This window comes from Planctomycetota bacterium, assembly GCA_016125255.1.
In the GTDB taxonomy this organism is placed as follows: domain Bacteria; phylum Planctomycetota; class Phycisphaerae; order Phycisphaerales; family Zrk34; genus RI-421.
Genome location: WGMD01000002.1, coordinates 518,318 through 575,988, shown reverse-complemented (window position 1 = coordinate 575,988; position 57,671 = coordinate 518,318). Strand labels below are relative to the sequence as shown.

Annotated in this window: 47 protein-coding genes and 2 pseudogenes (2 of these 49 running past the window's edge); 19 read left to right on the top strand and 30 right to left on the bottom strand. The window is 64.7% G+C overall.

Annotated elements, in window-relative coordinates; genetic code table 11:
- The 3 genes in view from GC162_03550 to GC162_03540 are tightly spaced (at most 14 nt apart) and all read left to right on the top strand, a layout consistent with a single transcriptional unit that may run on beyond the window.
- Positions 1 to 2,784, top strand: the 3' portion of a protein-coding gene (locus GC162_03550; GenBank protein MBI1367708.1) for a hypothetical protein. The gene continues 435 nt to the left of window position 1, outside the view; 2,784 of the gene's 3,219 nt are visible here — the last part of the coding sequence; its start codon lies off the left edge, out of view; it ends in the stop codon at positions 2,782 to 2,784.
- Between the two features lie 14 nt (positions 2,785 to 2,798).
- Entirely contained in the window at positions 2,799 to 4,964 is a 2,166-nt protein-coding gene (locus tag GC162_03545; protein MBI1367707.1) for a PKD domain-containing protein, read from the top strand.
- On the top strand, positions 4,961 to 5,824 hold the full coding sequence (locus GC162_03540) for a hypothetical protein (GenBank protein ID MBI1367706.1): 864 nt from the start codon (positions 4,961 to 4,963) through the stop codon (positions 5,822 to 5,824). Before GC162_03545 ends, GC162_03540 begins: the two co-directional genes overlap by 4 nt.
- Here the strand turns inward: GC162_03540 and GC162_03535 are convergent.
- The 6 genes from GC162_03535 to ruvC all read right to left on the bottom strand — a co-directional run bounded on the left by GC162_03535 (position 5,817) and on the right by ruvC (position 14,127).
- Entirely contained in the window at positions 5,817 to 8,294 is a 2,478-nt protein-coding gene (locus GC162_03535) for a PAS domain S-box protein (GenBank protein ID MBI1367705.1), read from the bottom strand. The two genes, GC162_03540 and GC162_03535, sit on opposite strands and share 8 nt — an antisense overlap.
- A gap of 69 nt (positions 8,295 to 8,363) precedes the next feature.
- The gene (nadD, locus tag GC162_03530) at positions 8,364 to 9,098 is read right to left on the bottom strand and encodes a nicotinate (nicotinamide) nucleotide adenylyltransferase (GenBank protein MBI1367704.1); all 735 of its coding nucleotides are present in this window, start codon (positions 9,096 to 9,098) and stop codon (positions 8,364 to 8,366) included.
- Positions 9,088 to 11,178 (bottom strand): hypothetical protein, encoded by a 2,091-nt coding sequence (locus GC162_03525; protein MBI1367703.1) that lies wholly within the window; start codon positions 11,176 to 11,178, stop codon positions 9,088 to 9,090. Before GC162_03525 ends, nadD begins: the two co-directional genes overlap by 11 nt.
- Positions 11,179 to 11,210: 32 nt before the next feature.
- Positions 11,211 to 12,377 carry a glycosyltransferase gene (locus GC162_03520; GenBank protein ID MBI1367702.1) on the bottom strand — a complete coding sequence of 389 codons (1,167 nt, stop codon included), beginning with the start codon at positions 12,375 to 12,377 and terminating at the stop codon, positions 11,211 to 11,213.
- A gap of 346 nt (positions 12,378 to 12,723) precedes the next feature.
- Positions 12,724 to 13,590: a hypothetical protein gene (locus GC162_03515; GenBank protein MBI1367701.1), complete on the bottom strand. Its 867-nt coding sequence runs from the start codon at positions 13,588 to 13,590 to the stop codon at positions 12,724 to 12,726.
- A gap of 27 nt (positions 13,591 to 13,617) precedes the next feature.
- Positions 13,618 to 14,127, bottom strand: coding sequence for a crossover junction endodeoxyribonuclease RuvC (gene ruvC, locus GC162_03510; GenBank protein MBI1367700.1), 510 nt, complete (start codon positions 14,125 to 14,127; stop codon positions 13,618 to 13,620).
- An 82-nt stretch (positions 14,128 to 14,209) separates the two neighbouring features.
- Between ruvC and corA the strand changes: the two genes are divergently transcribed.
- Positions 14,210 to 15,415, top strand: coding sequence for a magnesium/cobalt transporter CorA (corA, locus tag GC162_03505; protein ID MBI1367699.1), 1,206 nt, complete (start codon positions 14,210 to 14,212; stop codon positions 15,413 to 15,415).
- A 184-nt stretch (positions 15,416 to 15,599) separates the two neighbouring features.
- Here corA and GC162_03500 read toward each other — a convergent pair whose 3' ends face one another.
- Positions 15,600 to 16,541, bottom strand: a complete 942-nt coding sequence (locus GC162_03500) for a TIM barrel protein (GenBank protein MBI1367698.1) — start codon at positions 16,539 to 16,541, stop codon at positions 15,600 to 15,602.
- 112 nt (positions 16,542 to 16,653) lie between these two features.
- The gene (locus tag GC162_03495) at positions 16,654 to 17,601 is read right to left on the bottom strand and encodes a hypothetical protein (GenBank protein ID MBI1367697.1); all 948 of its coding nucleotides are present in this window, start codon (positions 17,599 to 17,601) and stop codon (positions 16,654 to 16,656) included.
- A 314-nt stretch (positions 17,602 to 17,915) separates the two neighbouring features.
- On the opposite strand from GC162_03495, the gene fbaA reads away from it, so the two are divergent.
- Complete coding sequence (gene fbaA / locus GC162_03490; protein ID MBI1367696.1) at positions 17,916 to 18,965, top strand: class II fructose-bisphosphate aldolase; 1,050 nt, start codon at positions 17,916 to 17,918, stop codon at positions 18,963 to 18,965.
- Between the two features lie 333 nt (positions 18,966 to 19,298).
- Here the strand turns inward: fbaA and GC162_03485 are convergent, their stop codons facing one another.
- The 6 genes and pseudogenes from GC162_03485 to GC162_03460 all read right to left on the bottom strand — a co-directional run bounded on the left by GC162_03485 (position 19,299) and on the right by GC162_03460 (position 24,135).
- Positions 19,299 to 19,832 carry a hypothetical protein gene (locus GC162_03485; protein ID MBI1367695.1) on the bottom strand — a complete coding sequence of 178 codons (534 nt, stop codon included), beginning with the start codon at positions 19,830 to 19,832 and terminating at the stop codon, positions 19,299 to 19,301.
- Positions 19,823 to 20,482, bottom strand: coding sequence for a prepilin-type N-terminal cleavage/methylation domain-containing protein (locus GC162_03480; protein MBI1367694.1), 660 nt, complete (start codon positions 20,480 to 20,482; stop codon positions 19,823 to 19,825). The genes GC162_03485 and GC162_03480 overlap by 10 nt, the downstream gene beginning before the upstream one ends.
- Positions 20,483 to 21,259: 777 nt before the next feature.
- A pseudogene (locus GC162_03475) lies at positions 21,260 to 21,532 on the bottom strand (prepilin-type N-terminal cleavage/methylation domain-containing protein).
- Between the two features lie 61 nt (positions 21,533 to 21,593).
- The gene (locus tag GC162_03470) at positions 21,594 to 22,265 is read right to left on the bottom strand and encodes a hypothetical protein (GenBank protein ID MBI1367693.1); all 672 of its coding nucleotides are present in this window, start codon (positions 22,263 to 22,265) and stop codon (positions 21,594 to 21,596) included.
- Positions 22,262 to 23,620 carry a hypothetical protein gene (locus GC162_03465; protein MBI1367692.1) on the bottom strand — a complete coding sequence of 453 codons (1,359 nt, stop codon included), beginning with the start codon at positions 23,618 to 23,620 and terminating at the stop codon, positions 22,262 to 22,264. The genes GC162_03470 and GC162_03465 overlap by 4 nt, the downstream gene beginning before the upstream one ends.
- The gene (locus GC162_03460; GenBank protein MBI1367691.1) at positions 23,617 to 24,135 is read right to left on the bottom strand and encodes a sigma-70 family RNA polymerase sigma factor; all 519 of its coding nucleotides are present in this window, start codon (positions 24,133 to 24,135) and stop codon (positions 23,617 to 23,619) included. Before GC162_03460 ends, GC162_03465 begins: the two co-directional genes overlap by 4 nt.
- A 129-nt stretch (positions 24,136 to 24,264) precedes the next feature.
- Here GC162_03460 and GC162_03455 point away from each other — a divergent pair, with 129 nt between their 5' ends.
- The 7 genes from GC162_03455 (at position 24,265) to GC162_03425 (ending at position 31,814) form a co-directional block, all read left to right on the top strand.
- Positions 24,265 to 24,909: a hypothetical protein gene (locus tag GC162_03455; GenBank protein ID MBI1367690.1), complete on the top strand. Its 645-nt coding sequence runs from the start codon at positions 24,265 to 24,267 to the stop codon at positions 24,907 to 24,909.
- Between the two features lie 214 nt (positions 24,910 to 25,123).
- Positions 25,124 to 25,636: a prepilin-type N-terminal cleavage/methylation domain-containing protein gene (locus GC162_03450; GenBank protein ID MBI1367689.1), complete on the top strand. Its 513-nt coding sequence runs from the start codon at positions 25,124 to 25,126 to the stop codon at positions 25,634 to 25,636.
- 124 nt (positions 25,637 to 25,760) lie between these two features.
- Positions 25,761 to 26,234 (top strand): prepilin-type N-terminal cleavage/methylation domain-containing protein, encoded by a 474-nt coding sequence (locus GC162_03445; protein MBI1367688.1) that lies wholly within the window; start codon positions 25,761 to 25,763, stop codon positions 26,232 to 26,234.
- Positions 26,231 to 27,880 (top strand): prepilin-type N-terminal cleavage/methylation domain-containing protein, encoded by a 1,650-nt coding sequence (locus tag GC162_03440; GenBank protein ID MBI1367687.1) that lies wholly within the window; start codon positions 26,231 to 26,233, stop codon positions 27,878 to 27,880. The genes GC162_03445 and GC162_03440 overlap by 4 nt, the downstream gene beginning before the upstream one ends.
- On the top strand, positions 27,877 to 28,404 hold the full coding sequence (locus GC162_03435) for a hypothetical protein (protein ID MBI1367686.1): 528 nt from the start codon (positions 27,877 to 27,879) through the stop codon (positions 28,402 to 28,404). Before GC162_03440 ends, GC162_03435 begins: the two co-directional genes overlap by 4 nt.
- A gap of 170 nt (positions 28,405 to 28,574) precedes the next feature.
- The gene (locus tag GC162_03430) at positions 28,575 to 29,666 is read left to right on the top strand and encodes a hypothetical protein (protein ID MBI1367685.1); all 1,092 of its coding nucleotides are present in this window, start codon (positions 28,575 to 28,577) and stop codon (positions 29,664 to 29,666) included.
- Between the two features lie 261 nt (positions 29,667 to 29,927).
- On the top strand, positions 29,928 to 31,814 hold the full coding sequence (locus GC162_03425; protein MBI1367684.1) for a DUF4962 domain-containing protein: 1,887 nt from the start codon (positions 29,928 to 29,930) through the stop codon (positions 31,812 to 31,814).
- Here GC162_03425 and dauA read toward each other — a convergent pair.
- Positions 31,783 to 33,627, bottom strand: a complete 1,845-nt coding sequence (dauA, locus tag GC162_03420) for a C4-dicarboxylic acid transporter DauA (GenBank protein ID MBI1367683.1) — start codon at positions 33,625 to 33,627, stop codon at positions 31,783 to 31,785. The genes GC162_03425 and dauA overlap by 32 nt on opposite strands.
- Positions 33,628 to 33,830: 203 nt before the next feature.
- Here dauA and GC162_03415 point away from each other — a divergent pair, with 203 nt between their 5' ends.
- Together GC162_03415 and GC162_03410 are read left to right on the top strand one after the other, a co-directional pair.
- Positions 33,831 to 35,606, top strand: coding sequence for a proline--tRNA ligase (locus GC162_03415; GenBank protein ID MBI1367682.1), 1,776 nt, complete (start codon positions 33,831 to 33,833; stop codon positions 35,604 to 35,606).
- Positions 35,607 to 35,920: 314 nt separating this feature from the next.
- Positions 35,921 to 36,430 (top strand): acetolactate synthase, encoded by a 510-nt coding sequence (locus GC162_03410; protein MBI1367681.1) that lies wholly within the window; start codon positions 35,921 to 35,923, stop codon positions 36,428 to 36,430.
- 9 nt (positions 36,431 to 36,439) lie between these two features.
- Here the strand turns inward: GC162_03410 and GC162_03405 are convergent, their stop codons facing one another.
- The 11 genes from GC162_03405 to GC162_03355 all read right to left on the bottom strand — a co-directional run bounded on the left by GC162_03405 (position 36,440) and on the right by GC162_03355 (position 49,402).
- Complete coding sequence (locus GC162_03405) at positions 36,440 to 37,795, bottom strand: glycosyltransferase (protein MBI1367680.1); 1,356 nt, start codon at positions 37,793 to 37,795, stop codon at positions 36,440 to 36,442.
- A complete protein-coding gene (locus GC162_03400; protein ID MBI1367679.1) occupies positions 37,657 to 39,003 on the bottom strand; it encodes a glycosyltransferase in 1,347 nt (448 codons plus the stop codon). The genes GC162_03405 and GC162_03400 overlap by 139 nt, the downstream gene beginning before the upstream one ends.
- 125 nt (positions 39,004 to 39,128) lie before the next feature.
- The gene (locus tag GC162_03395) at positions 39,129 to 39,944 is read right to left on the bottom strand and encodes a hypothetical protein (GenBank protein MBI1367678.1); all 816 of its coding nucleotides are present in this window, start codon (positions 39,942 to 39,944) and stop codon (positions 39,129 to 39,131) included.
- A gap of 43 nt (positions 39,945 to 39,987) precedes the next feature.
- The gene (locus GC162_03390; protein MBI1367677.1) at positions 39,988 to 41,301 is read right to left on the bottom strand and encodes an aspartate kinase; all 1,314 of its coding nucleotides are present in this window, start codon (positions 41,299 to 41,301) and stop codon (positions 39,988 to 39,990) included.
- Between the two features lie 4 nt (positions 41,302 to 41,305).
- Entirely contained in the window at positions 41,306 to 41,704 is a 399-nt protein-coding gene (locus tag GC162_03385) for a DUF86 domain-containing protein (protein MBI1367676.1), read from the bottom strand.
- Complete coding sequence (locus tag GC162_03380; GenBank protein MBI1367675.1) at positions 41,658 to 41,966, bottom strand: DNA polymerase subunit beta; 309 nt, start codon at positions 41,964 to 41,966, stop codon at positions 41,658 to 41,660. Before GC162_03380 ends, GC162_03385 begins: the two co-directional genes overlap by 47 nt.
- A 47-nt stretch (positions 41,967 to 42,013) precedes the next feature.
- Entirely contained in the window at positions 42,014 to 43,855 is a 1,842-nt protein-coding gene (typA, locus tag GC162_03375) for a translational GTPase TypA (protein MBI1367674.1), read from the bottom strand.
- Between the two features lie 155 nt (positions 43,856 to 44,010).
- On the bottom strand, positions 44,011 to 44,550 hold the full coding sequence (locus GC162_03370; protein MBI1367673.1) for a DUF393 domain-containing protein: 540 nt from the start codon (positions 44,548 to 44,550) through the stop codon (positions 44,011 to 44,013).
- Positions 44,445 to 47,537 (bottom strand): hypothetical protein, encoded by a 3,093-nt coding sequence (locus GC162_03365; GenBank protein MBI1367672.1) that lies wholly within the window; start codon positions 47,535 to 47,537, stop codon positions 44,445 to 44,447. The genes GC162_03370 and GC162_03365 overlap by 106 nt, the downstream gene beginning before the upstream one ends.
- On the bottom strand, positions 47,534 to 48,046 hold the full coding sequence (locus GC162_03360) for an HAD hydrolase family protein (protein ID MBI1367671.1): 513 nt from the start codon (positions 48,044 to 48,046) through the stop codon (positions 47,534 to 47,536). The genes GC162_03365 and GC162_03360 overlap by 4 nt, the downstream gene beginning before the upstream one ends.
- A 90-nt stretch (positions 48,047 to 48,136) precedes the next feature.
- Positions 48,137 to 49,402: a KpsF/GutQ family sugar-phosphate isomerase gene (locus tag GC162_03355; GenBank protein MBI1367670.1), complete on the bottom strand. Its 1,266-nt coding sequence runs from the start codon at positions 49,400 to 49,402 to the stop codon at positions 48,137 to 48,139.
- Here GC162_03355 and GC162_03350 point away from each other — a divergent pair.
- The 3 genes and pseudogenes from GC162_03350 to GC162_03340 all read left to right on the top strand — a co-directional run bounded on the left by GC162_03350 (position 49,256) and on the right by GC162_03340 (position 50,855).
- Positions 49,256 to 50,236, top strand: a complete 981-nt coding sequence (locus GC162_03350; protein MBI1367669.1) for a chromosome segregation protein ScpA — start codon at positions 49,256 to 49,258, stop codon at positions 50,234 to 50,236. The two genes, GC162_03355 and GC162_03350, sit on opposite strands and share 147 nt — an antisense overlap.
- A gap of 28 nt (positions 50,237 to 50,264) precedes the next feature.
- Positions 50,265 to 50,354: pseudogene (locus tag GC162_03345) on the top strand (O-acetyl-ADP-ribose deacetylase).
- 252 nt (positions 50,355 to 50,606) lie between these two features.
- Complete coding sequence (locus tag GC162_03340) at positions 50,607 to 50,855, top strand: hypothetical protein (GenBank protein ID MBI1367668.1); 249 nt, start codon at positions 50,607 to 50,609, stop codon at positions 50,853 to 50,855.
- Here the strand turns inward: GC162_03340 and GC162_03335 are convergent, their stop codons facing one another.
- Positions 50,856 to 51,095, bottom strand: a complete 240-nt coding sequence (locus tag GC162_03335) for a hypothetical protein (protein ID MBI1367667.1) — start codon at positions 51,093 to 51,095, stop codon at positions 50,856 to 50,858.
- 104 nt (positions 51,096 to 51,199) lie between these two features.
- Complete coding sequence (locus tag GC162_03330) at positions 51,200 to 51,784, bottom strand: DNA-3-methyladenine glycosylase I (GenBank protein MBI1367666.1); 585 nt, start codon at positions 51,782 to 51,784, stop codon at positions 51,200 to 51,202.
- Positions 51,785 to 51,926: 142 nt separating this feature from the next.
- Between GC162_03330 and GC162_03325 the strand changes: the two genes are divergently transcribed.
- Positions 51,927 to 53,483 (top strand): hypothetical protein, encoded by a 1,557-nt coding sequence (locus tag GC162_03325; GenBank protein ID MBI1367665.1) that lies wholly within the window; start codon positions 51,927 to 51,929, stop codon positions 53,481 to 53,483.
- 96 nt (positions 53,484 to 53,579) lie between these two features.
- Here the strand turns inward: GC162_03325 and GC162_03320 are convergent, their stop codons facing one another.
- Together GC162_03320 and GC162_03315 are read right to left on the bottom strand one after the other, a co-directional pair.
- Positions 53,580 to 55,745 carry a hypothetical protein gene (locus tag GC162_03320; protein MBI1367664.1) on the bottom strand — a complete coding sequence of 722 codons (2,166 nt, stop codon included), beginning with the start codon at positions 55,743 to 55,745 and terminating at the stop codon, positions 53,580 to 53,582.
- Positions 55,746 to 55,926: 181 nt separating this feature from the next.
- Entirely contained in the window at positions 55,927 to 56,784 is an 858-nt protein-coding gene (locus GC162_03315) for a hypothetical protein (GenBank protein ID MBI1367663.1), read from the bottom strand.
- Between the two features lie 115 nt (positions 56,785 to 56,899).
- On the opposite strand from GC162_03315, the gene GC162_03310 reads away from it, so the two are divergent.
- On the top strand, positions 56,900 to 57,671 hold the beginning of the coding sequence (locus tag GC162_03310) for a sialate O-acetylesterase (GenBank protein ID MBI1367662.1). The gene runs 812 nt beyond the window's last position; the window shows 772 of its 1,584 coding nt (coding positions 1-772); its start codon is at positions 56,900 to 56,902; its stop codon lies beyond the right edge, outside the window.

Here is a 57,671-nt window from a genome sequence, read left to right as displayed (position 1 = left end):
AGGCGGTATACGGCGGGGCTGCTCATCGCGGCGGCGCTGCTGGCGGGGTATGCGGGGGTCGGCGGACCGGGCGCGCGCGTGAGCATGGCGCGTGTGCTCATGCCGCTGGCGTCGATCGAGGCGTTTGCATGGACGGATGTGACGGTGACGCCGACGGGGACGGTGCATGTGCTTGAAGGCGCCGCCCTGAAGATCGAGGCGAAGGTCAGCGCCCGTGCGGGCAGCGCGGCGGTGAGCGAAGCGTCGGTGCGGTGGACGGACGAAGTCGGCCGCATGCGACGCGCGGAGATGACGGCGGGACCGGGCGGCGCATTCAGCTACACGATGCCGGCGGTCGACGTGGGCTTGCGATTTGTCGTGACGGCGGGCGACGCGACGAGCGGCCAGACGCGCGTGATCGTCGATGCCCGGCCGCGCGTGGAGAAGATGACGGCGACGCTGCATCACCCGCGCTACACGGCGATGGCCGATGAGCACATCGACAACTTCGACGGCCACATCAGTGCGCTGCCGACGACGCAGGTGGACCTGACGCTCAAGGCAAGCAAGGACCTTGAAGCGATGGGTCTCGTGTTTGATGACGGGCGGACGATCGCGTGTGCATCGAGCGGCAATGCGCGGACGTGGTCGGCGAAGATGACGATTCAGAAAGCGGGAAGCTGGCATGTGAAACTGCGCGATGGGCAGGGATACGAGGTCGACGGCGCGGTGACGTACACGATCAGCGTGCTGGATGATGCGCCGCCGGTTGTGGCGATCACGGGGCCGGGGCGGGACGTGCAGGTGACGCCGGACGCGGCGGTGTCGTTCGTTGTCGAGGCGCAGGATCGTTACGGGCTCGGGCCGGTCGCGCTGATGGGGCGGGTCAATGATGCGAAGGAGCCGGCGGCGATCCGCACATGGGCCAACGACACGACGGAGCCGGCCAAGACGCTGCGACTCACGATGACGAGCGACATGAACGGGCTCAAACTCGCGGCGGGGGATCGGCTCGAATACTGGGCGACGGCGGCGGATCGCAACGACGTGTCGCCGAGCGGGCCGGGGCGTGCGACGAGCCGGGTGTACCATCTGATCGTGCTCACGCCCGAGCAGGCGGCCGCGTCGATGTCGCAGCAGACGAGCGACTACGCGGCGGCCGTGGCGGAACTCATCCGTCAGCAGCGCCTCAATCGCGCCCAGACCGCGGCGATGAATCCGCCGGCGGGTCTGATCAATCGGCAAAATCTCATCCGCCGCCAGACCCAGCAGCTCGCGACGGTGATGACCGACAACGCATTTCCCGCGCAGACGATCATCGCCGAGTTGCGCGATCTGGCCGCCGATCCGATGGCCAAGGCGCTCTCGATGCTCGAGGGCTGTCGCGATGCGGCGAACCTCGAAGCGGGCAAACACGCTGCCAGCGATTCGCTGCCCGTGCAGGACGACATCATTACTCGTCTGAACGCAATCCTTGTTCGACTCGACCGCAATGAGCAGATGCGCGAGAAGCTCAAGCGGCTCGAACAGGAAAATCCCCCGGAGGCGAAGAAGGTGGACGCGAAACTTCAGCAGATCGCCACCGACCTGGACAAGTTTCTGACGGACCTGAAGGACCTGGACGAGAAGTACGAGCGCATGCCCAAGCGGCCCGATGACAAGCTCAGCGCGGAGCAGCTCAAGGATCTCGCCGACGCGGAGCATCGACTCGATCGATGGAAGAAGTGGTCGAAGGATTCGATCGACGATCTGGCCAAGCTGCCGCAGGGCTTCGTGAACGATTCGAAGCTGGCGGAGAATATCTCGACAATATTCGAGGAAATTGAGAAAAAGGCGCGCCCGGCCACGCAGGAGATCGCCACGCCCGCGGAGGAAGGCGCCAAGGCGCTGGCGACGGAAGTAGCGGAGGATTTGGAGATGTGGCTGCCCGACAAGGGTGACTCGACGAAGTGGGCGATGGAGGACCCGGTCGAGGGCAAGTTCAACGTGCCGGAGACGAAGCTGCCCGACAAGCTTCAGGACATCGTCGGCGATCTCATCGAGGACCTCGACGAGTTCGACAAGGAAGCGGACGACAAGACGGGCGCATGGGGCGGGAACATGCAGGCGGGGTGGGACGTGGCGGACGGCCCGATCAGCAGTTTTGCAGCCGTGGGAAAGACGGGCAACCAGTTGCCCAACGATTCGGAGCTGTCGGGCCGTTCGGGCGCGGGGCGGCGGGGCAAGTCGTCGGGTCAGATGGTGGGCGCGGAGAACACGGCGCTGGAGGGGCGGCCGACGCCGGCGCGGACGACGAACGAGCCGTATGACCAGGGCAACGTCGAAAGTCAGAAGCAGCTAGATCCGCGCGGGTCGACCGGCGGGGGCAAGAAGACGGGCGGCGGCGAGCGCGGGCTTCAGGGCGGGACGCCGCCGGATGTCGTCAAGGATATGGAGCGATTGAACGAACTGCACAAGATCATGCGCGAAAAGGCCCAGCAGGTCGCCAAGGACGCGCAGATTACGGGGCGCGAGGGCGGTCGCATCGACCGGGCGCTGTACCTGCTTCAGAGTGCCGAGCAGGATGCGCACGATCATCGTTACTTCGACGCGGCGCGGAAGCGCAAGGAGGCGATCGGCGAACTGCGCGCCGCGGAGGCGCAGGTGGACTCGGCGGTGAAGCTCAGCTTGCAGAAAGCGGTCGACCTGCCCGCGGATATGCGCCAGCAGATCGACGCGGCGTCGCAGCAGGCGCTGCCGCAGGGATACGAAGATATCGTCGGTGCGTATTACAAGGCGCTATCGGAAGCGGGGAGCCGCAAGTGATCCGATCGGCGTTGATGTTGTCGATGGTGCTACTGGCGGCGGGCATCGCGCGGGGGCAGACATGGCGCGCGCCGGGATTCGCGATGCGGGCGATCGTTGTGATCGAGAAGGCGGGAAGCAACGGCGGGGAGCCGGTCGATACGGCAATCCTGCGGGTCGAACACGGCGGGGCGACTCGCGAGGATGCGAACGACTATCGGATATTTGATGCAAGCGGTGCGGCGATTCCGTACGAAGTGTCGTTTCACGATGCGAAGCGCGACACGCTGCTGAGTTTCCGGTGTGGCGCGGTCGGCGGTCGGTACGAGGTGTACTTCGGCAAGGCGGATGCGGCGCGCGATCCGATGCGGACGAGCGATCCGACGATTGACGGCAAGCCGGTCAGCGCGGGGCCGGGTGCGAATGGGTGGACGCCGCATGCGGGATTGATTCTCACGACGATGCGCCGGCCGCGGGAGATGGAGAACCCGATGTCGACGGCCCAGATGGCAGACCTCATCGCGCAGTCGCCGGGGCCTGACGGCGCGGATGTGGTCCAGAACATCTCGCACGGGCTCAATCCCTTCGGCGACAGTGACTACTACATCAGTGTCTACCGCGGCTACCTGCGCATCGACAAGGCGGGCGACTACGGGCTCTGCACGGCCAGCAACGAGGCGAGCTTCAGCTTCATGGACGGCGCCGACCTCGTGCACTGGCCCGGCCGCCATACGGAGCAGCGCGGCAAGTACGGCGAGTTCAACACGCACCGCACGCTCTCGCCGGGCATGCACTATGTGACGTATCTGCACGAGGAGGTGCTGCTGTATCAGACGGCCTTTCTGGGCTGGCGACCGCCGGGTGCTGTGCGCTTTGACAAGATTCCCGAGTCGATGTGGGCCATCGCCGCGACGGCGAATGTCGCGCGCTATGAAACGCCGGCCGGGCGCACGGTGATGCTGCACGTGCGGATGATCGACAGCGTCTGGCCCAGCGACGAAGCGACGGGGCAGTACACGCGCTACCGGTTCACCGCCGACGCCGGCGGCGATGCGGACGACGAAGCATGGCGCGTCGCATGGGACTTCGGCGACGGCGTGACGGGAACCGGCACGCCGATCGATCACGTGTACCTCGCCAACGGCGATTACACGGTGAAGATGCACGCGGCGACGAAGAACGGACGGGAAGCCGCGCGGACTTGGCCGGTGCGTGTGTTCGCGGTCGAGCATCTCGAGGGTCCGTTCAAGGCGGGACGGATCGAAAAGTATGCCCCGATCGTCAAGACCTACGACCCGGTGAGACTTGACGCGCCGGGGTTGTCAGCGCTGCTCGTGTTCTGGTCGCAGGCGAACGATCCGGCGTCGGGCGAGCGTGCGGCCAAACTCATGCTCGCACGCAGCGACATCTCCCCATCCGATCAGGCGGCGGCGCATCGTGCGATCGTCGGCGCCGCCGGCGCGGCCGAACACGCATGGGACGCTTCGCTCACGCCCCTGCAGACCACCGATGCGATCAAACACCTGGACGCCGCCGTCGCGCTGACCGATGACCTGGCGAAGAAAGTCATGCTGATGGCGCGCGTGATCCGACTCGCCGGGATCGACGCGGCGGACTCGAACAAGTCGGGGGAAACCTACGCGGCGGCCGAGTCGCTGGCGAAGCAGAACGGCGGGCGCGGACACATGTCCGGTGCGCTGCGGGCGGCGGCGATGGCGATGGGTGATGCGAACTTGGCGGCGAACAAGCTTGATGCGGCGGCACGAATGTATGAGAAGGCCGAGCAATTGGCCGACCCGGTGGTTCCGTCTTCCGTCCGTGCGGCGAAGATCGGGGCGTACCCGGAGATCATCGAACGGGCGCTGGCGGACAAGGACATCGACACCGCGCAGGACACGGTGCGCGAATGGCTTGACTGGTTTCCATCCGACCAACTGCACGGCGCGTCGCTGTTTTATCTGGGCAAAGTGCAGCAGGCGAACGGACAAGCGGCGACGTCGATCAAACCGCTCAAACTCGCCATTGAGCTTGCGCCCGGCGCGGAGTTCGAAGCGGAGGCACGGTATCGATACGCGGCGGCGCTCAAGTCAAAGGGCGATACCGCCGGCGCGACATCGGCGCTTCGGGCGCTGATCGACGCGGGACTGCCGGGGCCGTATCGGGACAAGGCGATGGCGGCATTGAAGGAGGCGGCAAAATGATGCGAGTCGCGATGGTGATGGGCGTGATGCTGATCGCGACGCCGATGTTGGCGGACACGAAGATACCCGTGTCGCCGGCGGGGGACATCACGGTTGAAAGTCCGCCGGCGGGGGCGGCGAATCTGATCGTCAACGGGGACTTCGAGGCGGCGAACGAAGCGGGCGACGGGCCGGCGCACTGGCAGGGGATCGACGGGCTGGTGTTTCACTGGATCAAGGATGAGGATGCATCGCACGGGCGCGTGCTGCGGATCGAGACGGATGTGTCGCAGAGCGCGGCGTATGCGTGGTGGATCAAGCGGTTCGTGGAGCACGCTTCGCTCGACGCGGCGCCGCAGAAAATTTCGGACAAGGGATATGGGTCCATCGGCGGGCTCGACGGCGGGTTCTACCTCAGCGACCTCATTCCGATCAAGGAAGGCGCGGCGTATAAGGTGTACGTTGATGCGAAAGGCCCGCGAGCGAAGGTGTTCGCGTTCGGGTATGTGAAGCCCGTCGCACTGAGCTTCGGCGACGAGGAGCCGGCGGTGCAGGAGCAGTTCCGCAAGGCGCGCGGCGAGCCGATGAAGACGCCGGAGGGACGGCCGATTCATTACTACCGGCGGTATCTGTATCGGCGATGGTTCACGGTCGGCGGGTCCGACGAATGGAAGACATACACGCATCACGACCCGATGCATCCGACGGGGCGCGAGCTGACGCAGGACGTGCGCTATCTTCGGATTATGCTTTATCCGTACTGGCCCGCGGACACGTACTGGTTCGACAACGTGCGCGTGATCGAAGTGCCCAACGATGCGAAGCAGGGCAAGCCGGAGGCGGACGCGGCGGACATCGAAGAGGGGAAGGTCGTCAAGTAGCGCGGCCGACGAGGCGCTTCTGTCGCGCGTCGGCGAGACGCTCGAGGACGATCGTCAGCGGCGCTCGGCCGTCGGCCTGATCGTGCGGGAGATTGGCGACGGCGACGGTGACGTGGAACTGACCGGGGTGGTCATGGTCCAACCGGGCGACGGCGTCGGCGAGCCGCTGGGCGTAGCGCTGGCTCTGATGAATTTCGAGGGTGGGGCTGATGACGATGAACTGGGATTTGTCGAAGCGGACGATTTCATCGCTGGCGCGGCACTGCTCCAGCAGCACGCCGGACACGCGCTTCAGCAGCCGCTCGCCCGCCGTGTCAGGCAGCGCGTCGAAGTGGTCGAGCTCCAGTGCAATCATCGTCCACGGCTGATTCACACGCGCGACCTGCCGGGCCATCATGCGCTTGAGCAGTTGCCGGCTCGGCAGACCCGTGACCGGATCGGTCAGACTCAGGTTGCACATGGACTGGCGAAGCTGGGCGTTTTCCAGACTGACCGCCAGCAGCGGGGCCAGCGCTTCGAGCAGGAACAGATGGTGGCGCTCGATGCGGTTGCCCCCGCGTCGGGCGATCCAAAAGACGCCCTGCGTCTGATAGCGTCCGCCGATGGTGGTGGCGGCCATGGACTCGAACCCGGCGCCGGTGAATGCCTCGGTCCAGTCCTCGTATTGCGACAAATCGGTCCAGAAACTCGTGGCGCGATTGGGAAGCACGCGCGGCATCAGCTCGCTGGCCACGGCATGCGCGAGCGGCGCGCCCATATTGAGCGGACACTGCGTCTCGGCGATCTTGAGGATCTGCCGGCAGCGATGACCGGCTTCCGTGCCGCGCAGCGCCAGCCCCATCGCCTCGACGCCGAAGACGCGATCCAATTCCATCATCGCGCGCGTCAGCAAGGTTTCGATGTCGTCGATCTGCTGAAGGTTTCGCCCGACGCGCTGCAGTGCCCGAAGCTGCTGCGCCTGCTGCTCGAGCAGGCGACGGTTGCGCAGATTGGCGGACACCTCCTGCACGACCCAGAGCTGGGCCACGAGCTGCTGGCGTTCGTCGAAGACGGGGATGATCTGGAACAGGAAGGCCCCGTCGCGCGTCTCGACCTGCTCCTGAATCGGATGATCGAGCCGGGCGATGGCGGGGGCGAGCCGCTGCATGAATGCGGCGTAATTGACCAGTTCGAGGCGCGACCAGAAGTCGGCGGGATCGTAATCGTGACCGACGAGGTCGTTGACGTTGATGTTCAGGAGCTGGCCGAGTCGATGGTTGCCGGAGAGGATGCGCCCGTCGGCGCCGATGAGCAGGATGGCGTCGGACATGTGATGAATGACCAGGTCCATGAGCCGGCGCTGCTCGGCGATGTGACGGTCGAGCCGCTTGGTTTCGGTGATGTCGATGAGACTGAGACGGACATGCGCGAGGCGACCGTCTTTGTCATGCACCGCTGCGAACTCGACGGACAGATCGCGCACGTCGCCATGCAGCTCGATGCGCAGCTCCGCCCCATGCAGCCGGTCCAGGTCAAGCCGGTCGATGCACTGTCGGAACAGGCCGCGATCCTCTGCGGCGATGAAGCTCAGAATCTCGGCGCCGACGAGGCCCCGCTCATCCGCCCAGCCGAGCAATTCGGCGGCGCGGCGATTGGCCTGAATCACCTTGCCGTCGGGATCGACGCTGATCATGGCGGCGGGGGCGAACTGGTAGAGGTGCTCGAAGGCCTGCTCGCGCCGGCGAAGTTGATCGGTGGTTTCGTCGAGGCGGCGGAGCATGCGGCTGATGGCGTGGCAGACGTCGCCGAACTCGCCGTGCAGGCGTTCGCCGGTGTGCTCGAAGGCGGCCGCGCCGGCTCCGGACCGCGTCAAGTCGATGATGCTCGAAAGCGGGGCGATGAGCCAGCGTCGGAGCATGAGCAGACCGACGAGCGTCAGCGTGCCGAGCACGATCCAGACGCTCGAGAGCTGCGCGATGACCTGTCCCTGCGTGCGCTGACGGATGAACGGGCCGTCGATGAGCATCTCGACGGTGTGGGTTTTTCCGCCTTCCAGGAAGCTGGTCATGAGAATGGTGCGACGGTCGAGTTCGAGGTGGCCGCGCGCGTGCGACCCGCCGTCGCCGGGGACCCAGATGGCGTGATTGGACATGTCATTGTCCCATCGGCCGGCGGTAATGCTCGGCTCGCCGCGCGTGTCGAGTCGGACGCCGACGATGCGCGGGTCCTGCGTAAAGATGTTCAGGGCCGACTGCACGGCATTGTCGCGCCCGGCGGCGATGAGCGAGTGAAGCACGTCCTGAAGATTGCGCGCGGTCAGCAGCATCTGCTGACTCGTGGCGACTTCGACAAGCTTCATGGACCGGCTGTATTCGATGACGCCCAGCCCGATGGACAACAGCACCCCGCCGAGGCAGAAACATCCGACCATGCGGGTCACGACGGAATGAGTCCAGCGGTTCGACACGTGCATCCCTGCAACGGAGTCCATGGGCACAACCGGCGCGCGCGAGGCCGGTTCTCACACTTCAACCATCGGCCGGTTCGCCCCGCCGGTTGATCAGTCGCGGTTATGGGACGCTCGATAGAGATGATTCGCCCGGATGTAGCCGATCACGCGGGGGTCGAGCATGCGCGTCACGACCGGCGCATCGTATTCCTCCGCTTCGAGCCGCCGGCGAAGCTCCGTGCTGGCCACGTCGATTGTCGGCAGATTCAACAGGCGCGGTGACCAGGCCGCCCGAACTTCCTCCGGCAGCGTCGCCAGCACATCGTCCGCATCATACGGTTCGCGCATCATCACGACGGGTTCCGCCAGCTTGATGATCCGCTCCGGCTCGCGCCATTGATAGAAGATCGCCGCCATGTCCGCGCCGATGAGCAGGCGAAGCGGCTGCGTCGGGCCGAAGCGATCACGCAGCGTGGCCAGCGTGTCGACCGTGAAACTCGGGCCGGCGCGGTCGAGTTCGATCGTGTCGATCTCGGCATTTTCATGACCGGCGAGGGCGAGGCGGAGCATGGCCAGTCGATGCGAAGCATCGGTGACGCGGCGCGTCTTGTGCGGCGGACGACCGGCGGGGATGTAGATCACGCGCATCGCCCCAAGCCGCCGCGCCGCCTCGAGCGGCAGTTCGACGTGCGCCTTGTGCGGCGGATCGAAACTGCCGCCGTAGATCAGGATGGGGGAAAGTGGGTTCAGGGGTCGGGGATCGGGGGTTAGGGGTCGGGGATCGGGGGGCGGAGGGCATCGGGTATGAACCCTGAACCTCGATCCCTGAACCCGCTCATTTCCAATCGCGCATCACGCTGCGCGTCAGTTCGGCGATTTTGTCCATGACGCTCGTCACGCGCTCGGGTCGGTTGAGGCGGCGGGCTTGGGCGGCTTCGGCGATGTAGACGCAGAGGCGGGCGAGCGTGTCGCGCTGGGCGGCGGCGATCGAGTCGGCACGCGGGGCGTACATGCACTCGCCGAGCATGCCCGACACGCCCGGCGGCAGCTTGGCGAGCCCGTCGCCGAGCGTGTTGTAGAGGCGGGCGACGAGCAGCGGCAGGGCGGTGTCGCGCTCGATCTGATCGAGGGCGGTGTCGACGTTGGCCCATTGTCCGATGGCGGCGTCGCGCGCAGCAGAGGCGATGCGATCGGTCAGCCCGTTCATCAGGGGCGCCGCCGCCGCCGCGTCGACCTCCCAACCGGCCCATCGATTGAGCCGGCGGGCGATGGCGTCCAGATCGGTCAGCCCGCGCGCCAGGTCAATCGCCGCGAGCAGCCGGCGAAGACTCGTCAGATGCGCCACCGTCTGCGTCGCATCGGTGCCGCTCGCCCACGCGCTGGCCCAGTCGCCGCGCTGCCGGTCGACCTGCTCCATCAGCAGCAGGTTCGCCCCGTTGGTGAGCCGCTCGACCGCCTTGTCATGCTCGCGCAACTGCGATTCGACGGGCATTTCATCGAACATCTGCATCTGCTGATCGAGCAGCAGCAGGCCGTATTCGCCTTGCTGGCGCGTGTCGGGGTTGGTGAGGCGCAGCGCCAGATCGCGCAGCGTGCGGAAGAGCCCGCCGGTCGGACGCGGCTTGAAGCGCTCCAGCCGCTCGATCCACTTGGGAATCGAATGCACCCGCCGCACCAGCGCCGCCGACGCCTCCAATTGCACCAGCGGGTCCTCCCATTTGGCCAGGTTCACATCCCCCGGATTCGCCGCCAGCGCCCGAAGCTGCGCGAGCATCGTCAGCTCGCGCGTCTGATACTCCTTGCGCATCTGAAGCGACACGCGCCGAATATCCAAAGGCAGATCGTCCGCCAACAGATCGCGATACGCGATCATTGTCGTCATCAGGCGCTGCATGTAATGATCCAACGCGTCGGCCGTCTGCCGATCCTCATTGTTCATGCGCAGCCGATGCACCACCAGGAACACCTCGCGCAGTGTATCGATCGGGGCGGCCTGCCGGCTCAGCGCGTTCATCTGATCGATGACATGCAGACTCTGCGCCAGCGACTCGAACCGCGCCACGCCCGAATCGCGCGTTCGCGGATCCTTGACAAGCTGCACGGCCGTCTGAAGCTGCGTGCGGAAATCGCCCAGCGTGTCGGGCCCGAACCACTGCGCGCCGGTGAACGCCTCGGCGACGGTGATCGCCTGATCCAACAGATCGTAAAACGCCACGATGCGCGGCCGCAGGTCCGGCTCGCCGTAGCCGCTGCTGAGCAGGTCCACCATCGAAAGCAATTCCGTCTTCGTCTGCGTCGTGACGGAAAGCGAATGAATCCGCTTGACCATGTCATCGAGGTCGGCGCGTGTGAGCATCGGCGCCGCGGCGTCCTCGTCCCCGCCGGGCCGCAGCCATGTGCCCATCGGCTCCGGCTCGCCCATCGTCGTCGCCGCCAGCGCCAAGGGCGCCAGCAGCTTCTGCATGTACTCGTCGACGAGCCGCGTGTCCGCCGAGAGCGGGGCGTTGGTCTTGTCCTCGCTGAACGTGTTGAAGCGATCGAGCGCGGCGGCAAAGGTGTTGACCGCCTGCGTCTGTTCAGGCGTGAGCTTCTGCGCGGGATCCTGCACGACCTGCACCATGCCGGGCAGCTTGCCGGTCAGCGCGGCGACTTCGTCAGCGTGATCGGCGAGCGTGTAACCATACAGCACGGCGAGCGAACCGTCGGGCCCCGCGTCGACGCCGAGCTTGAGCAGCACGCGCGCCGCCATGCGGAAATTCAAATCCGCGCGGATCGATTTGCCCTCCGGGTCGTCTTCCTTGTGCAGTTTGGGGATGCGCTCGGCGATCTGTTTTTCCAGTTCGTCAAGCCGTTGACGCGCCGCGTTGAGTTCGAGCGGTTTGGGCGGATCGAGCGGCGACGTCTGGCCCATCACCGGGCACGCCATCCAACACATCATCGCCGCTGCCGCCCAACGCCTCATGTCGATGCCCTGCCTGAAAGAATCCGCTCGTAGAGCGTTTCGAGCTCGCTGACCATCACCGCCGCGTCGAACCGCCGCCGGCATCGCGACCGGCCCTCGCTCGCCATCGCCGCCCGCTCCGACGGATGATCGACCATCCATTCGACGGCCCCGGCCAGCGCCGCCGCGTCGCCTGTGCGAACAAGCCGGCCGGTCACGCCGTCGATGCACACCTCGCCCGCACCGTCACAATCATAGCTCACCACGCTGATCCCGCTCAGCAGCGCCTGCGGCAGCGTCCGTGCGAGCCCTTCCCGGTAGCTGGGGTGAACCAGCAGATCCATCGCGCGCATCATCGCCGGGATCTGTCCCGGATCGACCAACCCCGTGATGACCACGTGTCCATTCAGACGCCGCTCGGCGATCTTTTGTTCCAGCCGCTTGCGGTGCCATCCGTCGCCGACCCACAATAATTTCACATTCGGCCGTGTCCGCAGCAGATCGTCCAGCCCGTCGATCAGATCGTCGTGCCCCTTCAGTTCCGCCAGCCGAGCCACCGTGCCGATGACGATGTCATTTTCGGCAAGCCCCAGTTTCAAACGCGTCGCCGCCCGATCGTCCGGGCCATCGACAAACGGCCCGATCTCCATGCCACTGTACACCGTCTGATATTGCTCCGCCTCACCGACGCGCTCCGCCAGCGCCTGTCGGCTCATCGCATCGGCGACGCAGACAATCTTGTGGCACCGCTTCGCCGCCCATCGCTCCGCCCATACGTAACCGGTATGCACCAGCTTCGACTGATACGGGTGATACGGCAGCCCATGCACCGTATGCACCACCGCCGGGACTTGCTCGGCCCATGCCGCGGCGCGGCCGACGATCCCCGCCTTGCTCGAATGCGTATGCACCACATCGGGCTTGAGCCGGCGAATCAGATCGCGACATTCCTGAAAGCACCGCCGATCGGTCAGCGGGCGCACGGCGCGGATCATCGAGGGCAACTCGGCCAGCGCATATCCGCCGCGCTGGGCGCGCTGAAGCAGCGAGCCCTCCGGCCCGTAGATCGGGCCGAAGGCGAGCGTGACGTCGTGCCCGTGGGCGGCCTGACCTTCGCACGAGAGGACGGTGTTTTCCTGGGCACCGCCGAGGATGAGTCGTGTGATGAGGTGCAGAATTTTCATGAAGCGGCCATTGTACGCTCAATCATTGCACACGGATCGCGCACGCTGCCGGCCCCTCCGCCGCGCGGAACGGCGTCCAGCGTGATTATTCCCGCGATATCCCAATTGGCATCACCTTTGCATCGTCTCATGCATGTCGCACATGCCTGCCCATGCGATCGTCACATGGGCCGATCCGAGTTCTCCTTCCCGTGATCGGAGGTGTCGCATGACGCAACAACAAGCGCAACAATAAGACGAATCGTTTTCGTCGAAGACCACTGGCTCATGCAAAGACGCCCTCGGTGACACTCCACGATCACCGCGGCGTCTTTGCACATATCGTCAGGGCGTCAGCGGTCAGGTTTCAGCGGTCAGCTCGGAAGTATGCGGCGATGCGCTGGTTCAGTGCCGCCTGACCGGCGGGGGAAAGATGCAGGCCGTCGGTCGTGTTCCCCGGCGTGTAGATCACATCCGCGACGACGCGCTTGGGAATGATCGGCAGATGTTGGAGTCGGGCGAGACTGCGCAGCGTCCATCCGTACCACGGCGCGCGCGGCGGAACGGGCAGATCGACGATCACCACGCGATTGTCCGCCGATAGCCACCCCGTCAACGCCCTCGCATCATTCAGATAACCCATCGGCCCGGCAAGGGCGAGCATGTCGTTGGTGCCGACCATGTATAAAAACGTCTCATCGAGCGGACTGATGCTCCCCCGCAACTCCGTCAGCACCGCGCGCAGTTTCGCATTCGTAAAATCCAGCGACGCCACCCGACGCCGCGTCGCGCCCCCCGTATCGTCGCCCGCCGGCAGATCGACGCTCAGTGCATCGCTGAGCACGATCACCGCGGCGGGGTCGACATTGTCAAGCATCGGCCCCCTCTCATAGCGCAGGTCGTCCACCACCGCGCACAGGCCGAAGAAAATCATCGGCGCCATCAGCCAGCCGCGCGCCCGACGGTGATGGCGGCTCAGCGAGGCGGCCAGGCTCATGAACCCCAGGAAAAACAGCCACATCACCGTCATTGACCCCGCGGCGATGATGGTAAAAAACGCACCCAGTGCGCCGCACGCCGCGGCGATCCGGCGGTAGCGGTACATCGCCCGCCACGAACCGGCGATGCGGATGAAACCGGCGATGATCAGCAGCGCCATCGCCAGGTAGAACGCGTCGCCGTTGGTCAGATGACGCATGCACCACAGCGCGAAGGGGGACTCGAAGTGGGTCATGCGGCGGGTCTCGTCGGCGGGTGGGTATTATGCATGCGGCGCCGCCGGTTCGGTGGGCAGGCGCCGCGCGGCCGTGACGGCGATGGCGATCGCGTCGGCAACGTCCGGAGGACTGGGCGGCTCGGGCAGACGGCAAAGCGACGCCACGGCAAGCTGCATCTGCTGCTTGGAGGCGTGACCATTGCCCGTGATCGACTTTTTCACTTCGGTCGCCGGCAGATGCAGCACGGGAAGTCCGGCCTGCTGCGCCGCCAGCAGGATGACGCCGCGCGCGTGGCCCATGATGATCGCCGTGCGCGGATGCTTGTAGTGTGCGTAGAGCTTTTCGACGGCGACATGATCGGGCTTGAGTTCGTCGATGAGCTGGCGGATGTCGGCGTGCATCTGCTCAAGACGCGCTTCCATCGACTGTTTGGCTTTGAACGTCAGCACGCCCGCTTCGATCAGACGCGGTATCGACAGGGGCGACGCCTCGCGCGACTCGACGCAGCCGTAGCCCGTAATCCGCATGCCGGGGTCGATGCCGAGAATTCGCATGCGGGTAGTTTACACCATGGGGCGCGATTCAGGCGTCGAACGCTCGCCTGCGGCTCGCGTCTAAACGCAGTACACTGTGCATATGGGCAACGGGCGTCGCACATCGTCGCGTCACACCATTGGACGCACCATCGGCGGCACGATCGGCGGGGCGATTGATCTGGCCGTCGGCGGCGTCGGCAAACTGGTCGGCTCGGCGATCGGCGTCAGCGGCATGGCGTCGCGCACGGCGCGGCGCCCCCGGCCCAAACCCGGGTCCGCGCCGGGCATCGAGTCCATGCCCGATGTCAATACGCCCCCCGAGCCCGGCCGCATCCTCATCCAATGCATCGACTACGGCCCGCACCGCATCGAGAAGATCGACGTCACCGACATCGACGCCTTCCTCGAAACCCCGCGGCCGGAGTGGGCGGCCGTGCGATGGATCAACATCGACGGGCTGCACCCGTATGTCGTCAACCGCGTTCAAAAGAAGTTCAATCTGCATCTGCTCGCCGCGGAAGATGTCATGCACGTCCCGCAGCGCCCCAAGGCCGAGGACTACGACAATGAGCTTTTTCTGATCGCGCGCATGCTGACGATGACCGACGGGCATCTCGTCGCCGAACAGATCAGCATGTTCTATCAGAAGCATCTGCTCATCAGCTTTCAGGAAACGCATGGCGACATCTGGGACCCGATCCGCGAACGCATGGCGTCGACCACGTCCCGCCTCCGCACCAGCGGCGCGTCGTTCCTGATGTACGCGCTGCTCGACGCGCTGGTGGACTTCTGCTTCCCGATTCTCGAAACCTTCGGCGATCACCTGGAGGACCTGGAGCTGCGCGTGACGGAGAACCCGACGCCGGAGCTGCTGCACGAGGTGCACGCCATCAAGCGCGAATTGGTAATGCTGCGTCGCGTGATGTGGCCGATGCGCGAGATGATGGCGAACCTTCAGCGGGAGGATCACGCGTGCATCCCCAACGCCGTCCGCCCGTACATGCGCGACGTGTACGACCACACAATCCAGATCATCGACGTGATCGAGACGTACCGGGAAATGGGCGCGGGGCTGACCGATCTGTACATGTCGGCCGTGTCCAACCGGATGAACGAAGTCATGAAAGTGCTGACGATCATGGCCACGCTGTTCATCCCGATCACCTTCATCGCCGGCGTGTACGGCATGAACTTCGACAACATGCCGGAGCTGCACACGCAGTACGGCTACTACGGCGTGTGGGTGGTCTTCGTCGTCATCACCGCCGGGCTTCTGATCTATTTTCGGCGCAAGAAATGGATCTGACACACCCCTCCCTGGAAGGGAGGGGCTGGGGGAGGGTGAGGCGCATCAGATCAAGGGGTGCGGCGCTTCATGCGCGGCGCATCATGAACCCACGAATGATTGAAGAGCATCGCGGCGATTCGGGCGTGAGTTTGGACGGATACGATTCACCCCCGCCCTGCCCTCCCCCTCGGAGGGGGAGGGTTTAAGCGCCGACGGTTTGGCGCAGGAGCGCGAGTGATTTGGGGACCGCGGTAGCGGGATCTTCCTGGCCTTCGAATTCGAGACTGATCCAGCCGCGGTAGTCGGCTTTGTCGAAGATGGCTGCGATGCGGGGGTAGTCCAGGTCGAGGGTGTACCAGACGCCGCCGCCGAAGTAGGTTTTGGCCTGCACGAAGGTCGCGCGCGGGGCGAGCTTTTCGAGGCGGTCGTAGGGGTCTTCGAGGAAGTTGCCGGTGTCGAGCGTGACGCCGAGCCAGGGGGATTTGACGGCGTCGACGATGCGGAGGACGCCTTCGGGCGTGAGGCCCAGTCCCCAGTGGTTTTCGAGGCCGAGCGTCACGCCGCATTTTTCCGCGGCGGGCAGGCACTTTTCGATCGAGTCGATGACCCATGCGAATCCATCGTCATCGGTGAACCCCTCAAGGCGCGGCTCGATCCCGCGATGTTTCATCAGCTCGTTGAAGTCGGGAATGGTGCCCCAGCGGCCGGTGTTGATGCGGATCGTGGGGATGCCCATGGCGTAGGCACGCTCGATGCTTTGAATCGTGATGTCGATGTTCTTCTGACGCTCGGCGGGGTCGGGGTTCACGAAGGATTGATGCGTGCTCATGCCGCACAGCGACAGGCCGCGCTTGAACGCCTGCTGTTTGAGCTGCTGCATGTATGCGGCGTCGGTGCGGTCCATCTGCTTTTCGAGAATCTCGACGCCGTCGAATCCGGCATCGGCGGCGAGGTCGATGCACTGATCGATACGGAGCTTTGAGTCGGCGCGGTAGCGCCAGTAGGAGTAGGTGGACACGGCGATGGGCCGGCCGCGCCTGGCGGGCTCGGGGGGCGAATCGGCTTGAGCGGTTGCGTTCATGGTCAACACATTAGCAGAAGCGAGGGACATTGCGGCGATGGCGCGGCGGCGTGTGATGTTCATGCCGCGATGATACCCCGTACGTGAGCGGCGGGACACGGGCGCTAAAAAAGGCGCGGCCGACGAATCGGCCGCGCGGAGAACAAAAGAAGAGGGGGACTGTTGAGGGCGGCGATTACTTGGCCGCCTGCGTGATCATGGCGCGGAGGGTCTGGGTCGTGGCGGCGTTGTCGCCGGTGGCGGCGGCGCTGGCGATGGCGGTCTGAGCGCCGGCGTAGTCGTGCAGCAGGTAGCGGCAGGCGGCGATCATGAACGCATCATCGGCGCGGCTGAACCCGTTCTGACGCTGCTCGTAGCGGTGAAGCACGTTGGAGATCATCGCCTGCACGGCCGCATCGGTCGGCACGCGGTCGAGCCCGCTGGCGTCCATCTCGACGGCGCTGCGCAAGGCCCAGGCGGCCTTGGCGTCATCGCCATTGAGCCCGGCGGCGATGGCGTAACCAACCTTGGGCAGACCGGCGTTGGGGAAGCGCTCGGCTTCGGCGGCGAAGGCGTCGAGGGCGCCGCGCGTGTTGGCTCCACGCAGCAGGCCGAACCCGTCGGTCAGCGTCTGCGGGGCGGACACGACGACCGGCGGGGTGGCGGGATTCGCCGGGGCGACGACGGTCGTGTTGCTCGAATTGTTGATGTAGGGATAGGTGTAGCTGGCGGGCGTGGCGGTTTCGGTCACGACGGGCTGGGCCTGCGGAGGCGTGATGACGACGGCGGTGTTGGGCGTGTAGGCGACGCCCTGCACGTAGTTAACCTGCGGGGGGACGACGTACGTCACCTGCGGGGGGCAGTACACCGGCGGAGGGCAGTAGTTGTAGGGCCGGTAGTAAGTGGTATGCGAGTAATAGCCGCGATAGCTCGGCCCGCAGTAATTGCGGTAGTGGCTGTAGCCGAACCCGAAGGACGAGTAGCCGGGTGAGTAGCAACCGCCGGAGCCCACGCTGATGCCGAACGACACGCGCGAACCGGCGTAGGCCTCGCCGGTGGCGAACAGGATCGCGCCGGCGGCGAGGGCGATGATGGCGATGGTGAGGGAAAGACGCTGATGACGCGAACGGCTGTTGGCTGACATCGGGAACCTCCCTGGGTGAAAACCGGTGAATCTTCGGTTTCTTTAACACATTCTACGCACGCGCCCCGCTCCGGTTCGAACGGTTGTATCGACAATGTCGCCCGCGCGGTTTCAAACGCTTTCGGGGTGGCGCACGCATTTTCAGGGCCAAATCGGCCGTCGGTGTCGTCGGCGGGTGCGGTCGGGCGGATGATGAGCGGGGCTGGATTGTTGACGCGGCGGTTTTGCACTAAGATGACGCGCGGTTCACGAGCCATGGTGGGCACGCGGCCCGTCTTCGCCATTTTCAACCATTGACCGACAGGAATCACGCTATGCCTATTGCCACGCCCGAACAGTATCGTCAGATGCTCGACGCCGCCCAGAAGGGCGACTACGCCTACCCGGCCATCAACGTCAGCTCCATGGTCACAGCCAACGCCGCACTCAAGGGCTTCGCCGACTCCAAGTCCGACGGCATCATCCAGGTCTCCACCGGCGGCGGCGAATTCGCCTCCGGACTCTCCATCAAGAGCAAAGCCGTCGGCGCGATCTCCATCGCCGAGCATATTCATCGCATGGCCGAGCACTACAACGTGCTCATCGCCGTGCATACCGATCACTGCCCGCCGAAGAACGTTGACGACTTCATGGTCCCGCTCATCGAAGAGTCGGAGAAGCGCGTCAAGGCCGGCCTGCTCCCGCTCTACAACTCGCATATGCTCGACGCCTCCAACCTCCCGCTCAAGGAGAACCTCGACCTGGCCGTCCCGCTCTACAAGCGGATGGCCAAGATCGGGCAGATCATCGAGATCGAAGCCGGCGTCGTCGGCGGTGAAGAAGACGGAGCCGCCGGTTCGCATGACACGCCCGCCGACAAGCTCTACACCACCCCCGAGGACATGGTCGAAGTCTATCGCCGCATGAAGGAAGTCGACGGCGTCTACATGTTCGCCGCCACCTTCGGCAACGTGCACGGCCACTACAAGCCCGGTGCCGTCAAACTCCGCCCCGAAATCCTCAAGCAGGGGCAGGACGCCATCAAGGCCAAGTACGGCTCCAACGCCGTCTTCCACCTCGTCTTCCACGGCGGCTCCGGCACCCCGCAGCATCAGATCCGCGAAACCCTCGAGTACGGCGTCGTCAAGATGAACGTCGACACCGACTGCCAGTACAGCTTCACCCGCCCCATCGCCGATCACATGCTCAAGAACTACGACGGCGTCCTGAAGGTCGAAGACGAAGTCGGCAACAAGAAGGTCTACGACCCTCGCAGCTATCTCAAGAAGGCGGAGGAGTCGATGGCCAAGCGCGTCGCCGTCGCCTGCGACGATCTGACCAGCACCGGCAAGTCCCTGCTCCAGACCGCCGCCGCCGTCGCCTGACAAGGCGTCAGCATTCAGCTATCACACCCCCGGCCCGCCCCGCTTCAGCGGGGCGGGCTTTTCATTTGCGGCCCATCCCCCATTCGCACCGGCGCGCCCGCCCCACGCTTTTTCGACGTCTCCGTGCGCCCCCGTTCCCGTCTCAGAATCACCCCTTTTTTGCCTATTTTCCGCATGAAGCGCGCACCGGACGGACCCGTGCGCACCGGCGCGGAAGCTCCGACGCGCCCGTGCGCGATCGAATAAGGACTTACGAAAACGCATGCGCACGGCGGAGGCGAATTCGCCTTCCCGGTGCGCGAATGGCGAATCAATGGTGCGCTGAAACGATGATCAGGGCTTGTCGGCATCCGCGTTCGGCGATCGCGCGCCTTCGGGGCCGACTTGCTCGATCTGCGTCGTGACGGTGGTGACGCCGTGCTCGACCCTACTCGTGACGGCGATGGCCAGATCACCCTTGCGGTAGGTGCATTCGCTGATCGTCTCGTTGCCCGTGCGGCTGAGCAGTTGCCATCCGCCTTGCTCCAGCACCGTGCTCATGTGCCTGGCGACATACTCGGGCGTATCGCCGCACACGCCCGCCAGCCGCGCCCCGCCGACAAAACCGTTCGCTTCCATGAGCGCAAGCCCCGGCGACTGATAGATCGCCGCGGGAACCTCGCGCGGCAATTCGATCGAGCGCCCGTCCGTCATCGTGAGCCGATGCTCCGCGATCGACTGGATCTGCGTCGCCGCCGTCGCCTCCGTCGGCGCGGGTCGCACGCCGTCCGCCGGGCGACCGCCGTCGCAGCCCCACAGCGTCGCGCACAAACTCATCGCCCACAGCATCGCCCCCGCCGATCGAAGACTCGCGCCGTTCAGTACCACCAGTTGCCCCATCCTTCCGACGGACAGCGGATGAGCATGTCCGAGAGCGGCACAAGCTGGCTCGACCCGTCCGAGCGAACGATCCCCGCCTCCTGAATCGCGCCCTGATAAAGGTGATAGCTCGCCGTCGGACCGGCCGCGGCGCTGCCGCCGGTGATCGAGTCCGCCATGATCACCGCGCCGGATTCCTGACGCGTGAGCATGTCGGAGACGAGCTCACGATTGGGAAGCACCTTCGAATCGTTTCCGACGCTTCCGCGGATGACCCACCAGGTCATCCCGTTCGACTTCCATTTATACACCGGCCCGTATCCGCCCCATTTGTACGGCAACTGCGGCGTGCTGCCCACCGGACAGGACCACATCTCCAGCGGCACGTTGTACGCATCGCGCGTCACCGTGAAGATCACGCCCGGCATGTCCTGCATCCAGTATTGATTGCCGTCGCCCGCCCAGTTGGGCAGCCGCGTCTGATGATCCGCCGCATAGTTGAGCAGGCCGACGATGACCTGCCGCTTGTTGGACAGACACAGCGTCGACCGCGTCACATACTTCGACCGCGCCAGCGACGGCAGCAGAATCGCCACCAGCAGCACAATGATGCTCGCAACGACAAGCAATTCAATCAACGTAAAGGCGCGTCGTGTCATGGCGGGGCGGGAATGGCAAAGGCGAAGGAACCTGGCGGGTCATGTCATTTATACCGCCCCGACCGTCGGGGCTCAACAACTATTTACTCATCTACCGTTGCGCCCGGCGCCCCGGTGCGGCGTTCAGTAGGTCGGCGTCCACGGCGGGCCGTTGCGCGGCTGGTATCCGTTGTGCCATTGCAGGCCCCACAGGTCCTCGAACACCACCGGTTCGACATGCGTGTCGAAGAACGCGATGTTGGATCGCCGCTCGTGCCGGTAGATCGCGAAGCGGGCCAGAAAGCCCTCGGTCCAGATCGGCGCGTTGGGATTGACCGGCGGCGGAGGCGTGCCGTTGCCGTCCTGAATCCCGCCGGGCCAGCCCCCGCCGTCCCAGATGCAGTCGCCGAAAATCGGCGCGCGTGACGACTGCTTGATCTGTCCGAGCGTGGTGTAGAACCATGCCGCCGGGCCGGACGCGGAATAGGGCACGTTCGTGGACACTTCCGTCCACATGTTCAGCCCGTACGATCCGATCAGCCCGTCGCGGCTGAATCCGACGGGGACCGGGCCGTACGCTTCCGTCGCCGTGCCCAGATACGACAGCGCCGCCGTGGGCCCCGGGCCGATCTCGTGCGCGACGGGGCATCGCAACTGCTGGAGATTGTTCAGATACGCCACGAGCTTCGTCTCATCGCTGGGCACGTCCCGGCTCAGGTACAAGGCGAGCTTGGGCATCCAGTTGCCCGCCGACGAACTGGATCGCTCGTTGACGTTCTGAAGGTTGTACTCGCTGGCGTAGCTGCTGTTGGCGACGGTCAGTTGGCGCAGGTTCGCCATGCACGCCACGGACTTGGCCGCCTGTCGCGCCTGCGTGAGCGACGGCAGCAAAATCGCGATCAGCACGGCGATGATGCTCACGACGACGAGCAGTTCGATCAATGTGAAACCATGTCGGCGCCGAGCACGCCATTGGGCGGCGCGCTTCGCCCCGCGGGCCCGGCGCCCCCGGCCGCGCGGGGCAAGCCCCGCCGCTGAATGGATTGCATGTTGGTTGGATGCGTGTCGCATGTTCATGGAAAAAGCGGCGGCCCGATTTTCACCGGACGGCCGCGTGCAGGCAGACAGCGGTTCAACACGCGCGGCGTCGACGAGCGCCCGCGAGCATCGTCAGCATCGCTAGCCCCGCCGGCAGCGCGGCGGGCGTCGGGGCGGCGGCGACTTCCTGGATTTCAAATCCGTTGATAATGCCCACGCCGCCGTCGGGTCCGATGCCCACCAGCACGCGGATGCGCTGGTCGCCGACGCTGTTGTCGGGCGCGAGATTGTTGAAGCGGACGTAGTTGACGCCCTCGACGAAGGTCGACTGCTGATCGCCGGTGGTGGTGACGGGGGCGAGGTTCGGCTCGGCGAGATCGAAGGTCGTGCCCCGGCCGCCGAGGAAGTTCTGCGCGCCGTAGTAGACGACGTTGTAGAGCTTGGTCGGATCGAGATTGGAGATCACGACGCCGAAGGCCGTGCCGACCGTGAACATGTAGTCGTCGAAGAGGTCAATGGCGGCGTTCGCGGTTCCGCTGCTGTGGCCGCCGATGGTCAGCGTGAGCGTCTGGCTGCCGAGCGTAAAGGTTCCGTTGCCGGTCTTGAGCGTCCAGGTGCGCGAGCTGGCGTCGAGCACGCCGGGACCGGTGTAGGTGGAGGCGTTGTTGGCCAGGTCGATGCCGACGACGGCCGCACGCGATGCGTCGGTCAGGCACAAGGTCGGCAACAACAGGGCGAACGCGACAAGGTTCATTCTCAACATCATGGCTGATCTCCTTCGGTGTGTTGAACGGGCAATGGGGTTTTGGAAAGGGTCGCGGGGCTGATCGTTTCGGCCCGGAGCTGGACCATGTCAAAATGGTTCTGCACGTGCGTCTTGAGCGAGCCGTTGGATTGGAGCACGATGCGCAGCGGTTGGCCCAGCGCCGGTTGGTTCGCCGGGCAGTCGTAGCTGAGCGTCGCGGAGGCGAAGCGCCCGGCGGGCGGGATGACCGGATTGGTCGCGGAAGTCAGCAGTTCATCACCGGCGTGAAGGGCGATCGTGTAGTCGGGATGATTGGGTCCGGGACGATGGCCGACCATGACGCTCAGGGTGTACCGCACGCCGGCGGCGAGCCGGGCGTCGAGCGTCTGTTCGATGGCGCCGGCGTTGATGAAGGCGAGTTGACGTCCGTCGGGAATCGGCTCGTCGAAGTCGGAGCCGAAGCGATTGACGCCGCCGTCGAAGTCGGGCGTGATCGGCCGCCAACCGTCCATTCCGCGAACGAAATTGCGTTCCGCGGCGCGCGGCGACTCGAAGGAGGCGCCGGCGATCGTCAGATCCATCGCCGGCGGTAAAGGCACGAGCCGGCCGTCCACGATCCGCATCGCCAGCCCGGGTCCGAACGTGTGCGTCTCGTGCGTCGCCGAGCCGCCCAGATGCAGTTGGACGCGCCCTTCGAAAATCTGAAGCATGCTCTGACCGGACCGATCGACGCTCAGTTCGAAGCGTGTACCCAGGTCAACGATGCGCACATCGTGCGGGGCGTACACGGAAAAGCCACGAGCGTTCGGCGGCACATAGGCGACGAGCGAGCCGCGATGCAGTTCGCCGCGATTGGAGCCGGTCATGGCGAATTCGCACGGGCCGGTCAGGTCGACGACGGCGGTGGATTTGAACATGAGCTGGGCTTTGCCGGCGATGAGTTTGATCGGGCCGGCGAGGTCGGAACCGAGGGCATGATCGGCATCGGCGAATGCGACGTCGTTGGAGAGGTCGCTGAGGATGGCGTAGGTCGCGGGGGCGGCGGAGTGGGGAGTGGGGAGTGCGGAGTGGGGAGTGGAAGGCAGGAAGACATAAAACAGCGCGGCGGCGAGGAGCAAAAGCGCGGCGAGCGCTCCTGCTGTCTTGAAGCTGAACTCTGACCCCTGAATCCTGAACCCTTGACGTTCCGCGACGACGCCGACGGCGCCGGTCTGGCGGCGGAGGAAGGTGTGGACGGTGATCCAGTCCAGGTAGGCGGCGAGGTTGTCGGCGCTGGCGAGCGACTCGCTGAGCTGGCGGCGCTGGTCGGCATTCAGGGGGCTGTCGAGCATGGCGGACAGCAGGGCGTCGAGTTCATGGGAGGGGGCGGTGCTCATGCGGCGCCTCCGTCGGCGAGCTTGCGACGCATGCAGCGGACGAGGGCGAGACGGGCGCGGTAGAGCGCCTGCGCGATGACGGATTTGGATTCACCGGCGGCGTGGGCGATCTGCTCGAGGGTGCGGTTCTGAGCATAACGCTGCTCGACCAGCTCGGTCTGCCGGGCGGAAAGCTGCTTGAAGCAGTCGTGGAGAAGCTCCATGCGTGCATCGAGGGCGGCGGGCAGGTCGGCGGCGGCGGCTTCAATGCGGTCGGCGACGTCGTCGGAGAACACGAGCCGATCGCGCCCGGCCCGGGTGCGCCAGGCGCGGACCTGGAAACGCGCGATGGTCATGACCCACGCTTCAAAGTCCGTGCCCGGCTCGAACTGATCGGCTTTTTCCCAGATGACCAGATTCGCCTGCCCCAAGACCTCCTCCGCGGCGGCGGGATCGGCGAGTAAACTCAGAATGTAGGCGTAGAGCCGGTTCTGATAAGCAGTTAGAAGCGAGATGAATCGGGGGTCGCGGGGCATTGGGCTCTCAAAAAGCGTCTTGGGACAAGGGAATACAGCGTCAAACGGGCTGGGATAACGGGTCGGGGCGAAAAATTGTCGATGCCGGTGGTGGACGTCCGCGCAGTTATATCGTTCCGTAAAAATACTATGAAGACGACCAGGGAAAGAAAGTTGTACGGACTACTGCTGGGGGCAGCGGTGGTGGGGCTGATCGTGGACCAGGTTTTCCTGGAAAGCGGTGCGACGGGCCCGAACGCGGCGGCGGCGGAGTCGCTGTTGGTGCCGAGCACGCCGGCGCAATCGCAGGCGCTGATCGCGGAGATGAACAAGTCAGCGGCGACACTCGACGACCAAAATTCGGTGGCGCAGCGGCTTGTGCGTTTCGCGACGGAGCACCGCTACGACCTGCCGCAGGTGGACAATGCCTTTGCGCCCAGCGAAGCGTGGGTGGCCCAGCCCCCCGATGAGGCGGCGAAGGCGCCGAAGGTGGCGGAGCTGTTCACGGCGCAGCACAAACTCACGGCGGTGATGACGACGAGCCAGGGCGGGATCGCCATGGTGCGTCGCGCGGTCGCCAACGAATCGACCGCCCAGCAGCAGGCGCTGCGGACGGGGGATGTGATGGACGGCTTCACGCTGACGCAGGTCAGCAGTGACGCGGCGACGTTCGAGTCGGGCGCGGTGAAAGTCACGCTCAAGCTCGAACTGCCCGAAGGCCATCGCGGCGTCACGTCCGGTAATGCGCCGGCTGCCGCCCCTGTGCCGGCGACCCTGCCCGCGATCGGGCGGTGATTTGTCGACGATGGCACGAATGATCAAAGTTCGTGCATCAAAGCGTCGATAGATGCACTGCCGACGCAGTGAGGCGGCCAATTCCGTCCGGGGCGAGTAAAAAAGGAATTGGCGTCGAGCGCCTCAAGTCGTCGGGGGGAAGCGTCGATTGGAATGGAGTGTCGCATCAGCGTTTGATGACGACCGTTGACATGGAAGTTTACGAACTCGTCAGATGAAGGAGACTCTTGCAATGTCCAGGGCAATGAACAACAGAATGCACGGTTTCAGCTTGGTGGAACTGATCATCGTCGTGGTGATCATCGCCATCATCGGCGCCATCGCGATTCCGCGCATGAGCCGCGGGGCGGCGGGCGCTTCGGACTCGGCGATGGTGGGCGATCTGGCGATCCTGCGCAGCGCGATCGACCTGTACGCCGCGGAGCATACGGGCAAGTTCCCGCCGGCCGCGACGTTCGCCGATCACATGACCGGCTACTCCAACGCCGCCGGTGACGCCGCGAGCACGTCCAAGACCTCGACGAACATCTACGGGCCCTACATGCGGAAGATTCCGCCGCTGCCCGTCGGTTCCAACAAGAACAGCACGGTCGTCGTCGACGGCTCCAGCGCCGCGGTCGGCGCCTCGGCCGGCGGCTGGTGGTACGACCCGGCGACCGGCGTGGTCAAGGCGAACCTGCCTGACGCCGAAGTCGATGACGCCGGCAAGGCCTACAACTCGTTCTGATCAACGAGAGGTCTGACCCGGTTCGTGCAAGTTCCATGTTGACGATCTGATGCAGGAGGCCGCTCGCGGACCGTAGCCACGGCTCCCGAGCGGCCTCCGGCTTTTGCGAAGGGTTGCGACCGTCATGCCCGCACGCCACCGCCCATCGCACCGCACCGCCTTCTCGCTCGTCGAGCTGATCATCGTCACCGCGATCATCGGCGTCATGAGCGCCATCGCCGTCCCGCGCTACGCCGCCGCCATCTCCCGTTACCACGCCGACGCACTCGCCCGGCGCATCGTCGCCGACATCGATCAGGCGCGCAACGACGCCATCAACTCCAGCCAGTCGCGACTCGTCTATTTCGTCCCCGACCAGTGGTACGTCATCTTCAACGTCCGCGACCTGGTCACCAACATCGACGCCTACTCCATCATCCACACCACCGATGAGCCCTACGGCGGAACGATCCCCAAGGCCTCGTTCAGCGGCAACGCCTATTTCTACTTCGACGGCTACGGCAAACCCACCAGCGGCGGGTCCGTGATCGTCACCGCCGGCGCCACCACGTACACCATCACCCTTGACGCCAACACCGGCAAGGCCACGTACCGATGATCCGCCCTCGCCGACAGATCGCGCGCCGCCGGGCGTTTTCGCTCATGGAATTGATCGTCAGCATGTCGATCATGACGATCATCATGGGGGCCGTCGGGTCGGCGATCATGATCGCCGCCAAGGCGATTCCGTCGACGAGCGATCCGGCCGACGCCGCCATCGAGTCGCAGCGGCAGGGCAGTCTGTTCACCAGCGAACTGTCCTACGCCACGCGCATGCTGACGATGGAGTCGCACCGCGTGAGCTTCACCGTCGCCGATCGCGACGGCGACGGAAATCCCGAGAAGATCACCTACGCATGGAGCGGCACGGCCGGCGACCCGCTCACGCGACAGTACAACGGCGGGACGGCCCAGACCGTCGTGTCCAACGTCAAACAGTTCGATCTGCTCTACACCACGCGCGGCGCCGCCGAGTCGTACCCCGGCGGACCGGTGGCGACGAGCGAGTCGCTTTTGGCCTACTGGGACGGCAGCAACAATCTGGGCGATGAGGAAGTCAAGAACGACAAGTGGTGGGTGCAGGGCATGACGCCGACGCTCGCCTCCGGCGCGCTGTCGTGGAACGTCACGCGCATCTACATCATGGGCGAACCCGGCGACAAAAGCTACACCACGACGACGGTCGAGCTTCACGCCACCGACGCCAGCGGCTACCCCACCTCGACCATCTACGACACGGTCCAGATGCCCACCAGCACGATGGCGGACGGCAAGCTGTGGCGCGAAGTGGATTTCACCAGCGCCCTGCTCCTGCCGATCGGCCAGAAGGTCGCGCTCGTGCTGGCGAACCCGAGTTCCGACAGGTCCATGAAAATGGGCTACTACAAGGCGACGCCGTCCAGCACGGTCACGCCCTACGCCAAGAGCTCGAACCTCGGCGGGTCGTGGTTCGCGCAGACCGATCGCGCGATGCGCTTCTATCTTTTCGGCACGAGCATGGTGCCCGGCCCGACGCAGACCGTCACGCGCACTTACGCCACCGCCGTGAGCTTCACGCTCGTCAGCGGCGTCAACTCGACGCGCATCGACTCCGCCGTCGCGCTCCTCAACACGCCGCAGATCGTCTCGGCGATGTGGGACCTGGACTTCTCCTACAAGCCCACCGCCATCGACCTCGACGCCAACGGCGCCGGCGACTGGGTGCGCAGCGACGGCGGAGCGTTCAACGCCGGCTCCCTCGCCTCCGGCGTCTGGTACGCCGACTCCACCCTCAACACCTATCCGTCCAACGATCTGACGCAGATCACCACGATCGACGTCCGCTACCGCAACACCTCCATCGGCGGCTCCGGCGCCGTCGTCGCCGTCAATGGCGACTTCTCCGGGTCCAACGGCGTGGCGCTCACCGCCGCGCTCGCCAAACAATCCAACAACACCCAGACCTTCACGCTGAACTTCAAATACTCCAGCACCACCACGCGCACCCTTGTCTCCATCCCCGGCCTCCCCACCGACTTCGTCCATCTGCGCCTGATCCTCGACCCCGCCAAAAACTCCGTCAACGTCAAACTCAACGACACCGACTTCGGCACCTACGGATACTCCACCTGCGGACTCGGATCCGTCAACCACGGTGTGAGTCTCTACGCCTCCGGCTCCAGCGCCGAATTCGATGCGGCGCGCATCATCGTGGGAGGTTCATGATGAATCTCCGCGCCATGCGACAGACCGGCTTCACCCTCGTCGAAGCGGCGATGAGCGTCGCCATCGTCAGCACCGTCTTCGCCGTCGCCATGAGCACCGTCGGCGCTTCCCGCACCGCCATGGCGACGATGGCCACCCGCGCCACCGCAAACGCACTCGCCCAGCAGCTTCTGGCCGAGTGCATCGAGCAGCCCTACTGGTCGCCGATCTATCACAGTGGGTTCGGCCCCAGCGCCGACGAAGCCGCGACCGGCAACCGCTCGCTCTTCGATGATGTCGATGACTACCACGGCTGGTCCGCCTCGCCCCCGCAGCTCAAGGACGGCACCGTGCTGACCCAGTACGCCGGTTGGACCCGCACCGTCCGAACCCCCTGGGTCAACCCCGCCAACCCCACCCAGGAAGTCAATTACGAGTCGGGCGTCAAGTGCATCATCGTCGAAGTCAAACGCGGCAATGTCGTCCTCGCCTCCCGCTACGCGCTCAAGACGGTCGCATGGATCGACCAGTTGGGACCGCAATGAACACGAGCCGATCCAACACGCAGACTCCTCCCCCTCCGAGGGGGAGGCCGGGTGGGGGTGAATCGCATCCGACCACGGCCGCGTTCGCATCGATGCGGAATCCGTTCGGCCTGATCCACCCTTCAAGAGTCAGCGCGCGCCATCGCGGCAGCGCTTATGTGCTCGTGTTGATGACATCGATGATCGTCACGATCATCGGCATCTCAGCGCTGACGAGCGTGCGGATCCGTCAGCGGATGACGATGACGAACTTCGACGCCGCCGACGCCCGCATGCTCGCGCGCTCGGCCGTCGACATGGGCATGTTGATCGTCACCTACGATCCCAACTGGCGCACCAATCGCGCCAATGGGCAATGGATCGTCAATCAGAAGCTCGGCAGCGGGTCGTTCACGCTGGAGGTCACCGATCCGGCGGACGGCGACTTCACCAACTCGGACTTGCAGCCGGTGCGCATCCGCGGCTACGGGTATCAGGGCCGGGCGACGGCGATGATGGAAGTGACGATGCAGCCGACGCCGGACGCGATCCGGCCGGCGCGGGCGGCGACGCGCGCGCTGGGGCCGATGGCGATGTGGCCCATGCAGGACGCCAGCGGCACGACGTCGACCGACGCCATCGGCCTTCAGTCCGGCACGTATCGCAACGGCGTGGCGCTCAATGTGCTCGACCCCAACCTCGGCGACCGCACCGCGAAATTCGACGGGTCCAACGACTACGTCGAAATCCCGCACCGCAGCGACTTTCTGCTCAGCAACGGGTCGATCAGCATGTGGTTCAAACCCGACTCCGTCACCGGCACCCGCGGGCTCATGACCAAGGTCAATTCGCTGAGTCTGACCTCCGGTCAGCTTTCCATCTACATCGACAGCGGCCGCGTCCGAGCCAAATTCTCCTCGACCCTCTCTTCACGCATCGTCAGCTCTCCTTCCGGCTCCGTCGTCGCCGGTCAGTGGTACAACCTCGTGTTCACCTTCGGCTCCGGCGGCATGAAGCTCTACCTCAACGGGTCGCTCGTCGACTCCGATTCCTACTCCGGCGGCATCGGGTCCACCGAGCCGATCGCCGTCGGCGTCAGCTCGTCGGGCAGTCTGCTGGGGCTCATCAACTCCTGGAGCAACCCCTTCGCCGGCCGCATCGCGCATGTGGCGATGTTTAACTACGTCATGAGCGCCGCGCAGGCCGCCTCGCTCTACAGCGCCGGCAACCCGACGCGCACGATGACCGTCGTGCCCGGAAGCTGGAAGCAAATCGTCAACTGATCGACTCCCCGCCCTTGAGGGCGGGGTTGGGGGCGGGTGAGGCGCATCAGTCGATCCCGGTTCCAAGTTGGCACGTGGTCTCCAAGCGAAAGCGGCTTTGGACGGATGTGATTCACCCCCACCCAACCCTCCCCCTCGAAGGGGGAGGGCTTTGGGACTCCCCGCCCTTGAGGGCGGGGCTGGGGGCGGGTGAGGCGCATCAGATCAAGTGATGTAGCGCAGTGAGTGGTGCATCGTGGAGCAAGCGGCGCGATTGCATCAATGCGAGCGCGATCTTGGACGGATGTGATTCACCCCCACCCAACCCTCCCCCTCGAAGGGGGAGGGCTATACTGCCCGATGATTCAACGCACCCTCCTCCCGGCGTTATTCGTGTTTTCGTTTGCTCTTTGCGTGTTCGCCGCCGAGCCGCCGGAGGCGCAGCACATTCTTGCGACGCTCAAGCCGCGGCATCCGCGGCTGCTCATCGACATGGCCGGTTTCGACGCGCTGCGCGAGCGGGTGAAAACGGATGATCGGCTCAAGGCGTGGGTCCATGACGTCATCGACGATGCGGATCAACTCCTCGGCGCCAAGCCCGTCTACTACCATCTGCCCGACGGCAAGCGCCTGCTGTCCGTGTCGCGCGCGGTCGTGGAGCGCAGCTACGAGCTGGCGTTCGCGTATCGCATGACCGGCGAGAAGAAATATGCGGATCGGTTGTGGACGGAGATGAGGACGGTCTGCGCGTTTGATGACTGGCATCCGCCGCATTTTCTGGACACGGCGGAGATGACGCACGGGGTCGCCATCGCGTACGACTGGCTGTACGACGTCTGGACGCCGGAGCAGCGAAAGACGATGCGCGAGGCGATCGCGCGCATGGGGCTCACGCCCGCGCTCAAGTATTACCGGGAGCATACGTGGTGGGCGAACGTCGAGCACAACTGGAACCAGGTGTGCAACGGAGGCGAGACGGTCGGCGCATTGGCGATCGGCGACGAGGAGCCGGCGCTGGCGGGGGAGATTCTCGCCGCGGCGGTGCGGAGCGTGCCCAAGGCGATGGCGAGCTACGAACCCGACGGCGCGTGGGGCGAAGGGCCCAGTTACTGGGGCTACGCCACCAGCTACAACACGCTGATGGTTGCCGCGCTCGACTCGGCGCTGGGCACGGATTTCGATCTTTCGGAGGAGCACGGGTACACGCTCACCGCGTTGTTCCCGATGTACATGACCGGGCCGACGGGGTTGACGTTCAATTACTCGGATGCGCATCCGACGATGCGGACCAGTCCGTGTCTGTTGTGGCTGGCGCATCGTTACGACGAGCCGGCGGCGGCATGGTGGGGGATTCACCGCATGTCGCCGACGGTGCAGAGCATTCTCTGGTACCGGGGCGACGGCCAGAGCCCCGATGCGCTGCACCTGCCGCTCGATCGGTATTGGCGCGGGTCGGAAGTGGTGAGCTTCCGCACGAGCTGGACCGATCCGCAGGCGATGTACTTCGCCATGCAGGCCGGTTCCAATCGCGTCAATCACAATCATCTGGACCTCGGCTCGTTCGTGCTCGATGCGCTGGGCGAGCGGTGGGCGATGGACCTGGGGTCCGACAACTACAACATGCCCGATTACTTCGGGTCCAAGCGCTACACGTACTACCGACTCCGCGCCGAAGCGCACAACACGCTGGTGATGAACCCGGACGAGGGGCCGGATCAGAACCCGCGGGCGACCGCGAAAATCGCGGCGTTTTCGACGAATGACGACCTGGGCCGGGCCGTCGCCGACCTGACGCCGGCGTACGACGAAGCGGCGAAATCCGTGACGCGCACGGTCGTGTTCGACCGCAAGAGCAATCAGATCACGCTCGACGACGCGATCGACCCGAAGGCGAAGACGGACCTATGGTGGTTCGTCACGACGGAGGCGACGGTCGAACTGACCGACGGGGATCGCACGGCTTTGCTGCATCGCAATGATCAGACGATGCGCGTCACGCTGATCGAACCGGCCGATGCGAAATTCGAAGTGCGCTCCGCGGAGCCGTTGCCGACCTCGCCCAATCCGTCGATGCAGGCGACGAACGACGAAGCGCGGAAGCTGACGATTCACACGAGCATCGACAAGCTGACGAAGATCAGTGTGCGGTTTGAGCCGGTGAGGAAGTGACGGAAGGCGCGGCGGGCTCTTCGGCGGCGTGCCATCGGGCGACGTCCATGGCGGCGTCGAAAGTTCCGCAGACGGTGACCATCGCGCGGTCGCGCCGCAGATGGGACTTGGCCAACAGGTGCAGCGGCTGACTCTGCACGCCGGCGAGCACGACGCGGATGTTCATGGCTTGCAGGCGATCGAGCGCGGATTCGAGATTGACGAGGCCGGTGGCGTCCATGACGGGCACTTCGCGCATGTCGAGGATGACGACGCGGACGCCGTTGCCGAGCGATCGCAGGGCGGCCATCGCCTTTTGCGCGGCTCCGAAGAACAGCGGTCCGCCGATTTCGTAGACGATCACGCCCGGCGGCAGGGCGATGTTCATGGCGTCATGCCGCTCGGAAAACAGCCGGGCGTCGGCGACTTCAGCCATGCGCCGCATGAACAAAAGAGCCGCCAGCACGATGCCCACGCTCACCGCCGCCACCATGTTCACGAACACCGTCAGCAACAGGCAGATCAAAAGCACGACGCGATCGCTCAGCGGCGCGACGCGCAGGGCGTACTTGAAATGCTTGAGGTCGGCCATGTTCCACGACACGATCAGCAGCAGCGCCGCCAGCGAGGCCAACGGCAGCCGGTTGAGCAGCGGCGCCAGCAGCACCATGCACGCCAGCAGCGTCAGCGCATGCACGATCGCGGCGATGGGCGAGCGGGCCCCGTAGCGGACATTGGCGGTGGTGCGGGCGATGGCGCCGGTGGCGGCGATTCCGCCGAAGAACGGGGCGACGAGATTGCCCGCCCCCTGCGCGAACAGCTCCGCATCCGGGTCGTGCTCGTCGCCGGTCAGTCCGTCGGCGACGACCGCCGAGAGCAGCGAGGCGATCGCGCCGAGCATGGCGATCGTGAACGAGGCGGGCGCGAGCGTATGAATCAGATCCCACGACAGCGCGATCGGCTGTCCGTCGGGTCCGGGCTGATGCCAGGGCAAAGTGAACAGCGGGGGGATCGGCGGCATGCCGGGCCCGGTCTGGCCGTGCTCCCGCCAGGTGAACGTCGAGCCGATCGTCGGCACGGAGAACCCCTCGATCATCCGGCTCATGATCCACGCGGCGATCGTCCCGATCGTCAGCGCCGCCAGCGGCGCGGGGACTTTATGCGTCACGCGCTTCCAGAAGATGAGCACCAGCAGCGTCAGCATGCCGATGCCCAGATCGGGCCAACGGATCGTCGACAGATGGGCGCCGATCGCGCGCAGGTGATCCATGTAGTGTTCGGGCCGACCGGGGATGTCCAGGCCCAGAAAGTCCTTGATCTGAAGCGTGCCGATGACGACGGCGATTCCGGCGGTGAAGCCGGTCGTGACGGGATGAGGGATGAATTGGATGAGCCGGCCGAAGCGGAGCAGGCCCATGACCATGAGGATGACGCCGGCCATCGCCGTGGCGATCATCAGTCCGCCGGTGCCGTATTTGGCGCTGATCGGCGCGAGGATGACGACGAAGGCGGCGGTGGGCCCGCTGACCTGCACGCGTGACCCGCCCAACAGCGCGATCAATCCCCCGGCGACGATGGCGGTGTAAAGCCCATGCTGCGGCGGCACGCCCGCGGCGATCGCCAGCGCGATCGACAACGGCACCGCGATCGTCCCCACCGCCATCCCCGCCAGAATATCACTCCGCAAATCGGCAGCCCGATAGCCCCGTCGCATCGCCCCTTGAAGCGCAACGCACGGACGAAACGTAATGTCGAACCCCAAGGCGGAGTTCGTCTGCCGAGCCATGGTCAACCGACTTTCCCGCCCCGAGCGAATCGGGACGTAAGCGATCATCGTTAGATTGAATTATCGGTAAGTCAAGGAGCGGGGATCAGGTCGGGGATCGGGGGCCGGGGGTCGGGGATCGGCAAGCGAATCAAACTGCACCGGCGCACGGACATTGTCATTTCTGATCCCTGATCCCCGATCCCCGATCCCCCCGTGATTCTCAGGGCTGAATCGTCTACGATACGGCCCCTCAAGCTGGAGCGAACGTCATGCGTTGGACCCGTTGCCTGATTCCGACCCTTCGTCAGACCCCCGCCGAGGCGGTCGTGCCTTCCCATCAGTTGATGCTCCGTGCGGGGCTGATTCAGCAGGTGGCGGCGGGCAGTTATTCGTACCTGCCGCTGGGCTGGCGGGCGCTGCACAAGGCCATCGAGATCGTGCGGCAGGAGATGAACCGGGCGGGGGCGGTCGAAGTGTTTTTGCCGACGCTTCAGCCGATCGAGCTTTGGGAAAAGACCGGCCGGCGCGCCGCCTATGGCGACAACCTCTTCGTCGTCGAAGACCGCCACGGGCGCGAGCAGGCGCTGGGCCCGACGCATGAGGAGGTCATCACCGACCTCGTCCGCCGCACCATCACAAGCTACCGCGATCTGCCCCTGAACCTGTATCAGATTCAGACCAAGTTCCGCGATGAGTTCCGCCCGCGCTTCGGCGTCATGCGCTCGCGCGAGTTTCAGATGAAGGACGCCTACAGCTTCCATCTGTCCCTCGAATCGCTGGGCGAAACCTACGAAGCGATGCGCGACGCCTACCGCCGCATCTTCACGCGCTGCGGCGTCGCCTTCGTCGAAGTCGAAGCCGAAGCCGGCCCCATCGGCGGCAACGCCAGCCACGAATTCATGGTTCCTTCCCCCACCGGTGAAGACACGATTCTCGCCTCCGACAAGGGCAACTACGCCGCGAATATGGAAAAGTGCGAGACGGGTCCGCGCCAGTCGGACCTCGCCGCCGCGCCGACCGGTGAACTCGAAAAGCTGCACACGCCCGGCTGTCCGGGCATCGAAGATGTCTGCGCGTTTTTCAAGAAGAACCTCGGCACGAAACTCAAGACGCAGAACATGCTCAAGACGCTCGTGTGCAAGGGCGACGGCCGATGGATCGTCGCCGTCGTGCGCGGCGACCACGACCTCAACGAAGCCAAAGTCAAAGCCGCTTGCGGCTTGGCAGCCCTCCAGCTCGCCGATGAGCGAGAAGCGCGCGATGCCGGTTTCGCCATCGGTTTCGTCGGCCCGCACGTCGCCGTCGGAAGGCATGACATCACGCTCGTCGTCGACCCCGATGCCGCGCAGGGCGGGTTCTGGGTCACCGGCGCCAACGAAACCGATCATCACGTCAAACACTTCAACTGGCAGCGCGAAGTCGTCGCCGCCGGCGTCGAAGTCAAAGTCGCCGACATCCGCAACGCCATGCACGGCGACCCGTCGCCGAAAAACGACGGCGGCGTCCTGCAGGCGTCGCAGGGCATCGAAGTCGGTCACGTGTTCAAACTCGGCTGCAAGTATTCCGAGGCGCTGGGGCTGACGGTGCTTGACGAGAATCAGCAGACCCGGAGCGTCATCATGGGCTGCTACGGCATCGGCGTGAATCGGATTCTGGCGGCGGCGCTGGAGTCGGAAGCGGGGCATGACGAAGGCGGGATCATCTGGCCGATGGCGATCGCGCCGTATCAGGTGATCCTCACGCCGGTGCGCTATGAGGGGCAGACGAAGGATGTCGTCGATGCGCTGTACGAGAAGCTGACGGCGGCGGGGATCGACGTGTTGCTCGATGATCGCGATGAGCGGCCGGGCGTGAAGTTCAAGGACGCGGACCTGATCGGCATCCCGCTGCGCCTGACGATCGGCGACAAGGGCCTCGCCGCCCCCGGAGGCGCCGAAATCGAATTCAAACCCCGCACGGCCGAGAAACCCGAGATGATCAAAGTCGACGACGCGGCGGACAAGGCGATCGCGTTCGTCCGAGCCGCAATGGAAAACGGAAAATGAACGATGGAAAATGGAAAATCGATTTTCCATTTTCCATTTGCAAATGGCGCGATGTGCAAGTTGTTTGCGTATCTGGAATGCGTTTTCAAGACAGTGTGGGCCACGAAGGCGCGAAGACGCGAAGAAAGGCAAGGAAGACGGGAGGAACGGTATGGATGGACCCCTTCTTCTTGCTGTCTTCCTTCGCGTCTTTGCGTCTTCGTGGCCCATTTTGCCTTCGTTCCCACTAGCCGCCGACGGAAGAAATTCGCACATGGTGCCATGGACCATTTTCCATACGCATCGCGGGGCTACAATCGACTGAGGAGTGACTCATGTCGCAGGTTCCCGGTTCGCCCGTCAACTTCGAGACCGAGCAGGGCTACGGCCCGCCGATGTGCACGCAGTTCAGCGTGTTCCTCGATAACCGCATCGGCAAAATGTACGAGCTGATCGAAACCTTCGACGGACAACCGCTGCGCCTCGTCGCGCTGTCCGTGATGGACGCATCGGATCATTCGGTCGTGCGCCTTGTCACCTCCCGGGCCGACCGGGCGCGCGAACTGCTCGAAAATCAGCAGCTCCCTTTCACCGAAGCGGAGATCCTCGTCGTCGAACTCGGCGAAGATCAGCGGCTCACCAAGCTCTGCCTCTCGCTTTTGGGCGCGGAGTTGAACATCGACTACGCGTATCCATTGATGGTCCGCCCGCACGGTCTGCCGACGATCGCCATCCACTGCGACGACCCGGTGCTGGCGGGGCAGATTCTGGCGCGGAAGGGTTTTTGCGTGGTGAGCGAAGAGGAACTGCGCGACGGCTCCGACCACGAGCCGCCGCTGGTCTGAACCCGCCGGTTACGCCTCGTCCGGCGGCGCGGACTTCTCGATTTCCCGCAGCAATTCACCGGCCATCTTGCGGTAGTCGAACTGCCGCACCGCCCGCTCGCGCGCCGCCTTGCCGATGCGGCGGCGGAGGTCCGGCGACTGGGCGAGCCGACGCAGCGCCGCGGCGAGCTGATCTTCCGCGCCCTGATCGCACAGAATGCCGTCCACGTCATGCGTGATCATGTCCGGCGTCCCGCCGATGATCGAGCACACGACCGGCAGTCCGGTCGCCATCGCCTCCATGACCGACACCGGCGCCGCCTCGCCGAGCCCGATGCTCGGCAGGGCGAACACATCATGCTGCGCCACCTGATCGCGCACCTGCGATTCGCTGAGCGTGCCGGTGAGCTTCACGCGATCGACGAGGTTCAACTCGGCGATGCGCTCTTCGATGGCGGACTGATTCTTGCCCTGTCCGACGATGGTGTAATGCAGGTCCAGGCCTTCGCTGACGAGCTGGGCGATGGCGGCGAGCAGATGGACGTGGCCCTTGGCGTGATTGAGTCGGGCGACGGTGATGATGTTGAGTTTGCCCGGTGCGGCGTCGTGATGTTCGACCGGCGTGAAAATGTCCGGGTCCACGCCCATCCAGATCACCGGCACGCGGCTTTCCGGCAGGCCGACCTGTTCGACGATGCTGCGGGCGAGCGGTCGGGTCACGGCCGTGACGATCGACGCGCGCGTCATTTTGGATTGATGATCGCGCCCGTACACCGGCAGGTCGCCGTGCAGCGTCAGCGAGTAGGGCGGCGAGCCGAGGAGGCGGGCGATGGCGGCGACGTGGGCCGCGTTGGCGCACGAGTGGACATGAATGTGATCAAGCTGATGCGCCCGGGCGATGCTGACAAGGTGGGCTGCGACGGGAATGTACGCCAGCGCCTTGAGGCGTTCTTTCAGCGACGATTCGCGGAGCGCCGCGACGTAGCCGAGGGCGCGCATGGTGCGGATCGGATGCAGGAGCAAACGACCGAAGCTCGAGACCGGCGGAATCGGCACGCAGTAGATCGTCTGTTGATGCGCTTCCTGGGCGAAGTCGTGCTGACAGAGGTCGCGGTCCGGCCGGCGGGTGGAGATGAGCGTGATGTTCACGCCCAATTCGCGCAGCGCGCTCTGTTCGCGCCAGAAGAAGGCGTGCGTCTGCGTCGGGAATTCGGGGATCAAGTAGCCGAGTCTCATCGGCCTCCTCATCAGGCGGATGCGGTGACGGATTGCGGGGCCGGTGCGGGCGCGGCGTCGGGCAGCGGCAGACCCCAGTCGGGCTTGTCCTTCCGATCGCCGATCGCCCATCGGTAGACTTCGAGCGTCATCGCGGCCTTGGCGTCCCATGTGAACTTGTCGAACACGCGCTGGCGGGCGAGCGTGCGCATCTCGACGAGCTGCTGCGGATCGGCGACGAGTTTTTCGAGCACGGCTCGGACGGAGGCGACGATCTGATCGGGCGTGCCGACGGGGACTTTGAAGCCGGTGGAGGCGGTGACCAGTTCGCTGGGTCCGCCGTAGTCGACGATCAGCGGGACGAGTCCGACGGCCATGGCTTCGAGCACGACGGCGCCGCCGAATTCGCGAATGCTCGGGAACGAAAGCACATCGGATTGGACGAGGCGTTCCTGCAGTTTGGCGTGCGGGACCCAGCCGGCGAGCGTGACGCCGTGCGCGATTTTCTGTTCTTCGATGATGCGCTCCAGGCGCGGCTTGTCGGGACCGTCGCCGATGATGTCCACGACGATCTTGTTGTCACGGATCAGCGGCGCGGCGGCTTCGAGCACCATGTGGGCGCCCTTGTAGGGGACGATGCGGCCGATGAACGCCAGTCGGAGCGGCAGGGCCGGCTCGCGCTCGACGCACAACTGGAAGCGCTCGGGCACGATGCCGTTCTCGGGGATGTAGACGCACTTGTCGTGATAGCGTTGGTCGAACTGCGAGAGGGTGGAGCCGGACCCGGCGATGATCGCCTTGGCGCTGCGGAGCGTGCTGCGATGTCCGGGCAGGAGTTTGTAGGCGGAGCGGATATAGGAGAGCCATTCCTTTTCGCGCCGGCGTTCGGTGTCGAACTCCCTGGGCCACGGGAGTCCGCCGTTCATCGGGCCCATCACGAAGGGGACGCCCGCGCGGTGGCAACGTGCGGCGATGAGACTCGCCATGGTCGGACTCAGGGGCGTGATGCGATGGACCAGGTCGTACTTGTGTTCGCGGATCGCCGGGCCGAATTTCTGCCAGAACAGATGCTCGAAGTAGTAGTAGGAGACGTTGACCATCGCGGTGATGGTGGTCCATCCCTTGTTGGCCCCGCCGCGGAGTTTCTGCGCGAGGTGGTACATGGGGCGGGCGATTTTTTCGGAGTCGATGAAGGTCACGTCGGCCGGGTCGGTCAGGCCGGCGCGTTCGACGGCTTCGCGATTGCGAATCTGCGTGACGAGATGGGCGTTGCATCGCCGGCGGACGGCCTGATAGTGGCACCATCCCTCGAGCGGCACGCTCACCTGCTCGGGATTCGCCTGCTCGGCGATGATCAGCACGCGGTAGTCTTTACTCATCGATGCGTCATTCCATTATGGGACGTCCCACCGCGCGGCGCGGCCCGAGTGTGAGGAATATCGGCAAAATGGCCCCCTGACCTTGCCCGCTGATCGGCCTTTTGCATGTTGCCAACGAAACGGCGTCAGGGCGTCGACGACGCGGCGGCGAGGAGTTTGAGCCAGCCGTCGTGACGTTTCTGGCGCGCCTGAGTCAGGGCGTGCTCGGCGGCGACGAGGTCGGCGTTGGCCTTCTTCATCGACTCCACCAGCCCGCGGCGCGTCGGGTCCGCCTTGTCGAGATTGACCGTCGTTTTGACCAGGTCGGCGACTTCCTTGCGCGAGGCGGTCAGCGCCTTGCGTGCCGACAGGTACGCGGAGTCCTCCTCCACCAGTTGCAGCTCGCGCTCGTACACGACATGGTCGAGTTCGGCGATGTCCTTGGCGAGTTGTCGCGCGGCCCGCTGTTGATCGGAGGTGAACACGCCGCCGTAGACCGCCTTGCGGCGCAGTTCGTTGTATTCGTCCATTCGCTGTCGCGCCGCCTCCAGCTCACGCACGCGCTGCACATGAGCCGGGTCGGCGAGCAGCGGGGCGATCGCCTTCTGCCGGGCTGCTCGCACGGTCTGCTCCGCCTTGCTTGTCTGCTCGGCCGCGTCGCGCAGGACGGGATTGTCCTCCTGTGGACGGGCGCGCACATACTGATCGAAGTCGGCATTGGCGCGCTTGGCGATGAGACTCGCTTCGTCGACCTTGCGCTCGGCCGCCTCGACGTTACGCGCCAGCGACTCGTAGTCGGCCTTGATGCGCTCAAATGTCGGCTTGGGCGTGGCGATGTACGCGGTTTCGCCGGGACTCGACTCGGCGTGCAGCGAGCCGGTCATGCACGCTTGCATCATCGCCGCCGCGAGGAACACGGCGGCGGGGCGGGTCGGAAATTGAAGTGACAGCCGCGACGACATAGGCGTCATTGTACCGGGAAAATCGCCGCAAAAACAGGGAAATTTACGCGACGAAGGCCTTGTAAATCGCGCGGATGGCGTTTTCGAAGTCGTCGGCCTCGACGCCGCAGATGATGTTCAGTTCGCTGGAGCCCTGATCGATCATGCGGATGTTGATGCCGGACTGGGCGAGCGCGGAAAAGAGTTTCGCCGCCATGCCGGGGTGATGCGCCATGCCTCGGCCGACGGTGGCGATCAGCGCCATGTTCGGCGTGACGTCCAGCGCATCGGGCTTGCAGGCGTGACGGATGCCCTCGAGCACGGCGTCGAGCTTGCCGTCGAGCTGGCTGTTGGCGATGACGAGACTGATCGTGTCGATGCCCGAGGGCATGTGCTCGAAGCTCACTTCGCTGTCTTCGAGGACTTCGAGCAGGCGTCGCCCGTAGCCGAGCTCGGCGTTCATCAGGGCCTTTTCGAGGGCGATGATGGTGAAGTCCTTGCGCCCGGCGATGCCGGTGATCGCGCCGGTGACGGGGAGGTTCGTGTCGGAAGGGACGATCATGGTGCCGTCGTCTTCGGGCTGATTGGTGTTGCGGATATTGACGGGAATGCCGGCCTGCCGGACGGGGAAGATGGCTTCATCGTGCAGCACGGTCGCGCCCATGTACGCCAGTTCGCGCAGCTCCTTGTAGGTCACGACGGAGATGGGCAGCGGATTGTCGACGACGCGCGGGTCGGCCATGAGCATGCCCGAGACATCGGTCCAGTTTTCGTAGACCTTGGCGTTGACGCCGCGCGCGACGATCGCGCCGCTGATGTCGGACCCGCCGCGGCTGAACGTCTTGACGCGCCCGTCGGGCAGCGAGCCGTAGAAACCGGGCACGACCGCGCGGTCATGTTTGGCGAGCCGGCGCGACACGGACTCCTGCGTCGTGTGCGGGTCGAAGCGGCCGTTGACGTCGAAGTGCACGATGTCGGCGGCATCAACGTAGTCATAGCCGAGCACCTCGGCGATGATGAGTCCGTTGAGGGCTTCGCCGCGGCTGGCGGTGTAGTCGGGGCCTTCATCGGCGATGCGGGCGCGCACCTCGTCAAGGTGCGGCTTCATGTCCAGCGTGAGCCCCAGATCCTTGACGATGCCGTTGTATCGCTCCGCGATCAGATCGAAGACCTGATCGTAGGGCAGGCCCTGTCTGGCGTGTTCATGACAGAGGTACAAGAGGTCGGTGATCTTCTGATCATGCTTGGACCGCTTGCCCGGGGCCGACGGCACGACGTACCGCCGGCCGGGGTCCGCCTCGACGATGGCCTTGACCTTGAGAATCTGGTTCGCATCCGCGAGGGACGAACCGCCGAACTTGCAGACTTTGGTGGACATGGTGTTAATCGGATTCCGGTTCTAGATCGGGTGGAGGGGGCGAGATGACCTGATCGAGCAATTCGATCAGTTCCGCCGCATGTACCGAGGCGACTTCCCAGATTCGATCGTTCGCGATATTTCCGTAGTCGTGCACGAGACGATGACGTTGTGCAATGATCTTGACCCAGGGGATGTCGGGATGTTCATCCTTGAACTGCTTACTGACTTTGAAAGCTGCTTCCCCGACGGTCATCACGCATCGTTCGACCGCCATGCGCAGCATTTCGTTCTCTTGGTACTCGTCGAAGGACCGGCCTTGCACATAGGCGCGCGCACGGGCGGCGTAGAGGCGCATGTCCCAAAGATAGACTTGATCATTGCGGCGCGACATAAATCTGCTTCCGCGTATTGAGAATCTCATGCCTCAAGAACGGATTACGAAGACCGGCCTTTTCGACCAGATCAACGGGATGTCCGAACATCGCCTGTAGTTCGTCCATCATGTCCGGCCAGTCCCAGAGACTCCAGGGCGCCTCCGGCTCGAAGACGACCAGCACGTCGACGTCGCTTTCGGGTTTGAAATCATCGCGGAGCACGGAGCCGAAGAGCGACAGCTCGCGCACCTTCCACTTGCGACAGAAGGCGGTGATCGCGTCGTTGTCGATGGGAATCTTCGCAACCATGTCGATCGACATTATGGAGCAATCCGCGACGCCTCGCCAGCGCGGTTTCACGCCTCAAGGGAAGCGAGGCGGCGGGAGTCGCGGCGGCGGTCGGCTTCCTTCAAGGCGCGCTTGCGGATGCGGATCGACTTGGGCGTCAGCTCGACAAGTTCGTCGTCTTCGATGTACTCCAGCGCCGCTTCGAGCGAGAGCTTGCGCGGGGCTTTCAAGGTGACGGTCGCTTCCTTGTTGGCGTTGCGCATATTCGTCAGCGCCTTCTTGCGGGCGGCGTTGATGGGGATGTCCTTATCCTTGTTGTGCTCGCCGATGACCTGGCCTTCGTAGATGACGTCGCCGGGGGTGACGAACATGACGCCGCGGTCGGAGAACTGATCGAGGGCGTAGGCGGTGACCGGGCCGGTTTCGGTGGCGATCATCACGCCCTGAAGCCGTCCGGGCATCGGGCCCAGATACGGGCCGTACTTCTCGAACGTATGGTGCATGATGGCGTTGCCCTGCGTGGCGGTGAGCATGCGGTTGCGCAGGCCGATGAGTCCGCGTGCGGGGATTTTGAATTCGACGTCGGTGAAGGCGCCTTTGGGCTCCATGTGCACGATCTCGCCGCGGCGTTCGCCGACGAGCTGCATGACGGAACCGACATACTGTTCGGGCGACTCGACGACCAGCCGTTCGTACGGCTCGCAGCGTTCGCCGTCGACCTGCTTGAAGATGACCTTCGGCTTGCCGACGCAAAGCTCGTAGCCCTCGCGCCGCATATTCTCGAGCAGAATGCCCAGATGCAGCATCCCGCGGCCGGACACTTCGAACTCGTCGCCGTTGGCGCCGGGGGTCACGCGCAGGGCGACATTGGACTGAAGCTCCTTCATGAGCCGCTCGCGAAGCTGCCGGCTCGTGACGTATTCGCCTTCCTGTCCGACGAACGGCGAGTCGTTGACGCGGAAGGTCATGTGCAGCGTCGGCTCATCGACGGCGACCGGCGGCAGGGCGACCGGCGTGTTCACATCCGCGAGCGTGTCGCCGATGTCGACTTCCTCCAGGCCCACCACGGCACAGATGTCGCCCGCCAGAATTTCGTCGACCTGCTTGCGGCCCAGGCCGTCGAACTGGAAAAGCTGACCGACTTTCTGCTTGCTCTGCTTGCCCGTGCGGTCGATGCGCATGACTTGCTGACCGGTCTTGATCGCGCCGGCCATGACGCGGCCGATCCCGATGCGGCCGACATAGTCGGACCAGTCCAGCGACGTGATGAGCATCTGAAGCGGGGCTTCGCGATCGAACTTCGGCGCGGGCACATGCTTGATGATCGCATCGAACAGCGCCTGCACATTGTCGGGGCGCGTCGTCTCGTCGTTCGAGGCCCATCCGTTGACGCCGCTGGCGTAAACGGTCGGGAACTCGATGGCGTGATCATCCGCGCCCAGCTCGACAAGCAGGTCGAACACTTCCTCGTGCACCTTGGTCGGCCTCGCCTCGGCGCGGTCCATCTTGTTGATGACCACGATCGGACGAAGCCCCAGCGCCAACGCCTTGCTCAGCACAAAGCGCGTCTGCGGCATCGGGCCTTCAAAAGCGTCCACGATCAGCAGGGCGCCGTCGGCCATCGACAGCACGCGCTCGACCTCGCCGCCGAAGTCGGCGTGGCCGGGGGTGTCGATGATGTTGATGTGGTAGATGTGACCGTCCGGGGCGGCGTAGCGGATCGCGCAGTTCTTGGACAGAATCGTGATCCCGCGCTCCTTTTCGATCGGATTGGAGTCGAGAATGCAATCGCCCTGAAGCTCACCGGCCCGGAACTGACCGCTCTGACGCAACAGCGCGTCGACAAGGGTCGTCTTGCCGTGGTCGACGTGCGCAATGATCGCGACGTTGCGGATATCCTGTGCTGACATAATTTCACCGTAATTGAGGGAGGAAAATAGTAGGGGGGCTGGCCCGTGCGGACAAGTTATCGGATCGGAAGATTCACAGGCGCATCGGCGCACCGACAGACCGGCTCAATGTCTTCAAATATCGGCTCCCGGGCCCGCCGCCGGTGACAATTCACCTAAATCCCGCACGTTTCATCCGTGCAAGGCCCGAGCTTCATGCGATTCCGGGCGATCCACCCGTAAATCCCCCGCGCAATCTGATGCAGCACCGGCACGCGATACAGCCAGGCGACCCATCGCCCCACGCGCAGCCGGCGGGCGATGTGATACACCGCGTCGGCCCCGACGTGGATCGCGCCGCCCGGTTCGACAAGCCGCATGCCCGTGTTGAAGTCGCCTTCCGCCAGTTTCGGGAACCGCTGCTCGAGCCCCTCCGCCTGCCGCGGGACGTATTCAAACGTGTCCCGGTCATCGAGCCGGCGCATGCGCTGAATCTGCCGCCGGCAGTACGGACACGCCCCGTCGTAGATCACGACCGGTCGGGCCATCGGCGATGGAGTTGAAACCGTGGTGGTGGTCATCATCTTCACGATAGGCCGGTCCGCCCGCCTCAGCGACCGGCTTCGATGATCTCGACGCGGTCGGTCTTGAGGTTCCAGAGCACTTTTCGCGCCCGCAGCGGTTTGGGGTCGTCGAGCTTGGTGATCGTGACCCATCGGTCCGCCTCGGCGGCGAGCGCGACGGTTTCGCTGTCCCCGTCGTAGTAGAGATGATCGCAACTGGCCACGCGCGTGTTGTCGCGCACCTGCACGCCCCCGTCGGCGGCGATGTGGTCCACGCCCATCTTCTCGACCGGCATCTGCGTCGGCTTGATGTTCCGCACCTCGCGCATGTTCGCGACGAGCCGATCCGCCTGAAGCTCCAGCACGTTGTCCGACCCGGGCGACTTGTGACGCATCAGCACCGCGCCTTCGATCGTCATCGACTTGTCCGTCTCGTTGAGCACGAGCTTCTGCGTCCACTGAAAAGCCGTCTGCCCCCGGCCGGACATCGGGGCGGCCTTGAGGTCGGTCGGCTTGTCCTTCTTCTCGCGGTAGTCCTCGAGCAGCATCGTGCCCGGGCCGGTGATGGTGGTGATCTTGCGCAGATCCTCGAATTCGAGAATCGGCCCGGCGAGACGCAGGCGCGTGTCGACGTGCTCGCGCTGGGCGTCGGACCAGCGCGTGGCGAGGATCACGACATTGTCGCGCGCCGTCATCTGCCGCAGGCGACGCTCATCGAGCGGACCTGCGTCGGCGGACTTGTCCTTGGGGCCGACCTTCAGCGAACTGGTGTTGATCAGGTCCAGCGTGACATGATCCGCCGTCATGCGATTGAACTCGGTCGGCGACTCCTCCGTCTCGGCGACGACGCTGCCGTTGACGGCGATCGTGTTGGCCTCATCGACGAAGCGCATCAACTCGGTCCAGGTCACCTTGACGCGCTTGCCGGGCGTGAGCTGCTTCGTCGCCGGGTCGGTTTCGTCGGCTTCGGTGTAGATGAATTTGCCCGCTCCGTCGGCCTGCGCGATGCGCCCGCCCTTTTCGATGTTCAGGTGCAGCACGTACAGTTCGGTCTGCGGCGGAGTCTTCGTGGCGGCGTCGCCGCCGCGCGTGATCTGCACCGGCGTGCCGTAGAGCGTCGCCCGCTGCGTCGTCGCGTCCGCCACCAGCTTGTCGCCGCGCACGACGGTGCCGCCCTTGAGCGTCAGCCGCACATCTTCGATCGCGGTGACGTTCTCGACGCGCTGCGAGAAGCGGCCCTCCAGCGAGTCGCCCTTGGGGGCGGGCTTGGGCGCGGGTTTGACGTTGGGCGCGGCGGCGGCGAGCGTCACATCAAGTATCTGCGAGGCGATCTGCTGCTGCGGGTCGATGACGACGACGTCGCCGCGGGCCTGAAGACGCGATGGCGTGAGATGACCCTGCGCATCGGGCGCGGTCAGGATGCGGAGCGTGCGCGATTTGATCGAGCCGTTGTCGAGCGTGACCATCACGTTTCCGTCAGCGTCGATGGCCTGAATCTGCTGCTTGCCGGCGGCGTCGGCGCGGGTGAACTCGGTGCCGAGCGTCTGGGCGGCGAGCTTGAACTGCGGGTCGGCGACATGCACATCGCCGTGAAACTTCGCCAGTTCCAGCCCGCCGCGCGAGCCGGTCTTCTTGTCTTCCTTCGTGAATTTAAGTTCGACGTGATCGGCCCAGTCGATCTTGAACCCCGGCGGCAGGGCGCCGTCGGCGGCGACCGTCTTGGTTGCGCCCTCCGTCGCTTCAGGGCCGCGCATCCAGCCGGGCCCGGCGATTCGCCCCGTGCCCGCCGCAAGCTGAATGTTCAGCGATGGCGCGCCGATCTCACCCATCTTTTTCGAGCGGATGCGCAGCGGAAACGCATCGCTGCCCGTCGCCGTCACCTGATCGCGCGACTGCACGTAATCGACGTTGAAGCAGACCATCTGATCGTCCCCGCCGAGCCCGACTTTCACCGGCGCGCCTTCGAATCGCAGATACGTATCGCGCAGCCCCTCCGCCAGCTCGGCCGGCTTCGTCTCGATCGGCGTCATGATCATCTTGCCCGTCCAGGTCATGACCACCGGCTTGTCCCCCGCGGGCTTGTCGACGTTCACCTGAACCGCCTTGCCCGCCGGCACATTGATCAGCGGGGCCTGCCCCACCTCGCCGATCAGCAGCGGCAATGTCCGCATCACTTCCCGCATCATCATTGACACCGGCGTCTGCGGTGAAGCCGGTGCGGCAGCGGGGGCGGAGCCCGAGGGGTCCATCGTGAAGAACACCACGAGTCGATCCGCTTCGATCGTGCGATCATCGCTGACGACCTTGACGTTCTTGTCGAACGTCACGCGGTAGTACTGCATCGGGTGCGCCTTGGCGGCCGTGGCGTCGGCGGGTTGTGTCGCGCCGCCGGGGGGCGTCTTGGCAGGCGTCGCGCCCTTGATCGGCGCGGGGCCGGCGCGGGGGTCGTAGCGCAGCGACTTACCTTCGTAGACTTCCATGTACTCGATGCGCCGATTCAACTCGTTGTACACGAGCTTCATGCCGCGACCGGCGAACTCCACTTGTTGACTCTGCGGCGTCGTGACGGTCAGATCGCTGTCGGACTTGACCTCGCCGAGTACGGTGTCGAACGTGGCCTGATCGGCGATGTGAATCTCGATGAGCCGATCCTTCGAGTCGGGCGACAGGTCCGCCGCCCGCGTCTCGGGGGCCTGGAAAACCGTCAGCACCAGATTCTTTCGGAACACGCCCGATTGCGGGTGATTGTCCGGTGCGATGAAGCGGCCCTCTTCGCTGGTCATGTGAATGACGCGCCACGGCGCCAGGTACAACCGCGCCTGCGGCTCAGTGATGTCGAACACGCCCTGCTCGCGCGGCGTCAGCGACTTGTAGAAAAACTCCTGCTTGAGCTGCCCCGTCTGCGGATCGGTACGCTGAATCCATGCGCCTTCGCCGGTGCCCAGCGCGCCGATCGTGGGTTTGACGCCGGGTGTGGCATGTTCGAGCGTCGGCGGCAGGTCCGTCGCCTTGATGTTGACCGCGGTGTCTTTCTTTTGCGTCGAGGTGTCGACGCTGTCGCTGATGAGAATGATCGCGCCGACGCCCAGCAGACTGATGGCGGTGACGAGGATGAGTTTTTTCAGACGCGTGGGGTTCATAGGCCGTATTGCTCGAGCACCTGCTCCCAGCGGCCGGTGCTTTTGAGGATGTGTTCAATCGCTTCGCGCAGGGCGCCTTGTCCGCCGGTACGGGTCGTCACGAACTTCGCCACGCCGCGGACTTCCTCCGCCGCGTCGGCGACGCTCATCGGATAGCCCACGCGGACCAGCACGGGCAGGTCCGCCAGATCGTCGCCGATGTAGGCGACCTGTTCATCGGTGACGCCGGCGAGGCGGCAGAGATTTTCGTAGCCGGGCACTTTGCCCATCGCGCTGCCCTGCTCGATGAGCGTAATGCCCAACTCGCGCGCGCGGTGCGTGGTGATGACGCTGGGCCGGCCGGTGAGAATGCCCACTTCGAGCCCGACGCGCTGCGCCGCGACGATGCCCGCCCCGTCGCGCACATGAAAGCGCTTCGTCTCCGAGCCGTCGGAGTGGACATTGATCGACCCGTCGGTCAGCACGCCGTCGACGTCGGTGAGCAGCAGTTTGATATTGTTGAGCGGCATGGTGTTTTGCGTTTAGCGGCGGGGCAAAGCCCCGCGTTTGGTTTTTGCGTTACGAAGAAAAGCACGCCGCAAGCGGCGTCGCTAAACGCGCTATTCCTCGATGACTTTAAGCGCGACGAGGTCCTGCACGTCGATGAGGCCCACGGGTTTGCCGGCGGCGTCGACGACGGGGATTTCGTCCACACGCAGTTCGCGCATGAGCTGCACCGCGTCGCGGACAAGCTGATCGTCCGTCAGACTGCGCGGCGAGCGGGTCATGACGGCGTCGATCGGCCGGGCCATGCCGTCCGTGCCATGCTCGATGATCAGGCGGCGGAGGTCGGCGTCGGTGAAGAGGCCGCTCAAGCGACCGGCGTCGTCGACGAGCATGACCGCGCCGGCGCGGCGGGGGTACCTGGCGGCTTCGTCGAGCACCTGCGCCACCGTGCGATCTTCGTGAATGAGCGGCAGATTGTCCCCGGCGCGGAAGCGCAGCACATCGGTGATGGGCAGCATCTGCCGGCCGAGCAATCCGCCGGGATGCCGCTTGCGGAAGTCATCGACGCTGAAGTGACGGCGCTGCGAGACGGCGAGGGCGAGGGCGTCGCCGAGGGCGAGCATGGCGGTGGTCGAAGCGGTGGGGGCCAGGTTGTGCGGGCACGCCTCAGTGACATCGCCGACGCACAGGGCCAGGTCGCTGATGCGGGCCAGGTGACTGTCGGGCCGAGCGCAGAGGGCGATGACGGGGACTTTGTCCTGTCGGATGACGGCGGCGAGGCCGAGCACTTCATCGGTCGCGCCGGAGTAACTGAGCAGAATGACCAGATCATCGGCGCGGATGCGGCCCAGGTCGCCGTGCATGGCTTCGGAGGGGTGCAGGTAATGGCTGGGCGTGCCGGTGGAGGCGAGGGTGGCGCTGATTTTCTGGGCGATGATGCCGCTCTTGCCCATGCCCGAGACGATGACCGTGCCCGTGCAGGCGGCGAGACGTTCGACCGCCTTGTCGAAGTCCTGGCCCAGATGTGCGATGACGTTCGTGACGGCCTCGGCTTCGGCGCGGAGGACGCCGGCGGCGAAGGCGAGGGATTCAGATTGGGGCGTTTGCGTTTTTGCCATGATTTTCAACGGGTCATTATCATAGCGGGGTCGACAATAGTAAAATGCGGGGGAGGGGAGAAGCGCGGGGCGGTGCCCCGCCGCTAAACAGGTCACTTGCACGGATGCATCGTCATGCAGGATTATCGCGTCAATCTGGATGTGTACCACGGGCCGCTCGATCTGCTGCTTTATCTGATCAAGCGCGACGAGATCGACATTCACGACATTCCGGTCGCGCACATCACCGAGCAGTACGTGGCGTACGTCAAGACGCTCCATTCGCTGGACATTAATCTGGCGGGCGAGTTTCTGGTGATGGCGGCGACGCTGATGGAGATCAAGAGCGCGATGATGCTGCCGCGCGAGGAAGGCGAAGCGGCGCTTGAGGAGGTCGGGGCGGCGGGCGACCCGGGCGATCCGCGCTACGAACTGGTGCAACAGCTACTGGCGTACAAGCGGTTCAAGGATGCGGCGGCGGCGCTGGATGATCGACGCGAGACGTTCGCCAACCGTTTCCCCCGCCGACCGGGTCGCTTCGAAAGCGATGCGGGCGAGGCGTCGCCGGATCTGGACATGGAAGACGTGAGCGTGTGGGACCTGCTTGAAGCGTTCCAGACGATGATGGAGCAGGTGGCGGGGGGGTTCACGCACAATGTCGTCTCGGACGACACGCCCATCGAACTGCACGCGGCGGATATCGTCGACCGGCTCGATCGCGACGGGCCGATGACGCTTCAGGCCATGTTCGAAGGCCGGCGGAATGTCTCGACGATGATCGGACTCTTCTGCGCCATGCTCGAACTGCTCCGCCAGCGCAAGATCAAGGCGACGCAGGACGGCATCGGCTCGCCGATTTCGCTCGAGGCCCGGCCGGAGACGGAATGGGCCGATGCGGACTCGGAGGAGGAGCACGTGCCGCTGGCGTACGATCCGGCGCATCCGGAGAACTTCGACTGGCCCGATGAGGAGACGCGCGTGCGGTATGTGAAGCGCATGGAGCGCCGGGCGCGCGGCGAGGTGATCATCGAGGACGCGGAGTTCGAAGCGGATGTGACGGCGATCGAATCGGAAGCGACGGCCGAGTCGCCGAGCGAATCGCAGACACCCGAGTAAACCGGCCCCCGGCGTGACGGAACGTGTCATGCCTTCCCTTCACATCACCCGCGGCGACATCACGCAGCTCGATGTGGACGCCATCGTCAACGCCGCCAATGAGCGGATGCTCGGCGGCTGCGACGATCGCCGGCCAAGCCGTGCGGGCGCAAATGGCGTCATCATCGCGGGTTTTACGCATCGTGTACTGCTTTTTCGACGCGGGCGATGCGGCGCCGGGATGCTGGAAATGTTGGGGTAAATCAGTAATGATTTTGGCGTGCATTTCACGACGGAACGGGTATACTTCATCAACTTACCACTCGACCCCCGGAAGGGCTCGGCAGGCATTTCTGTCTGTCGGGCCTTTATTCTTTGGAGCCGATGCGGCGTGCGGGTGATTTCGTGCAGTTCGATCGGGCGATGGGCCGACAAGTACGTAACCACCCTCGATCATCCATCGCAAAGGAGTGCGACGGTGCATCCCAACGAAACACCTCTGAGTTCATCGACGGACGCGACCGCGGCGGACTTGCAGCACGCGCGGCTGATGGACTTGTACAGCGTGGCGCTGGACGACGACGCGATCAGTATCGACGCCGCGGCGATCGAAGCGATGCTCGAGTCGCCGCGCGGCTGATCAGCTGGCGATGGCGGCCCGGCCGGGGCCTTCGATCGCGCGCCGGCTCAGCGCTTCGACGTCGGCGCGCAGCTCGATGTGACCGCAGTCAAGGCACATCACCGCCCCGACCGGCACATCCTGACCCCGCCGGCGGAACAGGCCCGATCCGCCGAATTCGAAGTACACCTTGCCGAGATTGCGCACGTGACCGCTGCGTTGATTGCCGCCGCCGCAGCGCGGACAGAAATGCTTCGGCATCGTTTGGCTCCATGTTCGCCCGGCAGTCTTGGCCAGTCGCCCACTCCCGTCCCCGCCGCGCCGCACGGCGGAAACGTCCTATGGCAGTTATCGGGCGGGAGCGATTATTTTCTTGATGAAACCCGCGTAAGTTTTGATACGTATTTGTGCCGCGGGCACGTGATCAGGTGATCATTGGCCATCCCCACCGCCTGCATCAGGGCGTAACAGATGGTCGGCCCGACGAAGCGGAAGCCCAGCCGCACAAGCTCTTTGCTCATCGCCATCGACTCGGCCGTCTTGGCCGGAATGTCCGTCATCGCCCGGCGTTTGCCGTCGATGGGCACGCCGTCCACGAAGCCCCACAGCAGCCCGTCCAGCGACCGCCCCGCCTCGCGCAGATTCAGGCAGGCCCGGGCGTTGGCGATGGTGGATTCGATCTTGAGGCGATTGCGGACGATGCTCGCGTCGCCCATCAGTCGTTTCACATCACCGGCCCCGTAACGGGCGATGCGGTCCACGTCGAACCCATGAAAAGCCGTCCGATAACCGTCGCGCTTTTTGAGGATCGTGTCCCAACTGAGCCCCGCCTGAGCGGCTTCGAGCGTCAGAAACTCGAACAGCACCCGATCCTCATGCACCGGTACGCCCCACTCCGCATCGTGATAGGGGATCGCCAGCTCGGATTTGGCCCAGGGGCATCGCGGCATGGCGGGATCATACTATCGCCGCTGGGCGATTCCCGGATTTTTCTGGCCCGGCGAAGCGCGATTTGTTAGGATCGCGGCTGAAGAAAACGAAGCCACGAAGTTTGTGGCGAGGCACGGAACGAGCTTTGAGAGGGAAACGAATATGCGCATTTCGCACGTGCTGACGCTCGCGCTGGGCGGGTTGCTTTGCGTTCAAACTGCGGCCGAGGCGGACTACAAGGCCGACATTGGGTTTACCCAGTTGTCGCTCGAACTGGGCGGGTCCATGCCGACGGGCTCGGGCGTCGCGGTCTCGCAGGTCGAGGCGGCCGAGAAAGTCACCATCGACATGGTGGATTACTTTCCATACTCGCCCAACCCCGCCCTCTCGCACAACGCCGGCAAGACCCTCACGCCCCGCAGCGGCGTCGTCATGGACGGCGGCGGCAATCCGCTCTACTCCGGTCACGCCGGGGCCGTCGGCAGCTTCTACTACGGGCTCGGCTCCGTCGCGCCGGCGATCACGAGCATCGACACGTACTCGGCCGATGACTGGCTCGTCGACGGCGTCCTGAATCTTCAATCGATGAACGCCCCCGACACGACCCTCAACAGCAGCCGCGTCGCCAACCATAGCTGGATCGGCTACGCCACCGATGACATGAACAATTTCGACCGTCTCGCCACGCTTGAAATGATCGAGCGGACCGACTGGCTGGTCGCCACGGACGACTATCACCAGATCGCCGGCACGACCGGCTTCACCGCGACCTATTCGCTGCTTTCCAATTCGTTCAACGCCATGTCCGTCGTCCGCCTCAACGACGCCACCAGCGGCGGGTCCGCCAACCTGCACGCCGGCGCCATGACCATCGGGCCCTACACCGGCGGACGCGACATCGTCGACTTCTCCGCCCCCAACATCAACACCACCAGCAACTCCGTCCCCGTCGTCGGCGGACTGACCGCGCTGCTCATCCAGGTCGCCGACGCCAACCCCATGCTCTCGCATGACAGTTGGGTCAACCGGGCCGGGCAGACCATCCGTTCCGCCACGACAAGCGAGGTCATCAAGGCCATGTTCATGGCCGGCGCCCTGCGCAATTCGCCGGCGATGACCAACACCTACACCGTCACTACCGCCAACAATCTCGACAGCCAGTACGGGGCCGGCCTCGTCAACATCTACAACTCGTATCACATTCTCGTCGCCGGCGAGCAGGACTCGGACCAGGACGACGGCGCCGGCTCCGGCGCGATCGATTATCACCACGGGTTCGACTACGACGCCCACTTCGGCGCCGCGGCCAACAACGACACCGGCTCGTACTACTTCACGACCGGCAATGAACTGGCGACGTTCTTCGTGACGCTGGCGTGGAACGTCAACGTCGATATGGCGAATCTGACAGGCGGATCGCCCGACCCGGACGCCGCCGCGGTGTTCTACAACCTCGACCTGAAGCTTTTTGACATCACGCTCGGCAACCTGCTTGTCGCCTCGTCCCTGAGCACACACGACAACACCGAGAACCTCATGGTCAATCTCGACGCCAATCATCAGTACGAGCTGCGCGTCCTCACGGCGTCGGGACAGCCCGCCTTCGACTGGGATTACGGTCTGGCGTGGCGATCCGATGTGACGCCGATCCCCGAACCGGGCGCGATCGGCGTGTGGCTCGCCGTCATGGGGCTCGCGGGCCTGCGTCGACGCCGCTGATCGTGGCATCATGAAAATGCAGAACATCACGGAAGCATTCGATGATTGTCGAATGCCTCGCTTCCGTGATGTTCGTGCTGCCTGGCGGGTGTGGCTCTAGCGGGTAGAGCGGGCGCGGCGGCGGAGCAGGGTGACGAGCCCCACGCCGAGCATCGCGCACGTGCCGGGGGTCGGGACGGCGATGACGGTGAAGTTGTCGAAGGTGACGGTGCCGACGTCGTCGCGCGTGAACACGCGCATGCCGGCCGAACCGGGGCCGAGGATGCGATTCACATCGGTGTCGAGAATCGTCTTCGTGTAGAACGCGTTGCTGAAGTCGGCGTTGAGCGAAGCGACGGCGACAAGCTGGACGTTCCCGCCGAGGTTCTGCGTGACGAACTTGAGGTAGATGTCGGTATCGAACGGAATCGCGCCCAGGCCGATCGTCGTCGAATCGAGCAGTCCGAATCCGCCCGCCCCGGTCTGTCGTCCGACTTCCGCCTTGCCCGAGTCGCGGTCGATGCGGAACGTGTACCACGAACCGTTGGCGCTGGTGCTCGTGCCCGTTTCGCGGGCGATGAGGCCGGCGGCGATTTCGTTGTTGCTGAACCGTACGACGCTGGTGACCATCACGTTGGTCCAGTCGGTCGTGCTCGTGAAGCTGTCAAAGTCCACGCTGGCGATGCCGACCTCCAGGCCGGCGGCGCTGGAACTGGTGAACGTGTACTGCTGACCGGTCACGGCCTGACTCATCGCGCCGCTGTTGAAACCGGCGTACCGGATGGCCTGATTGTCGTAGTAGTCGTCGTAAAAGAGCAGGTGCGGGTTTTCGTTGTAGGCCCGGAGACTATCGAATGTCGCGCGGGTCCCGCTGGCGGAGTTGTCGGTCCGGTAGCCGACGCCGCCGGCCCGAGTGATGGCGTTGGCGGAAGTGTCGAGCAGGTCGAACGACGCGGTGATGCCCGACGCGTCGGTCGTGCCGCTGTACAGATTGGCGCGGACGCGGACGTTGTCCGTCCCCGCATCCGAGACATTCTCGATCGTCACGCGCAACAGGCGATTGCTCGTCGCACCGCTGGAAATGCCGCTGATCGTGCCGGATCCGCCCACGACCGTCGCCACGCCGTTGTTGTAGCGGACCAGTTCGAGCACGTTGTTGTTCATGCGGACCTGGTAGTAGTCGCCGCTGCTGGTGCTGCTGATGCCGCGGGCGCGGAGGATCAGGCCGTTGTCATTGGTCCCGGCGCCGGAATAGCGCGTGTTGGTTTCGACCGTCACGTCGCGCCATGCGCCCTTGTCGATGTCATTGAGGACGCTGTAGCTGGCGACCGCGGCGTTGGTGCCGCTGTTGTTCTTCTGTTCGTATTCGGTCGCGGTGGCGATGGCGCTGACCATGCCGGCGCCGCTGGTGAAGGCGGTGAAGCCGGTCGGCTGCGTGCCGACGGTGCCGTTGAAATCTTCGGAGAGCAGGGGGGTGGACCGGCTGATGACGTCGGCGAATGTCGTGCCCACGGCGATGTTGTCGAGAATGAACGTGTCGCCGGAAGAGAGTCGGGCTTTGCGCGTCACGAAGTCGGTGATCGAACTGATGCCGCTGCTGGAAGTGGTCACCGTGCTGGTGTTGTAGGACTCGGTGATATTGGTGGGATTGACGTAGAGTGTAAGTTTGTCGTAGTTGGAGCCGGTCTTTTGAGCTTTGACGACGATGAGGTAGGTCACGTCATTGACGAGCGGGATGCCGGATTGGACGCCGCCGCTGGTGCCGGCACGGATGGCGTCCTGTCGTTGTCCGCCGCTGACGTTGTCGACGGCGCTGATGTTCGGATTCGACGCCGCGTTGTTGAGGCCGGTCTGAAAGAACTCGTCGCCGACGGCGCTGTTGGACAGACCCGAGGTGCGGTAGAGGAAGCTGTAGTAGACGGTGCCGGATTGGGCGGTGGTGAGATTGCGCGTGAAGGCGACTTCGGCCGTCGAGTTGGAGTTGGTCAGTTGCACCGCCTTCGTTCCCCCGGTGGCGCCGATGCTGCCGCCGAGGTAACTGAGCGATTGATTGACGATGGTGATGTTCGCCGCCGGAATCGACGGGACGCTCCACGCGGCACTGAACCCCGTGCCGCCGTTGAGCCCGGCGAGCTGACTGCCCGCCGAATAGCTTTCAAAGTTGTCCGTGGCGACCGACGCCGCATGGGCCATGTTCAGGCCCATCGCCATCGTCATCACGCACGCGCCAGCAATTGAGATTTTCCCATACCGTCCGACTTGGCCTTGCACGCCGTCGCTCATGACTCATTCCTTTCCCGATGTTCCTGCGTCCATCACGTCCGGACGTGATCTCCATATGTCGCTACGCCTCGGCGCCACAACAAACCGGCGCGGTCCATAGGTTTATGACACAATCAGAGCCCGATTGTGCATTCGGGGCCGAAAAAAGTCGATCAGGATTTGACCTGACATCCCGAAATTATCAAAACAGCTTGTCGGACCGGCGTTTACGGTCAAACTTGTGGCCCAGGTCGATGATGACCGCCTGCTTTTCGCCGACCTTTGCGTCGGCGTAATCGGGGACGCCGTCGGGGTAAATCGCCGTGCAGTTGCGCGGCTCGTAGGGTTCGCCGTTGACCATGATGTTCGAGAAGGTCACGCTCAAAACGGGAATGCGATCCGGGTCGATCGCCGCGCCGTAGATTTCGATGAACGAGGCGATCTTCCGGTCGAGCTTCAGGTCTTCGCCTTCGAAGCGGAGCCCGCCGATGTAGGCATGCTCCTGCGTCTGGTGATCGGTGATGAAGCAGCCGACCCATGTGTAGGTCTTGCCGTCGATCTGTTCGTGGTCCATGCGGACAAGCTGGTAGGTGTACTTGCCGACGCCCCATCTGATCGGCCGGCGCACGGAGACGAAGTCGCCTTCGTATCCCGCCTGTTCGCACACGCCGTCGTCTGCCGTGCGTGTCGCCGCCAGATCGCGCGTGCCCCATCGGCTGAAGATCGCGCCCGTGCCCAGCTTGTCGAACCACTTGTTCATGTCCGTTTTGCGATGCGCCCGGCCGAGCAGCGTCTGCATCCCGCCGTAGAATTTCTGTTCGTCAAATTGGCCCAATCCGATCGGCGCGATGTACATGCGGATGTCCGGATCGAGTTTGCCGGTGATCTGCACATCAATCGAATAGCTTTCAAATTTCTGGTCCCGCCCCAGGTCCCACCACAGATCGATCAGGTGCCAGGGCATCGGCTTGTAGTTGCCCGGATCGTCCGCCCGGACCGCGCCGCTGCCGAGCATCGCGAACATCATCGCCCACAGCATCACGCCTTGGATTCGCACCATGTCGGCACCTCATTCGATTGCGGAGACAATTGTTCGGCGGTTGGGCCAGTATAGACAGATCGCGCAAAACGGGCCATAATCATGCGGTTTCCTCCCCATTTCCATGAGGTGACGTATGCGAAGCCGTCGAGTTCTGATCGCGATGTTGTGCGCGTTGTTCGTGCCATCGGTGCTGCATGCCCAGATCACGCTGCCGACCGTCATCAGCGACCACATGATGCTCCAACGCGGCCGGACGACGCCGATCTGGGGTTGGGCCTCGCCCGGCGAGACGGTGACGGTGCGCTTCGCCGGTCAGACGAAACAGGCGACGGCTGACCCGTTCGGCGCATGGAAAGTGCAGCTTGATGCGATGGAGGCGTCGAGCGAGCCGCGCGAGATGGAGATCGAAGGCAAGGACAAGAAGATCATCAAGGACATCCTCGTCGGCGATGTGTGGATCTGCTCGGGGCAGTCGAACATGGAGTTCGGCACCGGCGGATCGATCAACGGTCAGCAGGAGGTCGCATCGGCCGATCTGCCGATGATCCGTATCTTCGATGTGTGGGGACACGAGATCGCCCCGGCACCGCGCCGGCAGTGCAATGGTCAATGGCGTCTGTGTACGCCGCAGACGACCGGCGGGTTCTCGGCGGCGGGCTTCTTCTTCGGTCGCAAGATTCAGAAGGAAACCGGCGTGCCCATCGGGCTCATCGGCACCAACTGGGGCGGGACGCGCATCGAGCCGTGGATCCCGCCCGTCGGGTATCACGCCGTGTCCGAGCTGGCCGAGCAGGCCAAGTTCGTCGATCAATTCGATCCGAACGCCGACGCGGGCAAGGCGGCATGGGCGACGTACTTCAGCCAGCTCGATGCCTGGCTTCCGCAGGCCCGCACGCAGCTTGCCG

Bases quoted from the DNA above. Each gene is read 5' to 3' on its own strand.
- GC162_03545 (MBI1367707.1), top strand. From the start codon at position 2,799: ATGTTGTCGATGGTGCTACTGGCGGCGGGCATCGCGCGGGGGCAGACA.
- GC162_03540 (MBI1367706.1), top strand. From the start codon at position 4,961: ATGATGCGAGTCGCGATGGTGATGGGCGTGATGCTGATCGCGACGCCG.
- GC162_03535 (MBI1367705.1), bottom strand. From the start codon at position 8,294: ATGGACTCCGTTGCAGGGATGCACGTGTCGAACCGCTGGACTCATTCC.
- GC162_03525 (MBI1367703.1), bottom strand. From the start codon at position 11,178: ATGGCGTGCCCGGTGATGGGCCAGACGTCGCCGCTCGATCCGCCCAAA.
- GC162_03520 (MBI1367702.1), bottom strand. From the start codon at position 12,377: ATGAAAATTCTGCACCTCATCACACGACTCATCCTCGGCGGTGCCCAG.
- GC162_03515 (MBI1367701.1), bottom strand. From the start codon at position 13,590: ATGACCCACTTCGAGTCCCCCTTCGCGCTGTGGTGCATGCGTCATCTG.
- ruvC (MBI1367700.1), bottom strand. From the start codon at position 14,127: ATGCGAATTCTCGGCATCGACCCCGGCATGCGGATTACGGGCTACGGC.
- corA (MBI1367699.1), top strand. From the start codon at position 14,210: ATGGGCAACGGGCGTCGCACATCGTCGCGTCACACCATTGGACGCACC.
- GC162_03500 (MBI1367698.1), bottom strand. From the start codon at position 16,541: ATGAACATCACACGCCGCCGCGCCATCGCCGCAATGTCCCTCGCTTCT.
- GC162_03495 (MBI1367697.1), bottom strand. From the start codon at position 17,601: ATGTCAGCCAACAGCCGTTCGCGTCATCAGCGTCTTTCCCTCACCATC.
- fbaA (MBI1367696.1), top strand. From the start codon at position 17,916: ATGCCTATTGCCACGCCCGAACAGTATCGTCAGATGCTCGACGCCGCC.
- GC162_03480 (MBI1367694.1), bottom strand. From the start codon at position 20,482: ATGACACGACGCGCCTTTACGTTGATTGAATTGCTTGTCGTTGCGAGC.
- GC162_03470 (MBI1367693.1), bottom strand. From the start codon at position 22,265: ATGATGTTGAGAATGAACCTTGTCGCGTTCGCCCTGTTGTTGCCGACC.
- GC162_03465 (MBI1367692.1), bottom strand. From the start codon at position 23,620: ATGAGCACCGCCCCCTCCCATGAACTCGACGCCCTGCTGTCCGCCATG.
- GC162_03460 (MBI1367691.1), bottom strand. From the start codon at position 24,135: ATGCCCCGCGACCCCCGATTCATCTCGCTTCTAACTGCTTATCAGAAC.
- GC162_03455 (MBI1367690.1), top strand. From the start codon at position 24,265: ATGAAGACGACCAGGGAAAGAAAGTTGTACGGACTACTGCTGGGGGCA.
- GC162_03450 (MBI1367689.1), top strand. From the start codon at position 25,124: ATGAAGGAGACTCTTGCAATGTCCAGGGCAATGAACAACAGAATGCAC.
- GC162_03445 (MBI1367688.1), top strand. From the start codon at position 25,761: ATGCCCGCACGCCACCGCCCATCGCACCGCACCGCCTTCTCGCTCGTC.
- GC162_03440 (MBI1367687.1), top strand. From the start codon at position 26,231: ATGATCCGCCCTCGCCGACAGATCGCGCGCCGCCGGGCGTTTTCGCTC.
- GC162_03435 (MBI1367686.1), top strand. From the start codon at position 27,877: ATGATGAATCTCCGCGCCATGCGACAGACCGGCTTCACCCTCGTCGAA.
- GC162_03430 (MBI1367685.1), top strand. From the start codon at position 28,575: ATGACATCGATGATCGTCACGATCATCGGCATCTCAGCGCTGACGAGC.
- GC162_03425 (MBI1367684.1), top strand. From the start codon at position 29,928: ATGCGAGCGCGATCTTGGACGGATGTGATTCACCCCCACCCAACCCTC.
- dauA (MBI1367683.1), bottom strand. From the start codon at position 33,627: ATGATCGCTTACGTCCCGATTCGCTCGGGGCGGGAAAGTCGGTTGACC.
- GC162_03415 (MBI1367682.1), top strand. From the start codon at position 33,831: ATGCGTTGGACCCGTTGCCTGATTCCGACCCTTCGTCAGACCCCCGCC.
- GC162_03410 (MBI1367681.1), top strand. From the start codon at position 35,921: ATGTCGCAGGTTCCCGGTTCGCCCGTCAACTTCGAGACCGAGCAGGGC.
- GC162_03405 (MBI1367680.1), bottom strand. From the start codon at position 37,795: ATGGGACGCCAAGGCCGCGATGACGCTCGAAGTCTACCGATGGGCGAT.
- GC162_03400 (MBI1367679.1), bottom strand. From the start codon at position 39,003: ATGAGTAAAGACTACCGCGTGCTGATCATCGCCGAGCAGGCGAATCCC.
- GC162_03395 (MBI1367678.1), bottom strand. From the start codon at position 39,944: ATGTCGTCGCGGCTGTCACTTCAATTTCCGACCCGCCCCGCCGCCGTG.
- GC162_03390 (MBI1367677.1), bottom strand. From the start codon at position 41,301: ATGTCCACCAAAGTCTGCAAGTTCGGCGGTTCGTCCCTCGCGGATGCG.
- GC162_03385 (MBI1367676.1), bottom strand. From the start codon at position 41,704: ATGAGATTCTCAATACGCGGAAGCAGATTTATGTCGCGCCGCAATGAT.
- GC162_03380 (MBI1367675.1), bottom strand. From the start codon at position 41,966: ATGGTTGCGAAGATTCCCATCGACAACGACGCGATCACCGCCTTCTGT.
- typA (MBI1367674.1), bottom strand. From the start codon at position 43,855: ATGTCAGCACAGGATATCCGCAACGTCGCGATCATTGCGCACGTCGAC.
- GC162_03370 (MBI1367673.1), bottom strand. From the start codon at position 44,550: ATGGGTCACGATCACCAAGCTCGACGACCCCAAACCGCTGCGGGCGCG.
- GC162_03365 (MBI1367672.1), bottom strand. From the start codon at position 47,537: ATGAACCCCACGCGTCTGAAAAAACTCATCCTCGTCACCGCCATCAGT.
- GC162_03360 (MBI1367671.1), bottom strand. From the start codon at position 48,046: ATGCCGCTCAACAATATCAAACTGCTGCTCACCGACGTCGACGGCGTG.
- GC162_03350 (MBI1367669.1), top strand. From the start codon at position 49,256: ATGCAGGATTATCGCGTCAATCTGGATGTGTACCACGGGCCGCTCGAT.
- GC162_03355 (MBI1367670.1), bottom strand. From the start codon at position 49,402: ATGGAGCGTCTTGACGTACGCCACGTACTGCTCGGTGATGTGCGCGAC.
- GC162_03335 (MBI1367667.1), bottom strand. From the start codon at position 51,095: ATGCCGAAGCATTTCTGTCCGCGCTGCGGCGGCGGCAATCAACGCAGC.
- GC162_03330 (MBI1367666.1), bottom strand. From the start codon at position 51,784: ATGCCGCGATGCCCCTGGGCCAAATCCGAGCTGGCGATCCCCTATCAC.
- GC162_03325 (MBI1367665.1), top strand. From the start codon at position 51,927: ATGCGCATTTCGCACGTGCTGACGCTCGCGCTGGGCGGGTTGCTTTGC.
- GC162_03320 (MBI1367664.1), bottom strand. From the start codon at position 55,745: ATGAGCGACGGCGTGCAAGGCCAAGTCGGACGGTATGGGAAAATCTCA.
- GC162_03315 (MBI1367663.1), bottom strand. From the start codon at position 56,784: ATGGTGCGAATCCAAGGCGTGATGCTGTGGGCGATGATGTTCGCGATG.